The organism is Streptococcus sanguinis SK49 (assembly GCF_000212815.1).
Lineage (GTDB): Bacteria > Bacillota > Bacilli > Lactobacillales > Streptococcaceae > Streptococcus > Streptococcus sanguinis_C.
On record NZ_GL890985.1, the window covers coordinates 1,121,884 to 1,179,554 of the forward strand.

At 43.6% G+C, this 57,671-nt stretch carries 50 protein-coding genes and 3 pseudogenes (2 of these 53 only partly in view); 46 read left to right on the top strand and 7 right to left on the bottom strand.

The features are described from left to right. The 4 genes from HMPREF9380_RS05465 to HMPREF9380_RS05450 form a co-directional block, all read left to right on the top strand. Window positions 1–51, top strand: the 3' end of a protein-coding gene (locus tag HMPREF9380_RS05465) for a serine hydrolase domain-containing protein (RefSeq protein ID WP_002933434.1). Its footprint begins 1,731 nt before the window's first position; only the last 51 of its 1,782 coding nucleotides appear in the window; the start codon falls outside the window, past its left edge; it ends in the stop codon at window positions 49–51. Window positions 52–272: 221 nt separating this feature from the next. Further along, window positions 273–1,085: a CPBP family intramembrane glutamic endopeptidase gene (locus HMPREF9380_RS05460; RefSeq protein ID WP_002933435.1), complete on the top strand. Its 813-nt coding sequence runs from the start codon at window positions 273–275 to the stop codon at window positions 1,083–1,085. Between the two features lie 102 nt (window positions 1,086–1,187). Next, window positions 1,188–2,969 carry a serine hydrolase domain-containing protein gene (locus HMPREF9380_RS05455; protein ID WP_002933436.1) on the top strand — a complete coding sequence of 594 codons (1,782 nt, stop codon included), beginning with the start codon at window positions 1,188–1,190 and terminating at the stop codon, window positions 2,967–2,969. Between the two features lie 64 nt (window positions 2,970–3,033). Next, window positions 3,034–4,812: a serine hydrolase domain-containing protein gene (locus tag HMPREF9380_RS05450; protein ID WP_002933437.1), complete on the top strand. Its 1,779-nt coding sequence runs from the start codon at window positions 3,034–3,036 to the stop codon at window positions 4,810–4,812. 57 nt (window positions 4,813–4,869) lie between these two features. On the opposite strand, the gene HMPREF9380_RS05445 is transcribed toward HMPREF9380_RS05450, so the two are convergent. Further along, entirely contained in the window at window positions 4,870–5,610 is a 741-nt protein-coding gene (locus HMPREF9380_RS05445) for an amino acid ABC transporter ATP-binding protein (protein ID WP_002918861.1), read from the bottom strand. Continuing rightward, window positions 5,610–7,778, bottom strand: a complete 2,169-nt coding sequence (locus tag HMPREF9380_RS05440) for an ABC transporter substrate-binding protein/permease (protein WP_032907352.1) — start codon at window positions 7,776–7,778, stop codon at window positions 5,610–5,612. The genes HMPREF9380_RS05445 and HMPREF9380_RS05440 overlap by 1 nt, the downstream gene beginning before the upstream one ends. A 195-nt stretch (window positions 7,779–7,973) precedes the next feature. On the opposite strand from HMPREF9380_RS05440, the gene HMPREF9380_RS05435 reads away from it, so the two are divergent. The 8 genes and pseudogenes from HMPREF9380_RS05435 (at window position 7,974) to HMPREF9380_RS12150 (ending at window position 14,940) form a co-directional block, all read left to right on the top strand. Next, on the top strand, window positions 7,974–8,909 hold the full coding sequence (locus HMPREF9380_RS05435) for a CPBP family intramembrane glutamic endopeptidase (RefSeq protein ID WP_002933441.1): 936 nt from the start codon (window positions 7,974–7,976) through the stop codon (window positions 8,907–8,909). 76 nt (window positions 8,910–8,985) lie between these two features. Continuing rightward, window positions 8,986–9,933, top strand: coding sequence for a CPBP family intramembrane glutamic endopeptidase (locus tag HMPREF9380_RS05430; protein WP_002933447.1), 948 nt, complete (start codon window positions 8,986–8,988; stop codon window positions 9,931–9,933). 161 nt (window positions 9,934–10,094) lie between these two features. Next, window positions 10,095–12,083, top strand: a complete 1,989-nt coding sequence (gene uvrB, locus HMPREF9380_RS05425; RefSeq protein ID WP_002933449.1) for an excinuclease ABC subunit UvrB — start codon at window positions 10,095–10,097, stop codon at window positions 12,081–12,083. Between the two features lie 106 nt (window positions 12,084–12,189). Further along, window positions 12,190–12,966, top strand: a complete 777-nt coding sequence (locus HMPREF9380_RS05420) for a hypothetical protein (RefSeq protein WP_002933451.1) — start codon at window positions 12,190–12,192, stop codon at window positions 12,964–12,966. 122 nt (window positions 12,967–13,088) lie between these two features. Next, entirely contained in the window at window positions 13,089–13,634 is a 546-nt protein-coding gene (locus tag HMPREF9380_RS05415) for a DUF1697 domain-containing protein (protein WP_002933455.1), read from the top strand. Next, on the top strand, window positions 13,624–14,160 hold the full coding sequence (locus tag HMPREF9380_RS05410; protein WP_002933459.1) for a hypothetical protein: 537 nt from the start codon (window positions 13,624–13,626) through the stop codon (window positions 14,158–14,160). Before HMPREF9380_RS05415 ends, HMPREF9380_RS05410 begins: the two co-directional genes overlap by 11 nt. Continuing rightward, entirely contained in the window at window positions 14,133–14,600 is a 468-nt protein-coding gene (locus HMPREF9380_RS05405; protein WP_002933463.1) for an 8-oxo-dGTP diphosphatase, read from the top strand. The genes HMPREF9380_RS05410 and HMPREF9380_RS05405 overlap by 28 nt, the downstream gene beginning before the upstream one ends. A 44-nt stretch (window positions 14,601–14,644) precedes the next feature. Then, window positions 14,645–14,940, top strand: a pseudogene (locus HMPREF9380_RS12150) (hypothetical protein). Window positions 14,941–15,060: 120 nt separating this feature from the next. On the opposite strand, the gene HMPREF9380_RS05400 reads toward HMPREF9380_RS12150, so the two are convergent. Continuing rightward, window positions 15,061–15,594 carry a transcription repressor NadR gene (locus tag HMPREF9380_RS05400; protein ID WP_002933466.1) on the bottom strand — a complete coding sequence of 178 codons (534 nt, stop codon included), beginning with the start codon at window positions 15,592–15,594 and terminating at the stop codon, window positions 15,061–15,063. A 20-nt stretch (window positions 15,595–15,614) separates the two neighbouring features. Then, window positions 15,615–16,139, bottom strand: coding sequence for a hypothetical protein (locus HMPREF9380_RS05395; RefSeq protein ID WP_002933468.1), 525 nt, complete (start codon window positions 16,137–16,139; stop codon window positions 15,615–15,617). 274 nt (window positions 16,140–16,413) lie between these two features. Between HMPREF9380_RS05395 and HMPREF9380_RS05390 the strand changes: the two genes are divergently transcribed. The 11 genes from HMPREF9380_RS05390 to HMPREF9380_RS05340 all read left to right on the top strand — a co-directional run bounded on the left by HMPREF9380_RS05390 (window position 16,414) and on the right by HMPREF9380_RS05340 (window position 33,287). After that, window positions 16,414–16,752, top strand: coding sequence for a zinc ribbon domain-containing protein YjdM (locus HMPREF9380_RS05390; protein ID WP_002897401.1), 339 nt, complete (start codon window positions 16,414–16,416; stop codon window positions 16,750–16,752). A gap of 7 nt (window positions 16,753–16,759) precedes the next feature. After that, window positions 16,760–17,392 (top strand): Pr6Pr family membrane protein, encoded by a 633-nt coding sequence (locus HMPREF9380_RS05385; protein ID WP_002933470.1) that lies wholly within the window; start codon window positions 16,760–16,762, stop codon window positions 17,390–17,392. 138 nt (window positions 17,393–17,530) lie between these two features. Further along, window positions 17,531–20,059, top strand: a complete 2,529-nt coding sequence (locus HMPREF9380_RS05380) for a pneumococcal-type histidine triad protein (protein ID WP_002933472.1) — start codon at window positions 17,531–17,533, stop codon at window positions 20,057–20,059. Between the two features lie 233 nt (window positions 20,060–20,292). Continuing rightward, window positions 20,293–20,811: a bifunctional pyr operon transcriptional regulator/uracil phosphoribosyltransferase PyrR gene (pyrR, locus tag HMPREF9380_RS05375; RefSeq protein WP_002904664.1), complete on the top strand. Its 519-nt coding sequence runs from the start codon at window positions 20,293–20,295 to the stop codon at window positions 20,809–20,811. An 8-nt stretch (window positions 20,812–20,819) separates the two neighbouring features. Further along, window positions 20,820–22,103 carry a uracil-xanthine permease family protein gene (locus HMPREF9380_RS05370; protein ID WP_002906386.1) on the top strand — a complete coding sequence of 428 codons (1,284 nt, stop codon included), beginning with the start codon at window positions 20,820–20,822 and terminating at the stop codon, window positions 22,101–22,103. Window positions 22,104–22,210: 107 nt separating this feature from the next. Then, window positions 22,211–23,128 carry an aspartate carbamoyltransferase catalytic subunit gene (locus HMPREF9380_RS05365; RefSeq protein ID WP_002917113.1) on the top strand — a complete coding sequence of 306 codons (918 nt, stop codon included), beginning with the start codon at window positions 22,211–22,213 and terminating at the stop codon, window positions 23,126–23,128. Window positions 23,129–23,243: 115 nt separating this feature from the next. Beyond that, window positions 23,244–24,320 (top strand): carbamoyl phosphate synthase small subunit, encoded by a 1,077-nt coding sequence (locus HMPREF9380_RS05360; protein ID WP_002933475.1) that lies wholly within the window; start codon window positions 23,244–23,246, stop codon window positions 24,318–24,320. A gap of 23 nt (window positions 24,321–24,343) precedes the next feature. Then, window positions 24,344–27,523: a carbamoyl-phosphate synthase large subunit gene (gene carB, locus HMPREF9380_RS05355; protein WP_002933477.1), complete on the top strand. Its 3,180-nt coding sequence runs from the start codon at window positions 24,344–24,346 to the stop codon at window positions 27,521–27,523. Between the two features lie 274 nt (window positions 27,524–27,797). After that, the gene (locus HMPREF9380_RS05350) at window positions 27,798–28,736 is read left to right on the top strand and encodes a metal ABC transporter solute-binding protein, Zn/Mn family (RefSeq protein ID WP_002933479.1); all 939 of its coding nucleotides are present in this window, start codon (window positions 27,798–27,800) and stop codon (window positions 28,734–28,736) included. Between the two features lie 9 nt (window positions 28,737–28,745). Beyond that, a complete protein-coding gene (locus tag HMPREF9380_RS05345) occupies window positions 28,746–32,291 on the top strand; it encodes a pneumococcal-type histidine triad protein (RefSeq protein ID WP_002933484.1) in 3,546 nt (1,181 codons plus the stop codon). Between the two features lie 198 nt (window positions 32,292–32,489). Then, entirely contained in the window at window positions 32,490–33,287 is a 798-nt protein-coding gene (locus HMPREF9380_RS05340) for a hypothetical protein (RefSeq protein ID WP_002933486.1), read from the top strand. Between the two features lie 146 nt (window positions 33,288–33,433). Here the strand turns inward: HMPREF9380_RS05340 and pepT are convergent, their stop codons facing one another. Continuing rightward, window positions 33,434–34,657, bottom strand: a complete 1,224-nt coding sequence (pepT, locus tag HMPREF9380_RS05335; protein WP_002933487.1) for a peptidase T — start codon at window positions 34,655–34,657, stop codon at window positions 33,434–33,436. A gap of 138 nt (window positions 34,658–34,795) precedes the next feature. On the opposite strand from pepT, the gene HMPREF9380_RS05330 reads away from it, so the two are divergent. The 7 genes from HMPREF9380_RS05330 to HMPREF9380_RS05300 all read left to right on the top strand — a co-directional run bounded on the left by HMPREF9380_RS05330 (window position 34,796) and on the right by HMPREF9380_RS05300 (window position 41,253). After that, the gene (locus HMPREF9380_RS05330) at window positions 34,796–35,566 is read left to right on the top strand and encodes an SDR family NAD(P)-dependent oxidoreductase (protein WP_002933488.1); all 771 of its coding nucleotides are present in this window, start codon (window positions 34,796–34,798) and stop codon (window positions 35,564–35,566) included. A gap of 2 nt (window positions 35,567–35,568) precedes the next feature. Next, window positions 35,569–36,711, top strand: a complete 1,143-nt coding sequence (locus tag HMPREF9380_RS05325; RefSeq protein ID WP_002933489.1) for a glycosyltransferase — start codon at window positions 35,569–35,571, stop codon at window positions 36,709–36,711. Continuing rightward, a complete protein-coding gene (locus tag HMPREF9380_RS05320; RefSeq protein ID WP_032907354.1) occupies window positions 36,704–37,351 on the top strand; it encodes a hypothetical protein in 648 nt (215 codons plus the stop codon). The genes HMPREF9380_RS05325 and HMPREF9380_RS05320 overlap by 8 nt, the downstream gene beginning before the upstream one ends. Next, on the top strand, window positions 37,320–38,603 hold the full coding sequence (locus HMPREF9380_RS05315; RefSeq protein WP_002933491.1) for a glycosyltransferase: 1,284 nt from the start codon (window positions 37,320–37,322) through the stop codon (window positions 38,601–38,603). Before HMPREF9380_RS05320 ends, HMPREF9380_RS05315 begins: the two co-directional genes overlap by 32 nt. A gap of 195 nt (window positions 38,604–38,798) precedes the next feature. Beyond that, complete coding sequence (gene hemH, locus HMPREF9380_RS05310) at window positions 38,799–39,893, top strand: ferrochelatase (protein WP_032907356.1); 1,095 nt, start codon at window positions 38,799–38,801, stop codon at window positions 39,891–39,893. 51 nt (window positions 39,894–39,944) lie between these two features. Next, the gene (locus HMPREF9380_RS05305) at window positions 39,945–40,310 is read left to right on the top strand and encodes a TIGR02328 family protein (RefSeq protein WP_002933499.1); all 366 of its coding nucleotides are present in this window, start codon (window positions 39,945–39,947) and stop codon (window positions 40,308–40,310) included. A gap of 367 nt (window positions 40,311–40,677) precedes the next feature. Next, window positions 40,678–41,253, top strand: coding sequence for an NADPH-dependent F420 reductase (locus HMPREF9380_RS05300; protein WP_002933500.1), 576 nt, complete (start codon window positions 40,678–40,680; stop codon window positions 41,251–41,253). Window positions 41,254–41,336: 83 nt separating this feature from the next. Here the strand turns inward: HMPREF9380_RS05300 and HMPREF9380_RS05295 are convergent, their stop codons facing one another. Beyond that, complete coding sequence (locus tag HMPREF9380_RS05295) at window positions 41,337–42,152, bottom strand: Cof-type HAD-IIB family hydrolase (protein WP_002933501.1); 816 nt, start codon at window positions 42,150–42,152, stop codon at window positions 41,337–41,339. Window positions 42,153–42,274: 122 nt separating this feature from the next. Between HMPREF9380_RS05295 and lepA the strand changes: the two genes are divergently transcribed. The 13 genes and pseudogenes from lepA (at window position 42,275) to HMPREF9380_RS05235 (ending at window position 53,381) form a co-directional block, all read left to right on the top strand. Continuing rightward, a complete protein-coding gene (lepA, locus tag HMPREF9380_RS05290) occupies window positions 42,275–44,098 on the top strand; it encodes a translation elongation factor 4 (protein ID WP_032907358.1) in 1,824 nt (607 codons plus the stop codon). Between the two features lie 42 nt (window positions 44,099–44,140). Beyond that, window positions 44,141–44,773, top strand: a pseudogene (locus HMPREF9380_RS0111025) (hypothetical protein). 330 nt (window positions 44,774–45,103) lie between these two features. Then, complete coding sequence (pnuC, locus tag HMPREF9380_RS05285) at window positions 45,104–45,895, top strand: nicotinamide riboside transporter PnuC (RefSeq protein ID WP_002900207.1); 792 nt, start codon at window positions 45,104–45,106, stop codon at window positions 45,893–45,895. 104 nt (window positions 45,896–45,999) lie between these two features. Then, the gene (locus HMPREF9380_RS05280) at window positions 46,000–46,644 is read left to right on the top strand and encodes a hypothetical protein (RefSeq protein WP_002933505.1); all 645 of its coding nucleotides are present in this window, start codon (window positions 46,000–46,002) and stop codon (window positions 46,642–46,644) included. 167 nt (window positions 46,645–46,811) lie between these two features. Continuing rightward, window positions 46,812–47,306 (top strand): YkgJ family cysteine cluster protein, encoded by a 495-nt coding sequence (locus tag HMPREF9380_RS05275; protein WP_002933509.1) that lies wholly within the window; start codon window positions 46,812–46,814, stop codon window positions 47,304–47,306. A 197-nt stretch (window positions 47,307–47,503) separates the two neighbouring features. Then, the gene (locus HMPREF9380_RS05270; protein ID WP_032907361.1) at window positions 47,504–48,337 is read left to right on the top strand and encodes an AraC family transcriptional regulator; all 834 of its coding nucleotides are present in this window, start codon (window positions 47,504–47,506) and stop codon (window positions 48,335–48,337) included. 53 nt (window positions 48,338–48,390) lie between these two features. Next, window positions 48,391–49,317: a hypothetical protein gene (locus HMPREF9380_RS05265; protein WP_032907363.1), complete on the top strand. Its 927-nt coding sequence runs from the start codon at window positions 48,391–48,393 to the stop codon at window positions 49,315–49,317. A gap of 192 nt (window positions 49,318–49,509) precedes the next feature. Further along, complete coding sequence (gene pynA, locus HMPREF9380_RS05260) at window positions 49,510–50,199, top strand: pyrimidine 5'-nucleotidase PynA (protein WP_032907365.1); 690 nt, start codon at window positions 49,510–49,512, stop codon at window positions 50,197–50,199. A 230-nt stretch (window positions 50,200–50,429) separates the two neighbouring features. Beyond that, a complete protein-coding gene (gene rpsP, locus HMPREF9380_RS05255; RefSeq protein ID WP_002895310.1) occupies window positions 50,430–50,702 on the top strand; it encodes a 30S ribosomal protein S16 in 273 nt (90 codons plus the stop codon). Window positions 50,703–50,721: 19 nt separating this feature from the next. After that, a complete protein-coding gene (gene kphA / locus HMPREF9380_RS05250; RefSeq protein WP_002895313.1) occupies window positions 50,722–50,961 on the top strand; it encodes an RNA-binding protein KphA in 240 nt (79 codons plus the stop codon). Between the two features lie 116 nt (window positions 50,962–51,077). Then, the gene (locus tag HMPREF9380_RS05245) at window positions 51,078–51,626 is read left to right on the top strand and encodes a putative immunity protein (RefSeq protein WP_002933519.1); all 549 of its coding nucleotides are present in this window, start codon (window positions 51,078–51,080) and stop codon (window positions 51,624–51,626) included. Window positions 51,627–51,641: 15 nt separating this feature from the next. After that, window positions 51,642–52,433 (top strand): annotated as a pseudogene (locus HMPREF9380_RS05240) (alpha/beta fold hydrolase). 162 nt (window positions 52,434–52,595) lie between these two features. Further along, complete coding sequence (locus HMPREF9380_RS05235) at window positions 52,596–53,381, top strand: alpha/beta fold hydrolase (protein WP_002933529.1); 786 nt, start codon at window positions 52,596–52,598, stop codon at window positions 53,379–53,381. Between the two features lie 110 nt (window positions 53,382–53,491). On the opposite strand, the gene HMPREF9380_RS05230 is transcribed toward HMPREF9380_RS05235, so the two are convergent. Continuing rightward, entirely contained in the window at window positions 53,492–53,950 is a 459-nt protein-coding gene (locus HMPREF9380_RS05230; protein WP_002933531.1) for a hypothetical protein, read from the bottom strand. A 198-nt stretch (window positions 53,951–54,148) separates the two neighbouring features. On the opposite strand from HMPREF9380_RS05230, the gene rimM reads away from it, so the two are divergent. From rimM to HMPREF9380_RS05215, 3 genes are all read left to right on the top strand, one after another. Then, window positions 54,149–54,667 (top strand): ribosome maturation factor RimM, encoded by a 519-nt coding sequence (gene rimM / locus HMPREF9380_RS05225; RefSeq protein ID WP_002933532.1) that lies wholly within the window; start codon window positions 54,149–54,151, stop codon window positions 54,665–54,667. Continuing rightward, entirely contained in the window at window positions 54,657–55,379 is a 723-nt protein-coding gene (trmD, locus tag HMPREF9380_RS05220; RefSeq protein ID WP_002933534.1) for a tRNA (guanosine(37)-N1)-methyltransferase TrmD, read from the top strand. The genes rimM and trmD overlap by 11 nt, the downstream gene beginning before the upstream one ends. 209 nt (window positions 55,380–55,588) lie before the next feature. Then, window positions 55,589–57,671, top strand: the 5' portion of a protein-coding gene (locus tag HMPREF9380_RS05215; protein ID WP_002933538.1) for a CAP domain-containing protein. It continues 419 nt past the right edge of the window; 2,083 of the gene's 2,502 nt are visible here — the first part of the coding sequence; it begins with the start codon at window positions 55,589–55,591; its stop codon lies beyond the right edge, outside the window.

Consider the following 57,671-nt stretch of genomic DNA (forward strand, 5'->3'; position numbering starts at 1 on the left):
ATTGTTGTCAATATTCTCTACTGGTCACTTTATCAGTGGTGGGCATTGTGATTATTTGCTTGTCTTTTCTGGGGGAATGGACAATCTTGTGAAGGAATATCTCATGAGGTAAATCGTTTGATTAATTCTTTTTACAATCTTAAGGTTAGTGATTTTTCAACAGGAGCTGAAGTACAATAGCTGTCTTTTATACAGAGCGCGGCTAAACGAGGCAAAAAAATCAAGGACCTTATCAGAGTACAAAAATCAAACCATTTAAAGGAGAAAGTTCTATGACCAATGAAACAAGAATAGAACCACAACCAAAACTAGTCTGGCCGTTCCTAGTCTGGAACTTCGGCTGGACTTGGGGATTTATGTTGCTAGCTATCATTCTCAAAAATCTCTGGCCGGAAAATCCACCCGTACTCTATCTGACTCTGGAGGGCCTCCTATCTAGTCTCAGTATGTTCGGACCGGTGATAGCAAGCCTAATAGTGCTGAAAATAAAAGGCTTCAAAGCCATCTGTTCCTTTATCTTCTCAAGCAAGAAAGGGACTTGGCTCTATCTCCTACTCTTCAGTGGAAGTCTGGCAGTGACTTTTGCATTAGCTTCCGGAGGCAAGCTGGTAGACGGAGCTCTGCTTTCATTTATTGGATCCTTTATCTACCTTATGACCTTGGCTGGTGGCATGGAAGAGCCTGGCTGGCGAGGCTTTCTGCAGCCGGCTTTGGAAAAGAAGTTCTCTATGCTTATCGCCTCCTCAATAACTGGACTAGCTTGGGCTTGCTGGCATATTCCTCTCTGGTTTTATGACCGCTTTTATGATCGAAGTCAGAATCCCTTTCTAGTCTATACCATTGTAACTATAGTCCAGTCCATCTGGTTTGCTGCACTGCATAAGAAGACGAAGTCTGTCCTTGCCTGTATGATTTTCCATGCCCTACTAGATATTCTGATAGAAACGTTTGTCGGCATCAACCTAGCTGATAAGTTTGATTTCTCTCAGGTTAACACTCTCTTTTACCTTGGCGGCTTGGGTATTCTGACCCTTTACAGTATTTATCTCTGGTATCGGGCGTATAAGCAGGCGAAAAATTCATGATTAAAAAACAAGAATAAGCTGATTCTAAAATTGAAAGGAGACTGCACAAATTATCTGAACTTAGCTCATGTGAATCTTTGAGTTGAACAGAAAGGAAATGCTATGAAAAAATCTATTCTAATCATTCTTTTAACCATTTTGACGTTAGGAATCTTCCGACCGACCGCTGCTTTAGCTGACTCGCAGAAGCTGCCGTCTGGCACGGACCGCAGCCAAATCGGTCAGAAAATCCAAGACTTTGTCAAGGAACATGAAAAGACAATGGCCGGCATGGCAACAGCAGTCTTTGATAAAAACGGAACCATCTACATGGGAAATTTTGGCTATGTGAATAAGGAAAACAAAGTCAAAGTTGACGATGACAGTGTTTTTGAATGGGCTTCAATCACTAAACTGACGGTCTGGGTATCGATCATGCAGCTCTGGGAAGAGGGCAAAATCGACCTAGAAGCAGACATTAAAACTTATCTGCCAGAAGGCTTTCTCCGCAATCTTCGCTATGATAAGCCTATCACCATGCTGGATCTGATGAACCATCAGGCTGGCTTTGATGAAATGCCACTCTATAAAAAGGGAGACAAGAGCGACTTGGAAGAGCAGTTCCGTGATTACCAGCCTATTCAGTCCTTTGAGCCGGGTACGACGACATCATACTCTAACTTCAGCACGGCTTTGGCATCTTATATCGTGGAGCGGATATCTGGGCAAAAGTATGCAGACTATGTCCATGAGCATGTTTTTGAGCCGCTGGACATGGATCGGACTGCTATCTTGCCTGACTTATCGGACAACGCTTATGTACAGGAAAAGCGCAAGGAGGATAAGGGCTATGATGACCAAGGTAAGCTCTTGGGTGATACACCATTTAAGCTCTGGATGTACCCAATCGGAGGGGCTGTGGGGACTCTAGGAGACCTGCAGACATTCGCCCAGGCCTTGCTGGAACGTAAGGCGCTCTTTCATCGTCCAGAAACTTGGACCGAGCTTTACTCAACAACCTCTACTCACCCTGGTACGGATATTGTTCGTAATGCTCATGGCTTTTGGGCCAGTCACTACGGTGTTACCTTGCTAGGACACAGTGGTAATGCTGATGGCTTTTCTAGCTATCTCTACTTAGATCTGAAAAATGGCATCGGCCAAGTCATCTTAACCAACCAACTATATGAACAAGTTTACAATGTTCAAATGCCGGAGCTGATATTTGGCAAGATGCAGACTGTCAGTCAAGCTACTAAAAAGCAATTCAAGCCTGGCTCTTACCACTATCTGAGAAGCTATAATAGGGGGCCACTGTCCTTCATGCTCATGATCCCTGGGGCCATCCAAAAGATCAACAAAGTATCAGATCAGCCAGATCTGTTGAGCACTTTCTGGACCATAGACAGAAGTCAAGGTGCTGATCGCCTCGAATTTGGTGTCCTTAATGCAGGAAGGATTTCCGATTCAGTTCTCTTTAGGCATTATCTAGTCGTGTTTCTCGGAGGTCTGGCACTCGTGTTTGCTCTGGGAAATGTCTTGATTAGTTTTCTGATTGGCAGTTTCCGTCTCATCCTGCGTAAAGCAAAAAGTTCGGCTCCTCGCTCTTGGAAGGTCTGGAATTGCCTGACCTCTCTAGGAATGCTGCTGTTTGCTGGCAATCTCATTCTGCTTTTACTGGCTGCCATGAACCAGGACTACTCAATTGTTCAATCTTGGCGTTATATGGTCTTTGCCGGTCTGGGACTGTTCTTAGCAGGCTGTGCGGTTTATCCTCTCTTTAGCAAGACTCGAAAGGATCTCGGAAAAGGTCGCCTCTTTCTGACAGTTCTGACTAGTCTATCTGCACTCGCTATCGTAGCTAATATTCTCTACTGGTCACTTTATCAGTTCTGGGTGATGTGATAAGTTGCCTGTCTTCCTTTGGGAAGGTGGGCTTTGTCTGTGTAATTCTGCAAAGGAGAATCGCATGAAAAAATCATTTATTCTAACGCTTCTAACGATTATAACTCTAGTACTCTTCCAGCCGGTTACAGCCTTGGCTGAAGAGCAGAAGCTGCCTTCGGGCATAGAGCGCAGCCAAATTGGCCAGAAAATCCAAGACTATGTCAAAGAGCACGAAAAGACAACAGCCGGCATGGCAACAGCTGTCTTTGACAAGGACGGCACTATCTATCAAGGAAACTTCGGCTATATGGATAAGGAAAAGGGAATCAAAGCCGATGATGACAGTGTCTTTGAATGGGGCTCCGTGACTAAGCTGACTGTCTGGGTCTCTGTCATGCAGCTCTGGGAGCAAGGTAAGATTGACCTAGAAGAAGATATTCGCACCTATCTACCAGAGGGCTTTCTTAGAAATCTCCGCTATGACAAGCCCATTACTATGCTGGATTTGATGAACCATCAGTCTGGATTTGACGAAGCCCCTCTCTATATGCAAGGGGGCAAGAGTTTAGAGGATTTGCTGCTTCAATATCAGCCAGCTCAGTCCTTTGAGCCGGGTACAACGACAGCTTATTCCAACTACAGTACGGGGTTAGCAGACTATATTGTGGAGCGAATTTCTGGGCAATCTTTTGTTGATTATACCCACGAGCATATCTTCCAGCCTCTGGGCATGGAGAGAACGGCCATAGCTCAAGACTTGTCTGACAATGCTTATGTCCAAGCCAAGCGCAAGGAAGTAAAAGGATATGCGACAGATGGCAGCCTGTTAGGCGATGCACTTTATGAAGTCGGTCTGTATCCAGTTGGTCGGGCAACAGGAACATTGAGTGATTTTCAAAAATTTGCTCAGGCCCTGCTAAGTCGTAAAAGTCTCTTTACTCGGTCGGAGACTTGGACAACTCTCTATTTGACAACAGCAACCTATCCTGATACAGATATTGTTCGTAATGCTCATGGCTTCTGGGCCAGTAAATTTGGCGTTACAGTGCTAGGGCACGGAGGGAATACAAATGGTTTTTCCAGCTATCTCCTGCTGGATCTGAAGGATGGTATCGGCCAGGTGATCATGACCAATCAAGGTGTGGAAGAAATTTATAATGATGGCATGCCAGAATTGATTTTCGGAAAACGTCCGACAGCCAGTGCAGAGACTCAGAAAAAGTTCGAATCAGGCTATTATCAAATCCTTCGGAATTTTAATCAAGGTCCGCTTTCTTTGTATCAGCTCTTTCCAGGTAATATGCTTCATATGAAGAAGCCGTCCTCAGAGCGAATGGATCGTTCGTTTTGGACTATTTATAAAAGTGGAAATGGAAAAACGCGAATCGCTACTCCGGTCAGTGATTTCGAGAAAGTCCCTGACTGGGAAATCTGGACTAAGTTTGGGTTGATTGCTTTGGCAGCTCTTAGTGTCGTTTATGCTTTGGGTAATCTACTTGTGCGGCTTGTGCTAGTCCTCTATCGACTGGTCTTTGGCAAAGAAAAAAGCAAGCAAAATCGAGCTTGGAAATGGTGGCACATCTTGACAGCTGCAGGAGTAGTGGTCTCAGCTGGAAATTTACTCTTGCTCCTGCTTAGTTCAAGCACTACGAATCTCAGTATCATCGCTCAGTGGCGTTATATGGCTTTTGCAGGTTTGGGATTGTTCTTAGCAGGATGTGCGGTTTATCCGCTCTTTAGCAAGGCTCGAAAGAGTCTCGGAAAAGGTCGCCTCTTCCTGACAGTTCTGACCAGCTTATCCGCCCTCGCTATCGTAGCCAATATTCTCTACTGGTCGCTTTACCAGTGGTGGGTGGTGTAGTTTAAAAATTTTGAACCAAGAAAAGAGCCGGCATATAAGCTGGCTCTTCGTTTGGTTTTATACATTCAGTACTTTGTCCAAGAAGTCCTTGAGACGTGGATGCTGCGGATTGTCAAAGATTTGGTCAGGCTTGCCGTCCTCTAGGAATTCACCATCAGCAGTAAAGATAACGCGGTTGGCTACTTGACGGGCAAAGCCCATCTCATGGGTCACAATCAGCATGGTCATACCTTGCTGAGCCAGATCCTTCATAACGTTGAGAACATCGCCGACCATTTCAGGGTCAAGGGCAGAAGTAGGCTCATCAAAGAGCATGATGTCTGGATTCATGGCCAGACCGCGGGCAATTGCTACCCGCTGTTTTTGACCGCCGGATAGACTGTCTGGACTGGCATCAGACTTATCAGCTAGGCCGACCTTTTCCAAGAGCTCCATCCCCAGCTTATTTGCTTCGTCTTGGGTTAAACGTTTGTGCTCAACAGGAGCAAAGGTGATATTTTCCAGAACAGTCATGTGCGGGAAGAGGTTGAAGTGCTGGAAGACCATACCGATATTTTCTCGGACCAGATCCACGTCAGTCTTCTTGTCTGTCAGATCAAAGCCATCAACCGTGATGGTTCCGCTGGTCACTTCCTCTAGCAGATTGAGACTGCGCAGAAAGGTTGACTTACCAGAACCGGAAGGACCGATGATGCAGACCACATCGCCCTCGTAGAATTTAGCAGTAATCCCCTTTAGGACTTCGTTTTCCCCGTAGTATTTATGAAGATCGTTCACATCGATTTTTAATTTTGCCATTACTTAATCCTCTTTTCTAAGCGTTTTGCCAAGCGGGTCAAGAGCGTGATAATGATGAGATAGAGCACGGCTAGGATAGCATACATCCGGAAACTCTGATAGTTACGGGCGATGATGTCTTTACCTGTTTTGAAGAGCTCGGCCAGTCCAATAGCTGAGACAATCGTTGTATCCTTGAGCGCAATGACAAACTGATTGACAAAGTTTGGCAACATAATCTTGGTTGCCTGTGGCAGGATAATCTTGCGCATGGTCTTGGAGTAGGAAATCCCTAGGCTACGGCTGGCTTCCATCTGTCCAACAGGAACGGCCTGAATACCTCCACGGACAATTTCTGCGATATAGGCGCCGGCATTGAGAGAGAGGGCGATAGTTCCTGCGACGAAAGCATTGATTGGGCTTTGTTGACCAGTCATGGATTCGATTAGGTTAGGAATACCCCAGAAGATAAAGGCTGCCACAATCATCAGTGGAATACCACGAATGACATCGACAAAGATTTCTGCAATCCAGCGCAGCGGTTTATAAGGGCTGACGCTGAACATACCAAAGATAATCCCGATGACCATAGCAATCGCAAATGAAATCAGAGCCAAGGCAATCGTCACTCCCAGACCTTTAAGAAGTTCTTGGTAATTATTTTGCAGCAAGCCCCAAATAGTGGACTCATCTACAGTTGATTCCTTTTCCTCGCTAGCCAGATACTTGTCTAAAATCTCTTGGTACTTGCCGCTTTCTTTCAGGTTGGCCAGCCCATTGTTAAACATCTCAATCAGCTCAGGATTGCTGCCTTTTTTTACTGCGAAAGCGACTTGGCCACTTGGTGTACCTTCAATAGGTGTTTTAAGTTTCTTGCCTTGTTTGATAGCGTATTTGACAACGGGCTCATCATCCATTACAGCTGCGACGGAGCCAGTATTAAGGCTGTCATACATGGAAGCTGCATCTGAGAATGTTTTAATAGAGTAGCCGTACTTACTCTTGTTTTCCTCAAGGAAAGTCTGAGAAGCGGTACCAGTTTTGACACCGACTGTCTTGCCCTTGAGTTCCTCGTAGGACTTGATATTGCTGCTGTCCTTGACTGCCAAGATAGAGTTGGCCGTATAGTAAGGATCCGAATAGTCAAAAGTTTTCTTGCGGGCATCAGTGACAGACATGCCGGCGATAATTCCGTCAGCCTGACCGGTCTGAACGCTATTAATAGCTGCATCAAAGCCTGGATTGGTGACTTCCACAGTAAAGCCTTGGTCTTTGGCAATAGCCTTAATCAGCTCCATGTCAATACCAGTATATTGGTTGCTGTCATCTTGGAAGACAAAAGGAGCAAAAGATGAGTCGCTGGCAATAATGTATTTGTCTTTTGTCGGAGTAGCTTTTTGACCCGCAGGAGTAGAAGTCTCTGGAACGGCAGAGTCAGAGCTACCTTTAGAAGCCGTCCATTTATTAATGATTTCTTCTAGACTGCCGTCTTTCTTCATCTGTGCCAAAGCTTCGTTAAACTCAGTAACTAGGTGCTCGTGCTTGCTGCCTTTTTTGACACCGAAAGCAAAGCTACCAACAGCCTCACCCTTCATAGAAATTTTCAGGTTTTGGCCTTGATTGATGGCGTACTCAATGACAGGCTGATCATCCATCACTGCATCAACATCACCAGCAGAAAGGCTATTATACATCAAGTCACCTGTGTCAAAGGTTTTGAGAGTGAAGCCGTACTTATCCTTGCTCTTCTCAAGGAAACGTTGGGCAGCTGTACCGGTTTTGACACCGACTTTCTTCCCTTTCAGCTGTTCATATTTGCTGATGGTGTTTGCCTTGGTCGTCGCGATAACGACTTTGGTGTCGTAGTAGGTATCAGACATGGTAAAGACTTTTTCACGCTCGCTTGTCTTGGTCATACCAGCCATGATGGCATCCGCCTGGCCGGCTTGGACCGCATTGACAGCTGCATCGAAGCCTGGGAAACTCATGTCAATGTCCCAGCCTTTGATTTCTGCGACCTTGTTGATGATATCAACGTCAATCCCCTTGTAAGTCTGATCAGAATCTTTAAATTCAAATGGTGCGTAAGCAGTATCGGATACGATTTTGACCGTATCTGCCTGGGCTGTCGCCCCTAACGCAAAAAATGGAAATAATGTTAGCAAGACTGCTAAGAATTTTTTCTTCATTTTCTTCCTCCTTTTTAGCATTCTAGCATTATAGCAAAAAAACACTGATTAGGCAAATTTCTCCTGTTTTTATGTTAGGTTTTCTAACATAAAAACTCTCCGTATTTCTCGAAAATGCCCGCAACTTTTCTTTGTACTTAAAGCAAAGTCTGCTATACTGGAAATGAATGAAAGCAAGGATAGAATGAGGTTCTTATGAAAAAATCACGTATCTTGGACGGAGTCGATCAAGCTCGCTTTGTCCCGCCTTATATTTTGTCTCTTTTACTAGCTGTTATTTTTGTGCAAGGAGGACAACAATTGGCCTATCTGGCTTTGGAGCCGATTTCTGCTGTCCTAAGTCTTATGCTAGGTTTCTTAGGTAAAGTCGGATTCTTTGAAATCTTCTTCAATTTTGCCCTGCCTTTTCTCTTATTTGGCTTTGTATTTATGATACTGGCTCTCTTTCTCTGGGTACGCTGGGCTGAAGGACGACCGCTCGTGACTCTGGGCTTTGTTAAAAAAGGAAGCTTGGTGGAGCTGGTCAAAGGATTGGCAGTAGGTTTTCTCCTCTTTAGTCTAGTCGCTCTGCTTATGCTGTTGAGCGGAGCTGGCTCTTTTGAATGGGGACAGCTGACACTGGAAGCTTTTCTCTATATCTTGATTTTGCTTCCGCTTTGGATGATTCAGGGTGGAGCAGAAGAGCTAGTGACAAGGGCTTGGCTGCTGCCAGTTGCTGTCAAAAAGACCAACCTGCCCATCGGTTTGCTGACTTCAAGTCTGCTCTTTGCCCTCTTGCACCTAGGCAATCCAGATATTGGTATTCTCCCCATTATTAACGTTGCTTTATTTGGACTCTTTGCAAGTCTCTATCTGCTCCGGACGGACAATGTCTGGGGGATTATAGGGCTTCATGCAGCTTGGAACTTTAGCCAAGGCAATATCTACGGTTTCAGCGTTAGTGGTACGGGTGTTGATGCAGCAGTACTGAACTTTATCCCTAAGTCAGAATGGAGCTGGCTGACTGGTGGAGTTTTTGGTGCTGAAGCTTCTATTTTCAGCTCGTTCATTCTCTTGTTAGCCGTGCTTTACTTGCTTTTCAAGATGAAAAAAGATGGCAGTTTGACAGGGTTAGTGGGAAAGACAGAATAACTATTCGAACGGCACTCTTTTGCTAATCCTAAAATAATATGCTATAATAAATAAAAATAAGGAAAGGGATGTGTATATGTTTAAATCTCGTATGTTGGATGCTATCAAGCAATCGCGTTATATTCCGCCGATTTGGTTAGCTATCTTGATTGCTATTGGCTTTGTTTATGGAGGAGGAATTTTAAGTTTTGTCGGAATGTTGCCAATCGGTATCATTGTCGGACTCTTATTTGGCTTTGCAGATCCGACGATTAATCGGACAGAAGCAATGGCAGACATTAGTCACTATACGGTCTTTTTTCAGCTAGCTGGTTTCTTCTTTATCGCCCTAGCAGTTTTCCTCTGGGTTCGGTATCGTGAGAAGCGTCCTTTTTCTAGTTTGGGATTCTATAAACAAGACTGGTTCAAAAATCTCCTCAAAGGCTTCCTTATTGGAGCCGTTCAGTTTTCACTGGTTGTTGTCTTGCTCTTGGTAACGGGGACAGGCAGTCTGAAATTAGGTCAGTTTAATTTACAGTCTTTGATTTTTGTCCTAGCTATCATTCCTTTCTGGATTCTCCAAGGTGGGACAGAAGAGCTAGTGACGCGTGGTTGGCTCTTTCCAGCAGTTAGTGCTAAGTCAAATATCTTCGTTGGTATCTTGATTTCTAGTGCTCTATTCGGGGCACTGCACCTCTTTAACCCTGGTGTGACCATTCTTTCTATTGTCAATATCGTGCTAGACGGTATCTTTGCTTGTTTCCTTATGCTCAAGTATGATAATATGTGGGTACTGGCTGGTATGCACGGCGCTTGGAATTTTGTGCAAGGAAATATCTATGGCATTCAGGTCAGTGGTCAAGGAGCATCTACCTCTATCTTGAACTATAGCTCACAATCTTCTGTGGATTTATTGTCCGGTGGAGCTTTTGGTGCTGAAGGATCTATTTTTGCCAGTATCGTCCTGATTGGCTGCATTGCCTATCTCTACTGGTCACTTAAAAAAGAAAATCGCCTGCCTCAGGCGCTAATCTTTAAGAAATAACCATTCCGCCTAGTTTAGCTGGGCTTTTTTTATGTCTTTTAACGAGATGTGTGACTAGGGACAGAAGATGGTAGAAGCGTGGCCATTCTACCTACACCCAAATCCAGAGAAAATAGGGCAAATATGGTAAAATGATAGAAGCACAATTTGAGGAATAAAAGATGATTAACAGAATAACAGATAATAAATTTGAATTGGTTTCCAAGTACGAGCCTTCAGGAGATCAGCCCCAGGCTATCGAGCAGTTGGTGGATAACATCGAGGGGGGCGAGAAGGCCCAGATTCTTATGGGAGCGACTGGTACTGGTAAGACCTATACCATGAGTCAGGTTATCGCTCAGGTCAACAAGCCGACTCTGGTGATCGCCCATAATAAGACCCTGGCCGGCCAACTTTATGGTGAGTTTAAGGAGTTCTTCCCCAATAACGCGGTGGAATACTTCGTTTCCTACTATGATTACTACCAGCCTGAGGCCTATGTGCCTTCCAGCGATACTTATATCGAAAAGGATAGCTCGGTCAATGACGAGATTGATAAGCTCCGTCACTCAGCGACATCAGCCCTCTTGGAGCGTAACGATGTGATTGTCGTGGCTTCGGTCTCTTGTATCTATGGTCTGGGATCGCCTAAGGAATACTCTGACAGCGTGGTAAGCCTACGTCCAGGCCTAGAGATTTCCCGTGACAAGCTGCTTAATGATCTGGTAGATATCCAGTTTGAGCGCAATGACATTGACTTTCAGCGGGGGAAATTCCGGGTTCGTGGTGATGTGGTGGAGATTTTCCCAGCTTCTCGGGATGAGCATGCCTTTCGGGTAGAGTTTTTCGGAGATGAGATTGACCGGATTCGTGAGGTTGAAGCCTTGACAGGCCGAGTCTTGGGTGAGGTGGATCATTTGGCCATCTTCCCAGCCACCCACTTCGTGACCAATGAAGACCACATGGAAGTAGCCATTGCTAAAATTCAGGCCGAGCTTGAGGAGCAGCTTGCTATCTTTGAGAAGGAAGGCAAGCTTCTGGAAGCCCAGCGCTTGAAGCAGCGCACGGAGTATGATATCGAAATGCTGCGCGAGATGGGCTATACGAATGGTGTTGAGAACTATTCTCGCCATATGGATGGTCGAAGCGAAGGAGAGCCGCCTTATACCCTTCTGGACTTTTTCCCTGATGACTTCTTGATTATGATTGACGAGAGTCACATGACCATGGGACAGATTCGGGGCATGTACAATGGTGACCGCTCTCGTAAGGAGATGCTGGTTAATTATGGTTTCCGCCTGCCGTCTGCCTTGGACAACCGTCCGCTGCGCCGGGAGGAGTTTGAGAGCCATGTTCACCAGATTGTCTATGTATCGGCTACGCCGGGTGACTATGAGAAAGAGCAGACGGATACTGTTATTGAGCAGATTATCCGGCCGACTGGGCTTCTGGATCCAGAGGTGGAAGTCCGCCCAACTATGGGGCAGATTGATGACCTTTTGGGAGAAATTAATGCCCGTGTCGAAAAGAATGAGCGAACCTTTATCACAACCCTGACCAAGAAAATGGCGGAAGACTTGACGGACTACTTCAAGGAAATGGGTGTCAAAGTCAAGTACATGCACTCAGATATCAAGACCTTGGAACGGACCGAGATTATTCGAGACCTGCGCTTGGGTGTCTTTGACGTTCTGGTTGGGATTAACCTACTGCGCGAGGGAATCGACGTTCCAGAGGTTAGTCTGGTGGCAATTCTTGATGCAGACAAGGAAGGTTTCCTCCGCAACGAGCGTGGCCTGATCCAAACCATTGGACGGGCAGCCCGCAATAGTGAAGGACATGTGATTATGTATGCGGACACCATAACCCAGTCCATGCAGCGCGCTATTGATGAAACTGCCCGCCGTCGGGCAATCCAGATGGCTTATAATGAAGAGCATGGCATTGTACCGCAGACCATTAAGAAAGAAATCCGTGACCTGATCAGTGTGACCAAGGCTGCCTTGCCAGACAAGGAAGAAACTGTCGAAATCGAAAGCCTCAACAAGCAAGAACGCAAGGACATGATTAAGAAACTGGAAGGTCAGATGCAAGAAGCTGCTGGACTTCTCGACTTCGAACTAGCTGCACAGATTCGCGATATGATTCTGGAAATAAAAGCGATGGATTAGAAAATATAGTTAGCACCAAAGTTGCAAGCTAAGCTCTTAATTGCTTCTCTAGTCAATGAGTCACTATGTGAAAAAAAGTTAGAGAAGTTTAAGTGGGGGAATTGAAGTGAAAAAGGATTTAATTAAACTAATATTTATTTTCTTTATTTCAATTTTTGTCATAGGCATGTTACCTATAGTTCAATTTATTTGGGCATTTATGCCGACAAAACTTGTTACAAAAGAGGAAAAGCAGCATATTGAATATGTTGTGAACACAGCTTTTGAAGATAATTTAGGATTGAAGGTTAAGAACATAGAGATTCCAACTTGGGTTAGCCATGTTTCTTATGAATATGATGTAAAAGTTCAATTGACAGAAGGTGCAGACAAAATTTTAACAGATAAGTTAGAAGAAGGGACTTTTTCCTATTACGCTAATAGTGACGATGAACCATCTTCGATAGTAAAAGATCTTATATTTTCTTCTGTCTTAGATACAAATTCTCACCCTATGCTGAATGCCTTATATTTTGATAAAGAGTCTGTTCTAAAGCCAGTGAAATTTAAGGAGCTGAGAACAGATTTAGATTACGATGTAACTGATGACCCAAAAGGGTTTTATCGTGATTTGGTTCAAATTAAAAAAGAACTAAAGTATAATCCCAAGACAGAGAAGTATGAAGTATCGGCAGAAGAAATAAAGGATTTGAGAAAAGATTTCATTCGTTTATCGGAAAATTACGAGGTTCTGTTGTTTTTCGATCTATATCTGGAAGGAGATATTCCTGAAGGTGCGAGTTTAAGTGACTATATTGATTTTACTAGCTTACCCAAAAATGTTTATGTAGTTGTTTGGGGAGAAAATGGGAAATTAGATAGCAATGGTTTTCAGGCAGAATGATTTAGATGGCGATACTACATTTTGAATTGAATTAAGAACAATATAAAAATGATTTATTACTTAAAAATTGATAATTCGTATAAAGTTTGAATATCTATTTAGAAATAAACAAGGAGCACTATATGCGTTATGCACTTTTACTCCGCGGCATCAATGTTGGCGGAAAAAACAAGGTCGTTATGGCTGATTTGAAGAAAGATTTGGCTGGGTTGGGTTTTGAAAATCCAGTTTCCTACATCAATAGCGGCAATCTTTTCTTTGATAGCGAGGAGCGGGAGGAGAGGATTCGGGAGATCTTGTCGGCTTATTTCAGTCGGTCTTACGATTTTCCGCTGCCTTTTGTCCTTGTCAGCTCTGCCATGCTTGAAAAAGAAATAGCCAATCTTCCTGCTTGGTGGCAGGATGAAACAGCCTTTCGGCGAGATGTTCTCTTTTATCTGCCGGAGACAGACAGGGAGAGTGTCCAAGAGCTGGCAGGCAGTTGGGCAAATGACAAGGAGCAACTGCATTTTGGGCAGACGGCTTTCTTTTATAGCAATGCTGACCAAGCGGACTATCTCAAGTCCAACTACCATAAGAAACTGCTCAAATCTAGTTTCTACAAGCAACTGACTATCCGAAATGGCAAGACTTTTCAGAAGATTGTGGAGTTGGTGAATGAGAAGTAAGACCAAAAAGAAAAATAAAAACAAAAGAAAAGCAAAAGTTCAGGGGAATAATTTTAGTCTTTGGTTGGAAAAACATCGGGTAGTAGAAGCTTTTTTAAATTTTTTAGTCTTAATAGTTGTTGCGATTGGTGTGGGATATTTAACTTTTGGTAATGAGAGCATTCCTGCTCCACTTCGTCATTTGAACTATATTACTCCTTTATATGTAAACTTGGTCCTCTTGGTGCTTATTCCTTATTATTCTCGATTTGGTAGATTGAGAAAAGAAGGATTTACTTCTCTGAAGGTTTTAGCGGAAGGATTTCTTTATCTGAACGGGCCGGTTTTCTTAATCCATTATTTTATAGGAATTCGGTCAAAAGGTGGAAAACATTTTGCACCACCTCTAATCAGTTTGGATTCTCGCTATGTTTGGTTTCCGATTGCAACTTATATCCTATTTTTTTCAATAGCTGGGCTTGCAACTCTTATTGCTATTTATATAGAAAGGAAGAAGAAATGTCACGTTCCCAAGAAACAATCCTAACAAACATCTGCCTTGTTGAAGATAAGGCGCGTGGTAAAGTCCTAATGCAGTATCGCTCTCCTGAGCGCTATCCTTGGTCTGGATATGCTTTTCCGGGTGGTCATATTGAAAAGGGAGAATCTCTCAATGATTCAGTTGTCCGTGAGATTTTAGAGGAAACGGGGTTGACTATTTCTCATCCGAAATTGGTTGGGGTTAAGAACTGGCATACGGATGAAGGGGTTCGCTACATCGTCTTTTGTTACAAAGCGACTGAATTTTCTGGTCAGATTCATTCGACTGAAGAGGGCGAGATCTCTTGGGTAGACAAGGAAACCCTGCCACAGCTGGACTTGGCCTACGATATGTTAGAACTTCTGCGTATGATGGAAGATGAGGAACTGTCAGAATATTACTATCCTGAGCGTATCGAAGGTGGTTGGCGCAAGAGTATGTATTAAAAAATGTTTCCTTTTGTGTCTGAAGTGCAAAGATAGAAAGGTGGATGACTGTCATGATTTCATTATGGATTGCTATTGTTGCATTTTTTCTTTTGGGCCTAAACCATTTTTTCCTTCTAGAAATGCTGGATTCGGTTTGAGATTTCCATTTGCTTTTCATACTTTAAAAGGATGGAAGCAGAGCCAATCTAGGTTTTATAGATCAGTGATTTTGCTTAATTTGCTCATTTTTCTTTATTCTTTGTACACAGATTTAAACGAGAATAGGGTCTTGGTCTTGTCAATTATTAGTATTGTATTTTCTGGAATATTAATTTTTTTAATTTCTTTTAAAGAATAGTTTGATTGTTTTATCAGTGATTTTTATAGCGACTATCTATCATTTGAAAGCCGATTGGCGCAAGAGTATGTACTAAAAAGACTGACTAGGTCGGGGCCTAATCAGTCTTTTTCTTGCTTGTTATTTATCCTGTAAAAATCCTAGGTCTCTCAAGGCAGATTCTACATAGTCCAAATCCTGCTGGGAGTCGGCTTGTACTAGGTGATAGTGGACTCCATCTGTCAGCTCAGATAAGGGGCGAAAGGCACAGGAAGCGACCTGTTGGAGAAAATGCTGGACATCTCGGCGGCAGGTCAGCTTTAGGTAAGTCTGGATTTCACCGTAAACTGGATGCTCAATCAAAATAGTCTGCACGCGGCCGCCATTATCAACGATAGCCAGCAGCTCAGCTTCCATATCCTCAGCCCTATGCTGAACCTTGAAGAGCTGATGAAAAGCTGTGCTTTCTTGGCGGTCTTTATAAAGATAGCCACGGTTGGTTGAGAGGATGGGAGCACCATCAGCCCGCAAGAGGGCAATATCTTGCACGATAATCTGCCTGGTCACATGGAAATGTTCAGCCAGTGACTGGCCATTGAGGGCAGCAGATGATGTTTTCAAAAGGTTTAATAGTTCTTCTCGTCTTTGCTTGGTCATAGCTTCATTGTAAACCAAAAGTCAGGAATCTTCAAGCTCTAGCGAATCTTTTTCAGCGCTTGATAAATGAACTTAGCAATGACAAAGTCGACCATACTATGGATGATCGTACCAAGTCCAACCAGACCAAATAAGATATAGAAAGCATTAGCAGGATAGGCAGACGTTGTGTAAAAGAGGATGCAGACGGCCACTTCGCCAAAGGCATGAATCAAGGCTAGTAGGAAATTAAATATCCAAGCCTTCTTCTGGCTGTCCAGTGTGTCCGGGTGCTTTTGCAGATAAAGAGCGCCGATGCTAGCAAAGAGCAAGTGGGACAGAGCTCTAAGCGTGATGATAAAAGGAAGCCCAGACATTCCAAATCCAATAGCAGAACCAATCACGACAATTACTGTCATGAGAGGGGAAATAAACATGGCCAAAAAGATAGCGACATGGCTGGCTAAGGTGAAGGAGGCGGGCGGTATGACAATTTTAATCGGCATAACTAGCGGGATAACAATGGCTAGTGCAGTCAAAAAAGCAGTTAGTGTCATAAACTGATTTTTAGATCTTGGTTTCATAGTGACTCCTTTTTATCTGTATATACACTAGTATAGTACACTGTTTTTGCTGAAAGGTCAAGACCTGTAGGAAATCCTAAAAGAGATTTGTCAAAATCCTTAAAATAGCTTATACTAGAAAGGTGTGGAAATAGGAGAAAACTAGATTTTTAGGATTTAGTTGACCTTCACATCGATTAGTGTTCTGCTGGACTTGAAAAATGAAAGAAGAGCTTGATCATATATAGAAGGCTGGTATGGAAATTTAGCAGCCTTGACTAGAAATGGAGAAAAAATGAACAACTTACCAAACTGCCCCAAATGTAATTCAGAGTATGTCTACGAAGATGGAACGCTCTTGGTTTGTCCAGAATGCGCCTATGAGTGGAATCCTGCTGAGGTTCAAGAAGCAGAAGAAGGCCCAGTAGCGATTGATGCTAATGGCAATAAGCTGGCAGATGGCGACACAGTTACCTTGATTAAGGATCTGAAAGTCAAAGGTGCACCTAAGGATCTCAAGCAAGGAACGCGCGTGAAAAATATCCGCATCGTGGAAGGTGACCATAATATTGACTGTAAGATTGACGGCTTCGGTGCGATGAAGCTCAAGTCAGAGTTTGTTAAGAAAATTTGAGGTCTTTATGAATCGCAGTTTTATCTTAATTTATCGAATTATTCTGTTTATTCTAGCCTTTTTGGGTGTGTATCTGGAAATCACTAAGTATGGCGTGGGCATGCTCATGTACTATACGGTTCTGTCCAATCTCTTGGTTCTGCTCTTTACGGGCTATCTGATCTATCTGATGATGAGACCTGGCGATGCTTGGAAGGCGCCGAAAATCTTGAGAATCAAGGGTGGGGTGACCATGTCCATCATGATTACTTGTGTCGTTTATCACCTTTTACTGGCTCCGATTGCGACAGATTTTTACCGTCTAGAGAATTTTCTGTGTCATTATATAGTACCCTTGGCGTTTCTTCTGGATACAGTAATCTTTGACAAGTCGCGCCAGTACCGTTGGTTTGATCCGATTTCTTGGACAAGTGTGCCCTTGGTCTACATGGCCTTTGCCCTCTTTAATGGCTTTTTCTTGAAAATAGATATTCCAAGGTCTAAGGATAATCCATTTCCTTACTTTTTCCTCAATGTCTTTAAGAAAGGCTGGCCTTATGTCATCCAGATGTGTCTGATTATCTTTGCAGCCTATCTGGTATTTGGCTTTGTCTTTTACGGGATAAAATCTATCTCTTTCTCAAAGAAGAAGACTTCCTAGAGACAGGTACTTGTAGATGAAAAAAACAGATTTTATCTGCTTTTTTATTTTGCTTCGATTTTTTCTTGCCAATATCAGATTTGTATGATATAGTTAACTAGTTAATGATTAACTGGTTAAACAAAAAAGGAGGAAAGAATGAAACACAATCAGAAACTGTTAGGACTAGCAGGGATCATTCTAGCTTGTAATCTTTGCTTGGCTGCTTGTCAGTCTCAGACATCTCAACAGAAAAGCAGTCAAGAGAAGGTGAAGACCAAGCAAGAAGTGAAGAAGAAAAGTAAGGCGACCAAAAAAGAACAGGTTCCTGGAGTTGATAAGCCGACGGATGATGGTTTTCTTTTCAAAAGCGAGTCTCAAATTAAAGCTAGAACTAGTGAAGGTCTGATTTTAGAGCATGATGGCCATACACACTTTATTTTTTATTCTGACCTAAAGAATAGTAAATGGGCTTATCTAATACCAAAAGATGGGCAAGTGCCTACAGGCTCGACTCAGCTGGCAAATCAAATGAGCGCTGCTGATGATGGCTATGTTTTTAATCCTAGAGACATTGTCTCAGAAGACCAATACGGCTATGTTGTGCGTCACGGGAATCATTTCCATTACATTTTGAAACAGTCAGTGGGTAATCTTGCACAAGCTCCGAGTTATCGTCCAACGCCGTCTAGCAATCCTACGGGACATATTTATCAGCCAACGCTTAGACCATCTGTTACCCAGCAGCAAGGGGCAACTAAACGCCAATTTGCTGGGATTGATTATCCTACAAGTGATGGATTCTTATTTAGAGGCACAGGGGTAACAGGCAAGTTAGCTTCTGGATTGCTGGCAGATCATAATGGTCATACTCATTTCATCCCCTATGAGCAGCTGATTGCTTCACCTTGGGAGTCATTGATTCCAGCGGAACATAAAAAAGCTGCTGAAGATGCCTACTATGGCCGTCAAGGGCAAGCACAGCCTTCACCAGCACCAGCTCCTGCACCTGAACCTACTCCAAGTCCATCAGACAAGGAAGAAGAAGTTGCCAAGAAAAAGGCCTATTTGGCTCAGCAATTAGGAATCGATGAAAGCCTGATTCAAGTGAGCGATACAGATAAAGGAAAGGTATTTATCTATCCGCATGGTGATCATAGCCATTCGACCTTGGTCAGTGAGATTGATACGACCAAGCCTTTTGATCCTCATGGAAATCCACACGCTCATGACGCAGTTGGTATGGCAACCTTGAAAACTCTAGGATTTGATGATGAAATCATTGAAGATATTTTACATGCTACGGCGGACAGCCCATTCCCATCAGATGAGACGGATACGGAAAAGATGAAAGCCTGGCTTGCAACTGTGAAATACTTAAATATCGGCCAGCGCAAAGATCCGCTAGAAAGAAAAGGTTTAGAACTGATGCCAAATATTGAAGTTCTGGGAATAGGCTTTACTCCGATAAAGGACATCAGACCAGTGCTGCAATTTAAGCATTTGAAACAGCTATGGATGACAAAGACAGGCGTTACCAACTATGATTTCTTAAAAGAGATTCCGACCTTGGAAGGTTTAGATATTTCCCAGAATGGTATCACAGATTTATCTTTCTTAAAGAATTATCCCAATCTCAAGACGGTCGCCGCAGCGGGGAATGACCTTACCGATATCTCACCTTTGGCGAAGCTGAAAAATCTGGAGTCATTGAACCTTGACTACAACAATATCTCAGATATTTCTGCTTTGACCAAGCTTTCAAAATTAAAAGCGGTAAGTTTAGAGCATAATCAAATACAAGATGTTTCTGCTCTGAGCCAAAAAGAAGATTTAACAAGACTTTTCTTATCCAATAATCCAAACTTAAATCTCAATACCCTCAAAGCTTCCAAACTTGAAGAATTAACAGCTGATAATTCCAATGTTGAGAGCTTGAACTTCCTGAAGAATAATCCAAATCTGACAACTCTAAGCCTAAATGAAAATCGTCTGACTTCGCTGGCAGGAGTTGAAGCTGCTAAGAATTTAGTAACTTTGTCCGCAAGTCAAAACAAGATTACATCTTTGGACATTCCAGCCGCTCAGTCTTCCTTGAAGAATTTAAACTTGGCTGAGAATGAGTTGAAAAACTTGGAAGGAATTAATCAGTTTAGGGCTTTAGACAATTTGGCTGTCAACAAGAATAAAATCACAACCTTGGCGCTGCAGGAACCAAATAAGACGGTGACTTATATTAATGTCAGCGACAATCTCATCCCTAAAGCAGAGCTTGAATTGAATGAAAATAAAATTCCGAAAGCCTTGGCGCAGCATTTCCCAGATGTTCAGGGTGGCAACATTGACAATAATAAGCCGGCTGAACCAAAAGAAGAAAACAAGGAAGCGCCTAAGGAAAGTGAGCCTAATAAGGCAGATGTCCAAGGGAAGCCAAAATCCGATAAGCCAGCCTCAGCTCAAGCAAGCAACCAAGGAGCTTCAAATGATAGTGAGCATGCAGCTGGATCTCCTGAAGCAGAGTTAAACAATCGAGATGAGAATCTAGAAAACTCTTCTAAGCCATCACCAGAAGAAGTGCCAACTGCTGAAAATCCTGAATTAAAAGACGAGCCAGCTCAAGCAGAAGACAAAGAAAATCCAAAGAATTCAAAAGATAAGGAAAAAGAAGAGAAAGAAGCTAATCACTAACCCTTATCCAGTCAACTAGAAAAAATACAATTTTTTCTTGAAATAGTTTTGAATTTGTGGTATAGTATAAAAAATTAAATAATCCTTTAATTCTATCCAGAGAGATAGACAAGGAGCAAGTAAAAAGATGGGTGGAGTGTAAGCAAGTGCGTCTTGTTTTAGCTTGCCTAACTAGATTTTTCTGAAGTCTCCTTGTAATAAGGAGACTTTTTCTGTTGTTTGAGGAGGAAAGAATGAAAACAAAAGAAGTTGTCGATGACATCACCATGAATCGCGCGATTACGCGGATTACTTATGAAATCATCGAGCGCAATAAGGATTTGAACCAAGTGGTCTTGGCTGGCATTAAGACCCGAGGGGTTCACTTGGCACACCGGATTCAAAAGCGATTGGCTCAGTTAGAGAATATTGATATTCCAGTCGCAGAAGTAGACACCAAGCCTTTTCGCGATGATATCAAGGTTGAGGAAGATACGACAGTGATTCCAGTGGATATTACCGACCGTCAGGTAATCCTGATTGACGATGTCCTCTACACAGGACGGACCATCCGGGCGGCTATCGACAATCTGGTCAGTCATGGACGGCCTTCTCGGGTTGGTCTGGCTGTCTTGGTTGACCGTGGCCACCGCGAGCTGCCCATTCGGGCAGACTATGTCGGCAAGAACATTCCGACTAGCCAAACTGAGGAGATTATCGTTGAGATGACCGAGACAGACGGTCAAGATCGCGTGTTGATTATGGGGGAGTAATAAGCTAAATGAGTCAAGATGTTAAGTATGATGTGCATGATATGCCAAAGCCAGGTCTGCTTTTAGGACTATCCTTTCAGCACTTGTTCGCCATGTTTGGGGCGACAGTCTTGGTACCGATTCTGGTGGGGATTGACCCAGCGGTGGCCCTCTTTTCCAGCGGTCTGGGGACACTGGCCCATCTGACTGTTACCAAGTACAAGATTCCGGCTTACATGGGATCCAGCTTTGCTTATATCGCAGCCATGCAGATGCTGATGAAGACAGATGGTATCGGAGCGGTTGCTCAGGGAGCCATCACTGGTGGTTTGGTTTACTTTATCGTGGCACTGATTGTCAAGTTTGCTGGTAATGCTTGGATTGACAAGGTGCTGCCTCCAGTAGTGGTAGGGCCTATCATCATGGTCATCGGTCTGAGCTTGGCTGGAACAGCTGTTAGCGATGTGATGAATAAGACTGTAGCAAATGGGGAAAAGGTTTATGATTTGACCTATTTCATTATTGGTATGGTCACTCTCTTGGCAGTCATTCTCTTTAATATCTATGGTAAGAAGATTGTGGGAATTATCCCAGTCTTGCTAGGCTTGATAGTCGGCTATATCTTTAGCTTGATTCTAGGGGCTGTGACTGGGCAGGAAATCGTTTCTTTTGCCAAGGTTGGACAAGCTTCTTGGTTCCACCTTCCGCCCATGAGTCTGCCTTTCTTGGACTACGATGTGAAATTTTATCCTAGTGCGATTTTAACCATGGCGCCTATTGCCTTTGTAACCATGACAGAACACTTCGGGCATGTCATGGTGCTGAATAGCTTGACAGGCAAGGACTTCTTCAAGGATCCAGGTCTAGACAAGACCTTGACCGGAGATGGTCTGGCTCAGATTATTGCGGGGCTTTTCGGAGCACCGCCGGTGACTAGCTACGGAGAGAATATCGGAGTTATGGCGCTCAATAAAATCTACAGCGTCTATGTCATTGCTGGCGCAGCAGTGCTGGCTATTGTCATGAGCTTTGTGGGCAAGGTCTCAGCCCTGCTCCAATCCATCCCGAGTCCTGTGCTGGGTGGTATTTCCATCGCCCTCTTTGGGGTAATTGCTTCGAGCGGTCTCAAAATTCTGATCGAAGCACAGACCAACTTTGACAATAAAAAGAATCTCTTGATTGCCAGTGTCATCTTGGTATCTGGTATCGGTGGTCTGACCTTGCAGCTCTCGGGTCTGCAAATCTCAGGAGTTGCCTTGTCAACTATTCTGGGAATTGTCCTCTATCTGGTCCTGCCTGAGCCCAAGGATTGAGCTAGGCGCTAAATCATTAACTTTCGTTCAAAAATAGCTTGCTCTCAGAGCGACTTTACTTGCAGCACTCTGGAAGCCCTCATTCTTTCATAAAGGAGAATTACATCATGTCATCCAATCAAATCGCTCTTAAGAACCTCGTTTCTATGGAAACTCTGTCAAATGAAGAAGTTATGGCCTTGATTAAACGCGGAATCGAATTTAAAAATGGCGCTAAAGTCCATTATGATGAGCAGCATATCGTGTCTAACCTCTTCTTTGAACCTTCGACTCGTACCCACAAGGCCTTTGAGGTAGCAGAGTTGAAGTTAGGCTGCGATCTTCTGGACTTTGATGTCAAGACCAGCTCGGTCAATAAAGGAGAAACCTTGTATGACACTATACTGACAATGTCTGCCCTAGGCGTTGATGTTTGTGTCATTCGCCACCCAGAAGTGGACTATTACAAAGAGCTAGTGGAAAGCCCAACAATTACGACTTCCATTGTTAACGGAGGAGACGGTTCTGGTCAGCATCCTAGCCAAAGCTTGCTGGATTTGATGACTATTTATCAAGAGTTTGGTCGCTTCGAAGGCCTCAAGGTTGCCATTGCTGGTGACTTGGACCATTCGCGTGTGGCCAAGTCAAATATGCAAATTCTCAAGCGCTTGGGTGCAGAGCTCTACTTTGCTGGTCCTGAAGAATGGCGGAGCCAAGAGTTTGCGGACTATGGTAAGTTTGTCACTATTGATGAGGTGATTGATCAAGTGGATGTCATGATGTTCCTGCGCGTGCAGCATGAGCGCCATGACTACGAGTCCATCTTTTCTAAAGAAAATTACCACAGACTGCATGGACTAACTCAAGAGCGCTATGACCGCATGAAAGATACAGCGATTCTGATGCATCCAGCTCCAGTTAATCGCGATGTAGAAATTGCGGATCATCTGGTCGAAGCACCAAAATCACGTATCGTTGAACAAATGACCAACGGCGTCTTTGTCAGAATGGCTATTATCGAAGCAGTTCTGAAAGGTCGTCAATAATCTCGGGCAGTAGGCCGGGAGTGGGTGAAGCTATGTGAAGCAATCCCACTCCCTATTATTATATATCTTATGTAGATGGTCATGGGCACGTCTGCATCTTGGACAGGAGGGAACAATGGCAAAGAGACTTTTAATATTAGAAAATGGCATGATCTTCGAAGGAGAAGCTTTTGGAGCGGATCTTTTTGTGACAGGCGAAATCGTCTTTAACACAGGCATGACAGGCTATCAGGAATCGATTACGGACCAGTCTTATAACGGCCAGATTCTGACCTTTACCTATCCCTTGGTTGGAAATTATGGTGTCAATCGGGACGACTATGAATCCATTTTGCCGACCTGTAAGGGAGTGGTGGTCTATGAGTATGCACGTCGTGCCAGCAACTGGCGCCAGCAATTGTCTTTGGATGAGTTCCTCAAAATCAAAAAGATACCAGGCATTTCGGGAATTGATACAAGGGCACTAACCAAGATTATCCGCAAGTATGGAACTATGCGGGCAACCATTGCCAATGCGGATGATAGTATTGAGCATTTGCAAGACCAACTGCAGGCGACAGTGCTGCCGACTGATAACATCAAGCAGGTCTCTACTAAGCAGTCTTATCCAGCTCCAGGCACTGGTCGCAGCGTGGTATTGGTGGACTTTGGTCTCAAGCACTCTATTCTGCGGGAGTTAGCCAAGCGCAACTGCAGCGTGACGGTGGTGCCTTATGATACCAGTGCTGAGGAAATTCTCCAGCTCAATCCTGATGGAGTCATGCTGTCAAATGGACCGGGCAATCCGGAAGATGTGCCGGAGGCTCTGGACATGATTCGTGGTGTTCAGGGCAAGATTCCAATTTTCGGAATCTGTATGGGACATCAGCTCTTCTCCATGGCTAATGGTGCCAAGACGCATAAGATGAAGTTCGGCCACCGTGGCTTCAATCATGCGGTACGCGAGATTGCGACAGGCCGAGTTGACTTTACCAGTCAAAATCACGGCTATGCAGTCAGTCGTGAGGATTTGCCGGAATGCCTGATTGTGACTCATGAAGAAATCAATGATAAGTCTGTCGAAGGTGTGCGCCATCGGGATTATCCTGCCTTTTCTGTGCAGTTTCACCCGGATGCTGCGCCGGGACCGCATGATGCAGACTATCTCTTTGATGAGTTTATGGAAATGATGGATGCCCATCAGGCTTACTAGGAAGCAAGATTGAGAGGTACACTATGCCAAAACGTAAAGATATTCAGAAAATTATGGTCATTGGTTCTGGTCCTATCGTCATCGGTCAGGCTGCGGAGTTTGACTATGCCGGGACTCAGGCTTGCCTGTCCTTGAAAGAAGAGGGCTACAGTGTTGTCTTGGTTAATTCTAATCCAGCGACCATCATGACGGACAAGGAAATTGCGGACCGGGTTTATATCGAGCCTATCACGCTGGAGTTTGTTGCGCGGATTTTGCGTAAGGAGCGACCAGATGCTCTGCTGCCTACTCTGGGTGGCCAGACCGGACTCAATATGGCCATGGAATTATCCAAGTCAGGACTTTTAGAAGAGCTGGGAGTGGAACTCTTGGGAACCAAGTTATCGGCCATTGACCAAGCGGAAGACCGGGATCTCTTCAAGCAGCTAATGGAAGAGTTAGGTCAGCCCATCCCTGAGTCAGAAATTGTTAATACAGTTGATGAAGCACTGGAATTTGCAGCTGAAATCGGCTATCCAGTCATTGTCCGTCCGGCATTTACACTGGGAGGAACTGGCGGCGGTATCTGTAGCAATGAAGAAGAGCTGCAGGAAATCGCAGAAAACGGCCTCAAACTCTCTCCAGTGACTCAGTGTCTGATCGAGCGCTCTATAGCAGGCTTTAAGGAAATCGAATACGAAGTCATGCGGGATGGTGCCGACAATGCGCTGGTCGTATGTAATATGGAAAACTTTGATCCAGTCGGCATTCACACAGGTGATTCTATCGTCTTTGCACCTAGTCAGACTATTTCAGACTATGAATACCAGATGCTGCGGGACGCAAGTCTCAAGATTATTCGAGCACTGAAGATTGAGGGTGGCTGTAATGTACAGCTGGCTCTGGACCCGCATAGTTTCAAATACTATGTCATCGAGGTCAATCCGCGGGTTTCCCGCTCATCAGCCCTTGCCTCTAAGGCGACTGGTTATCCGATTGCCAAGTTGGCGGCTAAAATCGCGGTCGGGCTTGCATTGGATGAAATCATCAATCCGGTAACAGGCTCTACCTATGCCATGTTTGAGCCGGCTCTGGACTATGTAGTCGCTAAGATTCCACGCTTTCCATTTGATAAATTTGAGCAAGGTGAGCGCCGTCTGGGAACCCAGATGAAGGCGACCGGGGAAGTCATGGCTATCGGCCGCAATATTGAGGAGAGTCTGCTCAAAGCCTGTCGTTCTTTGGAAGTTGGTGTGGACCACAACGAGCTGCCTGCTCTCAGTCAAGTAAGCGATGATGAGCTGATGAGGAAGATTGTCAAGGCGCAAGACGACCGGCTTTTCTATATCTCAGAGGCTATTCGCCGTGGTTACAGTCCGGATGAAATTGCTGAGCTGACCAAGATTGATGTCTTTTTCCTGGATAAGTTGCTTCATATTTACGAAATCGAGCAGGAACTGGTCAGTCATATCGGAGATAGCTATGTGCTTAAGAAAGCCAAGCAAAATGGCTTTGCGGATACTAAGATTGCAGCCTTGTGGGACATGACAGCCGAGCAGGTGCGTCGCATCCGGCAGGAGCAGAAGATTGTGCCGGTTTACAAGATGGTGGATACCTGTGCTGCTGAGTTCGAGTCTGCGACGCCTTATTTCTACTCTACCTATGGCTTTGAAAATGAATCTGTCAAATCCAGCAAGGAATCTGTTCTGGTGCTGGGTTCTGGTCCTATCCGAATTGGGCAAGGGGTTGAGTTTGACTATGCGACTGTTCATTCTGTAAAGGCCATTCAGGCAGCTGGTTATGAAGCAATTATCATGAACAGCAATCCGGAGACTGTATCGACTGACTTTTCTGTCTCTGACAAGCTCTATTTTGAGCCGTTGACCTTTGAAGATGTCATGAATGTCATTGAGCTGGAGCAGCCTAAAGGGGTTATCGTTCAGTTTGGCGGGCAGACAGCCATTAATCTTGCAGAGCCACTGTCCAAGGCTGGTGTTAAGATTTTAGGTACCCAAGTGGCGGACTTGGATCGAGCTGAGGACCGGGATCTCTTTGAGCAAGCTCTGAAGGAGCTGGATATTCCGCAACCGCCGGGTCAGACGGCTACTAATGAAGAGGAGGCAGTAGAGGCCGCTCGTAAGATTGGCTTCCCTGTTCTGGTTCGGCCTTCCTATGTCTTGGGTGGCCGTGCCATGGAAATCGTAGAAAACGAAGCGGATCTACGCTCTTATATGCGGACAGCGGTTAAGGCAAGTCCAGACCATCCAGTTTTGGTTGATTCTTATATTGTCGGTGATGAGTGCGAAGTGGATGCCATTTCAGATGGTCGTCAGGTCTTGATTCCCGGGATTATGGAGCATATCGAGCGGGCAGGAGTTCACTCAGGAGATTCCATGGCGGCCTATCCTCCACAAACCCTATCGCAGAAAGTTAAGGATACCATTGCAGACTATACCAAGCGTTTGGCTCTGGGACTGAACTGTATCGGTATGATGAATATTCAGTTCGTCATCAAGGATGAGCAGGTCTATGTCATTGAGGTCAATCCACGGGCCAGCCGGACTGTTCCTTTCTTGTCCAAGGTGACTGATATTCCGATGGCACAAGTAGCGACTCGTTTGATTCTTGGAGAAAGTCTGGCAGAGCTGGGCTATGAAGATGGTCTTCATCCAGAAAGTTCCATGGTTCATATCAAGGCGCCAGTCTTCTCCTTTACCAAGCTGGCAAAGGTTGACAGTCTTTTGGGACCTGAGATGAAGTCTACCGGCGAAGTCATGGGAAGTGATCGCACGCTCGAAAAAGCACTCTATAAGGCTTTTGAGGCTTCCTATCTCCATCTGCCAAACTTTGGTAATGTTGTCTTTACTATCGCAGATGATAGCAAGGAAGAAGCCCTGCAGCTGGCTCAGCGTTTTGCCAATATTGGCTATGGTATCTGGGCAACCAAGGGAACAGCCTCCTATTTTGAAAATCACGGCCTACACGTCCGTCTGGTGGAAAAAATCGGCAGTGATGATAACAAGGATATCCCAGCCTATATTCGCAAGGGCAAGGTTCAGGCTATTATCAACACGGTCGGAACCAAGCGGACAGCAGATAAGCATGGTCAAATTATCCGTAGCTCAGCTATTGAGCACGGAGTGCCCCTCTTCACAGCCTTAGACACGGCCGATGCCATGCTGAAGGTCCTGGAAAGCCGCAGTTTCACTACAGAGGCGATATAGAACAGAACGATTTTTGACTTCCAGATTGTCATTTTACCGTCTGCAAGTCGGAAAAGTAATCTTTGAGAAAAGCATCTGTTCAAATTTATTCTATCCTTGAATAGTCATAAATAAATAACCTTTCAAATATATTTGAATTAAAAGCAAAGTGGAAGCGGGAAAGAATCCTACTTCCTTTTTCTTTATTTTCTTAAAATAACTTGACAAAGAAGTTGACAAAGTGTATGATGTTAACCAGTTAATAAACCAGTTGATAATTAGTTAAGGAGATATTGTGAAACGAGATTTAAAATTTTTAGCCTGCCTTAGTCTGCTGGCCCTGGCCTTATGTCTCTGGGCTTGTCAATCTCAAAAAGAATCCAGTTCATCCAGTCAGTCGCAAGGATTGAAGATTGTAACCAGCTTTTATCCTATCTACTCTATGGTCAAGGCTGTATCGGGAGATCTGAATGATGTGCGCATGATTCAGTCTAGCAATGGTATTCACGATTTTGAGCCTTCAGCCAATGATGTGGCAGCCATCTATGATGCAGATGTCTTTGTCTATCACTCACGGACTTTGGAGTCCTGGGCTGGCGAGCTGAATCCTAGTCTCAAGAATTCCAAGGTTCAAGTCCTTGAGGCTTCCCAGGGAATGGAGTTGGATCGAGTCGCTGGCTTGGAAGATGTCCAAGCGGGAGAGGGAGTGGATGAGAAGACGCTCTATGACCCCCATACCTGGTTGGATCCTCAGAAGGCTGCAGAGGAAGCTCAGATTATCGCTGACAGACTGTCGGAGCTGGATAGCGACCATCGGGATACTTATCAGGCCAATGCTCGAAAATTTCAAGAAGAGGCCAAAAAGCTGACAGAACGCTATCAGGAGATTTTCGATAAAGTGCCCAATAAGACCTTTGTCACGCAGCATACAGCCTTTTCTTATCTGGCCAAGCGCTTCGGGCTGACCCAGCTGGGCATTGCCGGTATTTCACCGGAGCAGGAGCCTAGTCCGCGTCAGCTGACAGAGATAGAAGACTTTGTCAAAGAGCACAAGGTGAAGACCATTTTTGTGGAGAGCAATGCTTCTTCCAAAGTGGCTCAAACCCTTGTCAAGGCGACTGGTGTACAAATCAAAGAACTGAATCCTCTGGAAGCAGATCCAGCTAACCAACTATCTTATTTAGAAAATTTAGAAAAAAATCTAGCAGTTTTAGCTAAAGATTTGAAAGGATAAAAGACAATCATGAAAAAGAAATATTTCCTTGTTTCAGCAGCTGTATTAGCTCTCGGCGTCGGAACTTATGGGCTTATCCAATGGCAAGCTCAACCTCGAACTCAGACCAAAGATAACAAAGTAGCCTATATTGAGGACAAGACTTCGGGTGACAAGACGGATAAAAATTTGACATCTGACCAAATCAATGATGAGGAAGGTATTGAAGCAGAGCAGATTGTCGTGAAAATCACAGATCAGGGCTATGTCACTTCCCATGGAGACCATTATCATTACTTTGATGGAAAGGTGCCTTTTGATGCTATTATCAGCGAAGAGTTGATTATCCGAGATCCTAACTACACGCTGCAGGAAGCAGATATTGTCAATGAGGTCAAGGATGGTTACATCATCAAGGTAGAGGGAAAGTATTATCTCTACCTCAAGGATGCCAAGCATACCAGCAATGTCCGCTCGGTAGATGAGATTGCGCGGCAGAAGAAGCTGCATAAGACCAAGGAAGAAGGCGATGGTGGCAAATCTTCCACTGCAAAATCAAGCAGGATTCGCGATTTCAGCCAGCCCAGCAAGTCCCTAGCTGCGGGAAAGACGGCCGCAGACCTTGCAGGAGTTTCTTATCAAGGCCAAGGGGGATACAGGACGGATGATGGTTATACGTTCAGTCCCTCTGACGTCATCGAGGATACTGGCGATGCATTTATCGTGCCGCATGGCGGGCATTTTCACTATATTCCCAAGAGCGACTTGTCGCCAGCAGAATTGGCTGCGGCTCAGAGCTACTGGAATAGCAGGCGGGCTGGCGGACGGGTGAATCAGCCTAACTACGGCAGGACGATAGCTTCTTCCAATACTTGGAATCAAAATAGTGCTATCAATCAGGGTGGGCCAGTCTCAAATCCGACTCCACAGCTGCCAAATCATTCAAAGATTGAGCAGCCAAGTCCTGGCTTAGCGGTTACTCAGCCGAGTCTATCCAATCCGCTCCAGCCGTCTCAACCATCTCAGCCATCTTTGCCAAGTCTGCTGCAGCAACTCTATGCCTTGCCTCAGTCTCAGCGCTATCATGAAGGGGACGGCGTGGTGTTTGACCCGCTGAAAATCAGCCGGCGGACAGAAAATGGGGTTGTTATACCTCACGGAGACCACCATCATTTCATTCCTTATGACAAGCTGTCAGACTTGGAAGCGAAGATTGCCCGCTTGATTCCTATTGGATATACTTACGAGCCGCTAGGAGATCCTCTGCAAGCTTTGAAGCCTCAGCTACCGTCACAGCCTGAACACGACCATGGTTTTCGTGCGGAGGCTGTCATTGGCAAGGACGACCAAGGCTACATGGTATCGCACGGAGACCATGCTCATTACTTTTACAGGAAAGACTTGACTGCTGAACAGATTCAAGCGGCGGAGCAGGCCTTGGCCAAGCAGCAACCAGCAAAACCATCAGCAGCAGTCAATGACGCTGAACGTTATTCACGCGATGCCAGCGATGAGGAAAAGATTGCTTATATCTGCCAAACCTATGGCGTTCCCAAGGAGGCGGTTCGCATCTCAAATGGTTTCTTTGTCTTTAATAACCCTGACCAAGCCTATGATCCGACGCATATCCACCCCTATGCTGTTCGCAAGGAGCATGTCCGCATTCCTTTAGTAACGGGAAATGCAGAACTGGACTTCATGAATGAGCTCTACACAACAGCCTTGCGCTCAGGTCTTTCGCCTTACAGTCTGCAGGTGGAAGATGGTCAGTTTGTCATTCCTCATGGCGACCACAATCACTATATCAAGATCCAGTCCAAGGGCGCTGCAGAAGCCTTGAAAAATCGTCTGCCTCAGATTCAATCTAAATATGAGCAGGGTGATTATGATGAGGCTGCTGTTTTGCAAAAAGTAGAAAGCCTAAAAGCGGACAGTCAGCGTCTCTATGCCGATGATCCTCTTATGCAGCGGCGGATTGAGCTGGCTTTGGGGCAGTTTGTAGAAACCATGAAGAAGCTGCCAAGCAACTCAACAGCCGGCTACCTGAGCAGTCTGGATAACTTTGATAAGCAGTTTATCCATGTGGATCAGACGGTCAAGCCAATCCAAGAGACCGAGCAAGACAAGACCTATCAAGGACTTTTGGAGAGAATGAACCGACTTGACACGGATAGCTATGGACTGAAGAAAGCTGACTTGCTGCAGCGTCTGCAAAATGCTTATGCTGGCCAGAATCAAGCTGACATGGCAGAGCTAGGACAATTACTATCAGCTTTAGAAGATTATCATGATCGGACAGGCGTCACAGCGGTTGATTATATTCGTTATTTCTACCAAGCTTTGGATGATGGACGTTTGAGCCCTGAGCTGCGCAGAAAAGCGGCTGGGCTGACCTTGACTCTCTATAAGTCCCAAGCCTTTATAGAAGCGACCAATCTTCAGCAGCTTTTCCCTGCCCTCTATCAGACTAAGAAAGAGATTGCAGCTGCCCTTGCTAGCGGTCAGCCTTCTGCGTCCTCTGAAAAGACAGAGCTGGATCAGGGAGAGCCAGATCAGCCAACCTACAAAGCCATGATTTATGACTTTTTGAAGGGGATTTATGATGATTTTGGCACCTCGGATGATAGTGAGAAGAGTGCTCAAGCACTTGTCTTTCTTGGAAAAGCGCAGGAATTGCTAGGAGAAGTAAAGGATCAAAACAGCCGAGCAGACTATGCAGCTAGAATCTTGGAATTAGGCAAGGAGTTAAAAAGCAGCAGCTCGGATAAGCAGGCTCTGCTGGCAGCAAGTCAGAAGCTTTTGGACCAGATGAGCCGAACTATTGCCGGACAAAAGGAAGAGCCAGCTAATACGGAAAATCAGGAAGTTTATCAGGAGCTTTATAATCTGCTCATGTCGATCCATCAGTATTTGGAAAAGAATCAAGGAAGTGAGCAGCAATACCAGCAGCTGGACCAGCTTTTTGATAAGCTTGGACAGAGAGCTACAGACAAGAAAGAGCTACTTAAGGAAATCCTGGCCTTCCAGCAGTCACTCGTCCATCCTGAGGGGGCAAGCGAGTCCAATTCTCAGCATAGGGACGATGATGACTATCACTTTAATCTGCAGGATATGATCGGAGCGGATGAGCAAGGCTATCGGGTAGCACATCTGGACCACGAGCACTATATTTACAAGAAAGACTTATCAGAAGCCGATCGTCAAGAAGCAGATGCCTATGCGGTTCAAAAAGGCTTCCTGAAAGCACCGGCTGAACAGCCTGCTTCTGGTCAGCCAGCAAGCAGCAGTGCTCCAGAAACTGCGCAAAATGGCAATCTACCTTCCGAATCTGATGCTGCAGAAACAGCCCAAAACCAATCTGACAAACCAGTAGAAGCTTCGACAGCAGCAAACCCAACTGGTCAATCAAGCTTAGCAGCGAGTTTTGGCATGACAGAGGAAGCATTCAACCAGAAATTGCAGGAGCTTTCTCAGCTCTACGGTGTCAGTCCAGAGACTTTCAGCTATGATCCAGCAAGCAGAAGCATCAGCTTTACAGGAGCTGACGGCCAGCTGAAAACTGTTCAGATTAGCTAAGCTTACATTTTGATTTAAAATAATAAAACGAATGATGAAGACCAAGCCAAGTCTAAGACCATCATTCGTTTTTGATTTTCACAACCCTATACTTATTTGATTGATATTGTGTTAAAATAAACAGAGAAAATAATAAGGATTGGCAAGGTATGCTTATTATTGGAATGATTTGACCGTTGCTTGGAGAGGAATATTAAAATGAGATTATTCAATTATACATTTGAAGAAAGTCAATCTTTCGTTAATGAAGATATTATAAATAAAGTAAAGATCAAAGGGAGTTATAAACGCTTCATAGGATTTGCATTGTTTTCAATCTTGCTATATGTTTTATCTTTATTAGTTCCTGTACTATTAAGCGGTGATACTATATATACTACGCAAAATTTCAGTTGGTTCAATGTACCTTTAATTCTTATGTTCCTTATGTTTTACATCATTTATATTATTTCTTCTATAAAGTATAGAAACAATCCAATGATTTTAAAATATATAACTTTTTGTTATATGCTTTTGTTAATATTCATAATGGAAATTTGTTTAACTTTATCAATAGCTTCACGAAGAAATCTTCTAGGAATTCTATCGGGATTTCTGTTTGTAATTGTCTGCTATTATCTCATGAGAACCGTTCCTAGAAAAATAAGAGAATCGGTAGAAAAAAGGGAAACATTTGTTCCTTTATCAGCTTTGTTTACAGAGAAAGTCTCTGATGGCCTCATTTTTATAGGGGGAACGGGAATTACTGCGTTTTTAGTGTTATTTGATCGTTCGATAGGAAGTGATACTAGGGGGGCAATCAATGCTATTGTCACACCTTTTGTGCCTGCGGTGCTTTTATTTGCTGTATATGTCTTTTCCATTGACCTTCTGAGAGGCTATTATCTTTTTAAATATTCTGAACAATATCGGGAACAATTCGGATACTCAGTTAAAGACTGGTATGGTGAAAAGTCGAAGGAATATAAGAGAACACAAAATAAGTTGACAGAATGATAGTTGATAAGAAATGTTTATGGGCTAGCTGTTTACATCCGCTGAATGTATTATTATCTGCAAATTATAATGGTGAGGTAACTCTTCTTCTCTACAAATCGCAAAAAACCACAGAAATTCTTCGCGAACTTCTGTGGTTTTGTTTTTTACTCTTGATAGGAAACAATGCCGATGATGGTATCGACAGCGCGTTCCATGGTTTCTAGGCTGACATATTCGAAGCGTCCATGCATGTTTTCGCCGCCAGCAAAGAGGTTGGGAGTCGGGATGCCCATAAAGGAAATTTTAGAGCCGTCAGTTCCGCCGCGGATAGGCTCGATAATAGGCTGGATGTCCAGACTTTCCATGACTGCTTTGGCGATATGGATAGGTGTCATGTCCTTTTCAATGACCTGCTTCATGTTGTAATACTGGTCTTTGAGGGTCAGGATAACTCGCTCGCTGCCCAGCTCTTGGTTCATCTTATCAGCAATGGTCCGCATAGCAACTTTGCGATTTTCAAAAGCCTCTGTCTCAAAGTCCCGGACAATGTAGCTAGCATGGGCTTCTTCGACAGTACCGGTCAGGTTCATCAGGTGGTAAAATCCTTGGTAGCCCTCAGTCTTCTCTGGTCGGTCGGCTTCTGGCAGTTGGTTGTGGAAGTCAATAGCCAGCTGGAGAGCATTGACCATCTGGTCTTTAGCAGTTCCTGGGTGGACATTGCGACCTTGGAAGGTCAGTTCTGCTCCAGCAGCGCTAAAGGTTTCGTACTGGAGTTCCCCTAGTGGTCCACCGTCCACTGTGTAGGCAAAGTCCACATCGAAGTCTTCAGCATCAAACTTATCAGCCCCGATACCGATTTCCTCATCTGGTCCAAAGCCAACTCGGATTTCTCCATGCTTGATTTCTGGATGGGCAGACAGGTATTCGATAGCAGTCATGATTTCAGCAATACCTGACTTATCATCTGCTCCCAAAAGAGTTGTTCCATCAGTCGTAATCAGAGTTTGGCCCTTGTATTTATGGAGACTGGCAAAGTCCGCAGGATCTAGGTTAAAGCCGGATTGCCCCAGCGGAATCACACCGCCGTCATAATTCTCAATGACCTGTGGCTGGATGTTTTCTGCGTTGAAGTCCGCCGTATCCATGTGGGAAATAAAGCCAATCTTGCGGGTAAAGCTTGGGTCATTGGCTGGCAGAGTTCCAATCGCAAAGCCGTTGGGCAGGTAGTAGACATTTTCCAAGCCAACCCTCTTCATCTCAGGGATGAGGACATTTTTGGCAAAGTCCACCTGACTCTGAGTGCTGGGTGTAGTAGTAGATGTCTCGTCTGAGCGCGTGTTGACCTTGACATACGTCAGGAAACGCTCTAAAAGATTAGGATATTTCATAAATGCTCCTTTTTCATTTCATTTAAATCTATTTTAGCATATTCAGGGGAGAGTGAGAAATGTTTTTCGTTTCTTGAAGACAAAGGTAAAATCTAGCAATTAGTTTTATATCTTGTCAAAATCTGGTAAACTATATCTATGCAAATGGAAAAAACAATCAGCAAAGCTGTGATTTTGGGGGCTTCGGGAGGTGTAGGTCGTCAGTTGGCTAGAGAACTGGCTCAAAGGACAGACCAGCTGGTCTTGGTTGGCAGAGATGAAGCGAAGCTCACTCAGTTGCAAGAGGACTTGTCTGGAGTTAGAGCTAAGCTTTCCTGCAGAGTTTTGGATTTGCTGGATGCGGATGCGGTAGACGATTTTGCTCAGCAGCTAGAGGCAGATCTACTGATTAATTGCTGTGGTCTGGCTAATTTTGGTCCAGCGCTATCTCTTTCGGAAGCTGCTGAAAATGCCCTCTGGCAGGTCAATTACCAAGCACCGATTCGGCTGATCAAGCAAGTTGCGGAGCGCAATTGCAAGATAAGACTTGTCCAGCTTTCATCACTAGCAGCACTTTGTCCCCATCCTTATCTGGCAGCTTACAGCGCCAGTAAGGCCGCTTTGCAGACTTACTGTCTAGCCTTGCAAGAAGAGATGCGCCTCAAAGGCTCTGAAATGAGAGTTTGTCTTTATATACTGGGACCGGTTCGGACTGCCATCTTTCCTCCAGAGTTACAGAATGCTTTAGGTGGAAGTCAGTTGCAAATGAGCCCGAAGATAGCAGCACGACGCATCATCGGACTGCTCCAGCAAGGCCGTTCCTATGCTATAGTGGGCAAGAGATATCGACTACTGGCTTGGCTCATGAAGCTACTTCCTCAAAGATGGATTATCCGTTTGATTGGCGCTTATCTACGAAAGGGGCTTTGATCATGAAACTTATTTTTTTCTTGCTGGCTGCTGCCTATTTGCTTCTCTTTATCTTGCGTTGGCTCTTGTCTTTGGCTTATTTGAAAAAAGGGCAGAGCTCTTCATCAGACTTTCAAGAGGAGCTTTATACGGTGGTTCAGCCCATCCTATCTGGTGATCCTCGTTTGGAAAATGATTTATTAGCCAATCTCCAACAGACTGAAGCAGTTGAGTTTTACTGGCTGATTGATCAGTCTGACCCAGAGGCGCAGCGAGTGGCTGACAAGATTTGTCAAAATCCTTCTTATGCCCAGCGCATTCGCATTTTTCTCATGGAGGATGTCCCCCAGGGGATTAATCCTAAGAGTTATAAGATTGAGCAGATTATAGATGAGCTGACTCGACCTTATTTGATTGTTCTCGACGATGACAGCGTCATTGATTTTTCAAAAATGGGAGAATTGACAGCTCATCTAGGTGAGAATGTTATTTTGACCGGTATTCCCTATAATCAAGAGCGAAGTAATTTCTGGTCCAAGCTAGTGGCAGCTTTTGTCAATGGAAATTCTTTCATTACCTATTTTACCATGGCAGAAGTCAAAGCAAATCACTCGATTAATGGAATGTTCTACATCCTGCCACTTGAACTGGTTAGGGAGCAGAAGCTCTTCAGTGCTATTAAAGACTATCTTTGTGATGATTTGGCTGTAGCGGATTTTTTACGCAGCAAGGGAGTGGAGATTATCCAGACGCGGGTGACTTGTAATGTTCGGACTACGATTAAGGATGCCAAGCAATATTTGCTGCAGATGAAGCGTTGGCTGCTTTTTAGCTCTATCTATCTGAAGGAGCACTTGGACTGGAAGGTTATTATTTTAATTGCTCTGCCTAGTTTTCTGCCGCTTCCTGCCTTGCTCATTAGTTTCTTTCTTGGCTGGCCTTTTGTGCTGCTAGCTTTGCTTTTGCTCTTGGTCAAGGCGGTTTGGATGCTGGCTTATCGTCGTCACATTCTATTCGGTCGGCCGCATCCTGATGAGGTGTTCTACGAAGTCCTGAATGATTTACTCTTGCCTTTGCTTTTCCTCTATGTCTTGCTTAGTCCGTGGGTGATTAACTGGCGGGGAAGGAAGATTAGAGTGACGGATGGGAAAATCCGCTATGAGTAAGATGAAGCAGTACCTGGATAAGTTGGATGCTCTGTCGCTAGACCAAACCTTGTTGAAATCTAGCAAGTTCTTGCTTTTTCTCAGTGGCAGTAGTCATTTGGACTGCGCTAGTCTCAATGCAGGACAGCTTGAGTTTCTTGAGCAAATTTCTCAATCGGATTTTTCAGTAGTCCCCAGCAATTTTCCATTTAACCAGAGATTTGAGCATGAGCTACAAACCCAAGTTTCCTTGCTGACAGCTTCCATTTCCAATATCCGTTACTATTGGCATACTCTCTACAATTCTCGCTTTCAGGAGGCTTTGCAGCGGCATTTATCTCCTTTACTGAATGCTGAGGAGGCTGTCATTATCTGCAAGAGCTCTGGACTCAATATGCTGACCCAGTGGCTGGAGGGCTTGGGTGAGGAAAATCTGCCAATCAGACTGAGAGTGATTGCGCTGGGGCCTGTTTCACGGAGACTCCGAAATCGCAAGGATATTGACTTGCTGGTCATTAAGGGAAAGAAGGATATTTACAGCAGATGTCTAGATGGCCATCCAGCTGATGTGGTGGTGGATAGCAACCATTTTGATTATGAATACAGGGAAGATGTGAAAGGATTAGTTCATGACTGGATTAGAAAAAGTGATAAAGATTGATGTGATTAGTGTGCCATTTAGTGGGCATTTGCTGCCTACTTTAACCTTAGTCAAGCCTTTGCTGACGGATCCGCGTTTTCGGATTCGGGTCATCACTGGCTGCCAAAAGAAAGAGTTAGTAGAGGAAATCGGTTTTGACTGTCTAGCCCTCTTTCCAGAAAGACCGACAGTGATGGAAGACATCGCCAATACTCCGCAGCAAAGCAATCTTTTGATTGCCTATCAGCAGTTTCGGGCCAATTCTAGACTAATTCCAGAGGTTATAGACGAATTAAATCGAATTTGGCAGGAGGGCGGCAAACCGGATTTGGTCATAGCGGATTTTGTTGCTTCACCAGCAGGCTTGATTTCTGATCGCTTTGGGATCCCCTGGATAACCACGATTCCGAGTCCGGTTGCGATTGAGTGCCGGACGACAACGCCGACCTATTTGGGAGGATGGAAACCTCATCAGGGTGCATTGTACAAGTTCAGAGATGTCTTGGGCAGGCAAGTTATTCGCTGTGGAAAGAAAATGGCCCTTGCTTTAGTCCGGAAGAGTTTGGGAGACTATCAAGATTTTAAACTCTATCGGGAAGACGGCACAGAAGCTATTTACTCGCCTTACTCTATCTTGGCTTTGGGCATGAAAGAGCTGGAGTTTCGAGATGATTTTCCTAAGCATCTTCGCTGGGTTGGCTATAAATGCCTGTCCTTTGATCGCTTGCCAGTAGATCATGAGTCATATTTTGAGACCGATAAGAAGCGGGTTTTAGTGACTTGTGGTACGCATTTGAAATGGGAGAAGGAGCGCATGGTGGACCGGGCGAAAAAGTTGAGTCAGCTCTACCCAGATTACCTCTTTTATGTCACCTTGGGAGAAGCTAGTGGTTTGGGCAATCCTCCGAAGAGACTTGCGGAAAACCTGCTGCTCTTTGACTATCTGCCCTATACCGATATTCTGGATAAGATAGATTTTGCCATTCACCACGCAGGAATGGGTATCATGATGGCCTGTATTGAGCAGGAGATTCCCAGTCTCATTTTGCCGCTGGATTATGACCAGTTTGACAATGCCGTTCGTGCTGAGCTAGCTCAGGTGGGGCTGGTTGCTCGCAGAAAGACCGATGCAGAAGTGCTGCGCCTTTTTAAGGAATTGACAAATCGCACGGACTGGTCTCAGTTGAAAATCCTTGCCCAGAAAAGTAAAGAATATCAGCCTACAGAGATTCTCTATCAGGAGCTGGGGCGCCTGCTCAAGATTGATTTATAACTGGAGAATTCGACAAACTGTTTAAGTATGTCTCCAACATTAAAATATCTGAATTATTAAATTTCCCTATTCTTTTCAAGGAATAGGTTTTTTGGTCTATTCAAGTATTTTTTAAGATGTTAAAATGAAAGTGATTACAAGAAAGTCGTTGGAAAGTCAACTTGGCTTTCTCTGAGTGACTGAAGAGGAAAGATGATGAAGAAAGCAATTCTAATGATGACTTTTGGCTCGCCAGAGGAGATTAGCTTTGAGGGAGTGGCTGAATTTTTTACCAACATTCGCCGCGGTGTCAGGCCGCAAGACCATGAGATTCAGACCCTCTATGATAACTATGTCTTCATCGGTGGAACGCCTCTGCAGCGTATCAGTCTAGAAGAGGTGGAAAAGGTTCGTCAGCGTTTGGCTGGCGAGTATGCGGTTTATTTTGCCAATAAATTCTCACGTCCTTTTATCCCAGACGTGATTGAGCAGATGGAAGAGGATGGTATTGAGGAGTGTATCTGTTTGATTCTAGAGCCTCATTTTTCTTACTATTCTGTCATGGGCTATGAGAAGTTTATCCAGAGTGATTCCATCCGCTTTAATATCATTAAGGAATGGTATCAGGAAGAAGCTATTCTTGATTATTGGGCAGAGGAGCTGAGAAAGATTCTTACAGAAGAGGTTAGAGAGGAGACCTTCAAGATTTTCTTCTCAGCCCACAGTGTGCCTATTCTGGCCTTGGATTTCGGAGACCCTTACATTGATCAGATCTATGACAATGCCCGCTTGATTGCTGAAAGGTTGGGTTTGACAGAAGAGGATTATCTCAATGTTTGGCAAAGTGAGAGTGACATCGGACTCCCTTGGATCAAACCTGACGTGCTGGACTACATGCGCCAGCAAGAAACACATCCGCAGCATTATATTTTTGTGCCGATTAGCTTTATCAGTGAGCATATAGAGGTCCTTTTTGATAATGACGTGGAGTGCAAGGAACTTTGCGATGATCTGGGTGTTGCTTATCACAGACCGCCTATGCCCAATTCAGACGACCGTTTAATTGAGGCCCTGATTCAAACTATCCGCCGCCATGAGCATGAACCCTTCAAAGAATGTTTTCCAGAAGAAGAAACTTTCGATGAATTGCAGCCGTCGGAGGAGAGCAGCCAGATTCTTGCAGAGGATGAAGAGCTGAAAATGCCAGATTTCGTCAAGAAGCTGATTGAGAAAAAAGGGCGCGAGAATGTTAAGATGCCGTATTTTGTCAAGAAAATGCTGGAGAAAGCTGGAAAACTGCCCAAGAGCTGATTGTTCATATTCATTGATGATTTTATAAGATTATTCTAGAAGGAGAAAACCGTGAGACTTTGGCACCAAGATTTAATTGAAAAACTTCCGCGCCAGCAGCTTTTAGGCCAGCACCGAGAGTGTGCAGCCTTACGTGGACGAGGTTGGGGCAAGCCGCATGCGACGGTCAACTATGTTTTTGAGCACAGCCCTTATCGCCTCTATGCTTATCATCTCTTGATTATGGAGGAGATGCAACGACGGGGCTATCAGCCGGATAGCCTTTGGCTGGATAAGGACTACCGTGGCAAGACCTGCCCGCCTTACCAGAAGTTGCCGGCTGAGGAGCTCGAACATCCCATTTATCCGGAGCATGACACAGCCTATCTGCAAGAATGCTTGGAAAATCTGAAAGAGAAGGGGATAGATATTGTCTGATTTCCAAGTACCAAGACTATAGCACAAAAAAGGAAGATACAGCACTCTTCCTTTTTTATTTCAAGTCTATGTTTTCAAAACTGCCGAATGTCTCGGTAAGAGTCTGTTTCATTCTCGAAAAATGGAAAGCAATTCAAGAGCTGCTAAACTCTAAAATATGTTTGCTCCCTAAATATAGTTAGTCTAGATATTATGACTAGCTTTTTTATATGTTTTTTGGGAAAAAATACTAGTGATTTTAGGAGCTCGAAATTTTTTAAAATTTTCCGAGTTGTAATCATTGGCATTACAATCCGATGTGTTATAATTTTAGATGTAATAAATAATATTACAACAAAATTTTGTAAATTAAAAGGAGGAATATATTATGGCAAACATTACAATTTTTGGACAAGGAAATATGGGACAAGCAATCGCAAGTGTATTCACTTCAGGTGGACATGAAGTTGATTTTGTAGGGAAAGAAGGTCTTACAAAACGTGCGGGTGATATTGTTGTATTGGCTGTTCCATACGCCGCAATTGCAAGCATTCTTGAAGCTAATAAAGCAGCGCTCGCTGGAAAAATCTTAGTAGATATTTCTAACCCTGTAAACTTTGAGAATATGGATGAATTGCTTACACCGGCTGGGAGTTCAGCAGCAGAAGAAATTGCTAAGTTAATTCCTGAAGCTCGTGTGGTCAAAGCTTTTAACACAAATTTTGCGGCGACAATAGCTACGAAACAAGTAACAGGTAAAGAAAAAACGACTGTTCAATTGGCATCGGATGACCAAGAAGCAAAGAAAATTCTTGCTGGATTCATCCAAGAAGGTGGCTTAGATACGATTGATGCGGGCGAGCTCAAACGTGCCCGTGAGTTAGAGGCAATGGGGTTCTTGCAAATAACACTTGCTGTACGTGAGAAAATCAACTGGACAGCTGGTTTTGCTGTTATTAAATAAAGAAAAAAATTAGCCTCAAAGCAGGCTAATTCTTAGACTGAAAACAAAATCCTCAGAAGTTTCACTTCTGGGGATTTATACTTTTACGGATTCAAAATAAATTTCTCAATAGCAGTAGCAACCCCATTTTCTTCACAGCTGTCTGTGACGGCATCGGCTAGGCTTTTGATATGGTCTGAAGCATTTCCCATGGCAACACCGAGACCTGCATATTCCAGCATTTCGATGTCGTTGTTGGCATCACCGATTGCCATGATTTCCTGAGGATTGACGTCCAATTGTTTAGCCAATCGCTCTAGGGCAAAGGCTTTTGTCACACCGGACGGCATGGCCTCGTAAATGACTGGCTGGGAGCGAACACCGCTGAAACGCTGGCAGATTTCTTGGCCAAAGTTGGCTTCAAAAGCATCTACTTGCTCTTGGCTGCCTAAAAACATAGCTTGAAACATTCTGTGTTTACCGCTGCAAGCCTCTTCCAGACTAATCTCGGTTGGAGTGGTGAATACTAGGCTTGCATCATTTACAACATAGGAACTGGCTTTTTCTCCGACAACGAAATAATGCTCCTCATCAAAGAGAGTCAGCTGGACAGGGCTATTTTCAGACAGGCTGTAGAGATAGCGAATATCCTGACCGCTCAGCTCTTGCCAGTCCACCAGACTCCAGTCGCTGGTCTGGTGTGTAGCGCAGCCATTGTCCACGATGACATATTCGTTTTCTTGTGCAAGGCCCAGCTTGTCATAATAGGGCTTGACGCCAACCAAGGGACGGCCTGTGCAGAGAACCAATTTGACTCCTTTTTCAATAGCTCGGTGCAGAGCTTCAATGTGAGCCTGGGGAATTTCTTTTTTGCTGTTGAGCAAGGTGCCGTCCATATCAAGTGCAAGAATTTTAATCATAAAGTGTCTCCAAAATTATTCTGTGATAAGTATAGCATAATTTACAGAGAAAGTCCGAGTCTATAGGAAAAATCACTGGTCTTGTGTTATAATAAATAGAATACCCTAAAAGGATGAGAAAAATGAATTTAGAAGATTTGAAAAAACGTCAGGAGAAGATCCGCAATTTCTCCATCATTGCCCACATTGACCACGGAAAATCAACCTTGGCTGACCGGATTTTGGAGGCGACGGAGACGGTTTCAAGCCGGGAAATGCAGGCCCAACTTTTAGACAGCATGGACTTGGAGCGGGAGCGTGGCATCACCATTAAGCTCAATGCTATCGAGCTCAATTATACCGCCAATGACGGCGAAACCTATATCTTTCACTTGATTGACACACCGGGACACGTGGATTTTACCTATGAGGTATCGCGGTCGCTAGCGGCCTGTGAAGGGGCTATTTTGGTAGTGGACGCGGCTCAGGGGATTGAAGCTCAGACCTTGGCAAATGTTTATCTAGCGCTGGACAATGACTTGGAAATTCTGCCAGTCATTAATAAGATCGACCTGCCAGCTGCGGACCCAGAGCGTGTCCGGGCAGAGATTGAAGACGTGATTGGTCTGGATGCTAGCGAAGCAGTATTGGCTTCTGCCAAGGCTGGTATCGGAATTGAGGAAATTTTAGAGCAGATTGTGGAAAAAGTTCCAGCTCCGACTGGAAATGTAGAAGCACCGCTCAAGGCCTTGATTTTTGACTCGGTCTATGACGCCTATCGTGGGGTAATTCTGCAAGTGCGGGTTATGGATGGTGTGGTCAAGCCGGGAGATACCATTCAGCTCATGAGCAACGGTAAAACCTTTGACGTGACTGAGGTCGGAATCTTTACGCCTAAGGCTATTGGCCGCGATTTCCTAGCAACAGGGGATGTTGGTTATATCGCAGCCTCTATCAAGACTGTACAGGATACCCGGGTCGGGGATACAGTGACCTTGGCGGACAATCCAGCTGCAGAGCCACTAGCTGGCTATAAGCAGATGAATCCTATGGTCTTCGCTGGTCTCTATCCGATTGAATCCAATAAATACAATGACCTGCGCGAGGCTCTCGAAAAGCTCCAGCTAAACGATGCCAGCCTCCAGTTTGAACCAGAAACATCGCAAGCGCTAGGATTTGGATTCCGCTGTGGTTTCTTAGGCTTGCTGCACATGGATGTCATTCAGGAGCGTTTGGAGCGTGAGTTTAATATTGATCTGATCATGACGGCGCCGTCCGTTATCTATAAGGTCAATATGACGGATGGTGCCTCCCTTGATGTGTCCAATCCGAGCGAGTTTCCGGACCCGACCAAGATTGATTCCATCGAGGAGCCTTATGTTAAGGCGCAGATTATGGTACCCCAGGAATTTGTCGGAGCGGTGATGGAGTTGGCTCAGCGCAAGCGCGGTGACTTTGTGACCATGGACTATATCGATGATAATCGGGTCAATGTCATCTATCAAATCCCGCTTGCTGAAATTGTCTTTGACTTCTTTGACAAGCTCAAGTCCTCTACCCGTGGTTATGCTAGCTTTGACTATGAAATTTCTGAGTATCGCTCGTCCAAGCTGATTAAAATGGATATTCTCCTTAATGGCGACAAGGTTGATGCTCTTAGCTTTATCGTTCACAAGGAATTTGCCTATGAGCGTGGTAAGCTGATTGTAGACAAGCTCAAGAAAATCATTCCTCGTCAGCAGTTTGAAGTACCCATTCAGGCAGCCATCGGACAGAAAATCGTGGCTCGTACAGACATCAAGGCCTTGCGTAAAAATGTCTTGGCCAAGTGTTATGGTGGTGACGTTTCCCGGAAGCGCAAACTCCTTGAAAAACAAAAAGCCGGTAAAAAACGGATGAAAGCTATCGGATCTGTCGAAGTCCCACAAGAAGCCTTCCTCAGTGTCCTGAGCATGGATGAGGAATAAAGTCTTATCTCTCTAGGTAATATATCCCAAAAGGAGAAAATCATGAAACGATCGTATCTGCTTGGAGCAGTTCTGGTACTAACTTCACTTACTCTTACATCGTGTGCCAATTCTGGACAAAAGCCTGGTCAATCTAGTTCTTCGACTAGTTCCAGTGCACAAGTGAAAAAGAATTCTTCAAATTCTTCTTATAAAAAAAGCAAGAGCAAAACCAATCAAGAAACAAAACGTGTTGGTTCTCCAGAGTTTGGTTATATCGATATCCCAAGTAAATGGATTAAATTTTTTGATGCAGAGGTTGAGGGACTTATCCAATATACCGACGGTTCTGCTTATAATATCGTTACCATGAATGCTGTTTCTAAGGCAGAAGCTGAAGTAGCAGATGGTGAGACTTTCAATGCAGAAACAATTGCTCAACATGTAACCTATAATTGGAGTCAAAAAGATAATATTGAGAAGATGTGGGGCTCTAAAAGTACTGTCTAAGGAATAGAAGCCTTTCAAATAAACATCATTCTGAAATCGGGGCAACTTGCTAATACATTAGTTTTCCAAAAAGATGACAAAGTCTATATACTATCCTTTGAAGGCGACGAAGAAACTCTTGATGATTTCATTACAAACATGAAAGATACTTGGAGTCTTGATGGCAAGGGAGCAGTCAGCGAATAATAGTTTAAAAAAACAAGAGGCCTATTTATTAAGTCTCTTGTTTTTTCAGTGTAGAAGCTAATTATGTTTTACAAAAAGATAGTAATAAATCAGAGAAAATATTCGACTACTATCAAATCTAAGTAAAAAGGCTTACAAAAATTTGTAGGTCTTTTCTTAAAATCCGAACGTTAAGAAATCTTTTTTTGATTTTACTTGACATTTTTTGAAATAGGAATATGATAAAATGTAAACACTGTATGAGACAAACCTTGTGCGTGTTCGAAAATAATAGAGCGTTGCATCCGTAAGTCAATTTGACACGGCTCTTAAAAAACAAAAGGAGAAAGAATGAATACTTATATCCAAAAGAAAATCGCAAACATGAAGCTGACGCTTTCTGAAATGTCTGGTGGCTACAAACGAATGGTGACTAGCATGAAGAAGCTCGGCTTTTCTGGTACCTTGAAACTTATCTGGGACGATTTGTTTGCTCATCGCAGCCTAGGTCAATGGTTTTATCTCTTGATTCTAGGGAGTTTTCCGCTCTGGCTGGAGCTGATATATGAACATCGCATCGTGGATTGGACGGGGATGATTTGCAGTCTAACCGGGATTATCTGTGTAATTTTCGTTTCTGAAGGACGGGCTAGCAATTACCTCTTTGGTTTGATCAATTCTGTGATTTACTTGATTTTGGCTTTGCAGAAAGGCTTCTATGGCGAGGTCCTGACGACTCTTTATTTTACCATCATGCAGCCAATTGGACTCTTGGTGTGGATTTACCAAGGTCAGTTCAAAAAAGAAAAGCAAGAGTTTGTTGCTCGTAAGCTAGATGCCAAAGGATGGACAAAATATCTATCACTCAGTGTGCTTTGGTGGTTGGTCTTTGGTTTGATTTATCAGTCTGTGGGGGCTAATCGTCCTTATCGTGATTCAATCACAGATGCGACAAATGGAGTAGGGCAAATCTTGATGACGGCTGTTTATCGCGAACAGTGGATTTTCTGGGCAGCGACCAATATTTTTTCTATTTACCTCTGGTGGGGTGAAAGCCTTCAGATTCAAGGGAAGTATTTGATCTATTTAATCAACAGCTTGGTCGGATGGTACCAGTGGAACAAGGCTGCTAAAAAAGCATAGTCCTATAAACGGAAAAGCAATCGGATGTGACAATGTCTCTCTTTCCTTTCGTCCTGAAAATATGGTAAACTAGTATTGGTAAAATTTATTAGATTTAGGAAGGAATGACTATGAAAAAGAAGTACTTTCTGCTCTCCCTGACTATCTTAGCCGGTCTCTCTCTGTCCTCTTGTAGCCTTATCAGGAGCTATAGCAGTCGGAAACCATCTGATTCTTCTAGTCGGGTTTCCCTGAGAGATGACAGTGATACAAGTAGTAGCAGTCGTAAAGAAAAAGATTCGTCAAAGACTACTGGTACGCAGCGGGTCGGATCTGATGATTATGGCTATATTAGTATTCCTGATAATTGGATTAAGTTTACAGACGTAGATGGTGGCGACAGCGTCCAGTATACGGATGGAAGTGGCTATAACATTGTCACGATGAATGCTTATACAAAAGAAAAAGCCAATATTGGAGAAGGTGAAGAATTCAACGCTGAAACCATTGCCCAACGTATTGCCTACCACTGGAAGGATAATAAGGAAGTCGATGATTTTTGGGGAGCAAAGAGTACCGTAGCTGGAAATGAAGCCTTTCAGATTAATGTTGTTTTAAAATCCACTCAAAACCTAACGGTTTGGGTCTTCAAACAAGGCGATAAGGTCTATATGATGTCCTTTGAAGGCGATGAAGACACTCTGTATGAATTTATCCCCTATATCGAAGATACTTGGAGCGTCAGCAAGGACGGTGGAAAAAGCATTTAGCGACGGCATTTGATGATTGCTCTCTAAGTTCATAAAAAGCAAATCTGGGACTCGTTCTCAGATTTTTTTGTGAGATGGATTATATCATATTCTTTGAGTTTGATAAGATTTAAGAAGGCTCATTTTATGATATAATAAAAAGAATTTGAATACAGAAAGAAAAATATATGACTCAAGAAATCGACCTTGAAAAGTACCATCAGCTAGCCCTACAAAAGCAGAAAGAGCACCGAAAATTTTTAGCCAGTCTCAAGAAAAAGCCACCAAAAAATCTAGATAAGATTGCCCAGCAAATTCATGATGAGGTCTTTGAAGAGATTGACTGTACAGCCTGCGCCAATTGTTGTAAGACTCTGGGACCAGACTTTAAGGAAGCCGATATTGTCCGTATTGCCAAGTATTTCAAGATGAAGCTGCCGGCTTTTGAAGAGGAGTTTCTTCAGGTGGACGAAGATGGTGACAAGGTCTTCAAGGCTATGCCTTGTCCTTTTTTAGGTGGAGACAATCTCTGCTCAATCTACGATGTCCGTCCCAAGGCCTGCCGAGAATTCCCTCACACAGACCGCAAGAAGATTCATCAAATTAATCATCTAACAATCAAAAATACCCTGACTTGCCCAGCGGCTTATCTTTTTGTGGAGAAGCTGCAGGATAGGTTGTAGAATCCCCCTCTAAATCTTGTACAAAAATTCTAGGGCGGAAGTATCTTATATCTGTTAGACTATAGTTAGAATTGAATACGGCCTAAAAGTTGTGTGAAAAAGATAAAATTTTCTCGGAGCAGGAGCCCCTCCGTCAATTTTCCAATTTTCACTTTGCTTTTAACGGCTTTAGTATCTTTTGTGAGGTGAAAAAGAATATGATGCATCAATTCAATCGAACCATGGAATATCTGGAAAGTAAGCTGGACGCAGAAGTGGATTTGCAGCAATTCCAGCAGCTATCGGGCTATTCTTATGCTCTCTTTAGCAGGCTCTTTTCTATTCTAGCAGATATGACTTTAGCAGAATACTTGCGCAATCGTAGGCTGTCAGAAGCTGTAACGGACTTGCGGGAAAGCTCTGAGAAAGTCATTGACATAGCGGTGAAATACGGCTATGAGTCTGCCGATGCCTTTAGCGCAGCCTTCAAGAAATTCCATGGTGCGACTCCCTCAGAAGTTCGAAATGGAAAACCTTATCGGGTCTTTCCTAGACTTCAATTATCCTTAAAGATTACAGGAGGAAAGAACATGGATATCAAGATTCAAAAGAAACCTGCTTTTACTGTGGCTGGCGTCCTATTAGAAGCTATTGACAATAGCCAGTGCCCGTCTGCATGGGAGCAGCTCTATGCCAATCACAGCTTTGAAAGCCTGGAAAGTCTGGGCAGTGGCCAATCTTTTGGCGTCTGCTCGGATGTCAAAGAAGGCGAAATCATCAACTATATGGCCGCTTATGATGTGGCGGATAAAGCGAAAGCAGAAGAACTAGGTCTGTCAATCAAGGAAATCTCAGAAGCGGAATATGCCATCGTACCAGTCAAAGGGGCAATCCCCGCCAGTATCCACCATGCTTGGAAATATGTCTTGGAAGTCTTTTTCCCAGAAACTGACTATCGCCACTCAGGAGCACCAGATTTTGAAGTTTACACCGAGGGTGATATGTCCTCCCCAGACTATCAAATAGAACTCTGGATACCTGTGGTGAAATAAAATGGTGCTTGCAAGTCATTTTTTAGATGTTGATTACAGAGGAGGATGATGCTATGCTGATGTATTTTGGGGACGTTCCTCTTTGTTATACATATTCACTTGCGATGGCGCTTCATTCGTATGGTTATGATGTTCGCCCTGAGTTTTTGGAAACCATTATGTTAATGGGAAATGGCGCTAGTATTGTAAAGGAAGATGAAAAACACCCCTTAGTCTTCTTTGATAATGGGATGCCAGATAGTTCTATCAGCCATTCTTTAAACATTCTGGGTTTTACATATGATGAATACTATATAAAGGATTCAAATGCGGTGAATCTTCTCTCTATCAGAGAAATCTTAAGCAAGTTCTTGCTCAGCGGGCCTCTTGTTCTTGGCCCTTTGGACATGGGTTATCTCACTTATAATCCCAATCATATCCATTTGTATGGGGTGGACCATTTTGTTTCAGTTTATGATCTAGATGATGAGTTTATCTATTTCCATGATCCAGCAGGCTTTGCTTGTATGAAAATGACTTTCTCAGAATTTGCGAATGCCTGGGAAGCTAAAAATATCGACTATAAAAGAGGTTCTTTCTCCATGTGGGGAAACTTCAAAAAAATCAAATCTCCAACTTCCAAAGAGATTTATCAGAAAACATCTATGTTGATGAAGCAACGATATGAGCACGGCGAGGAGAATGTGATAGCAAGATATGCTAAGTCGGTAGCGGACAATGGCTTGAATGAAGAACAAAAGCATCTTCATCAATACTTTAGTTTCAAATTAGCTTCTATCAGAAATCTATATATGAGCAACTTCTTAAAAGACCACGATACTGTCAGATCTGAACTAAAAGAAAATTTAGCAAAGTTGTTCGGCCAAGCTCATCTATTTTGTATCGAGGAAGATTACCAAAAACTGTCAGAAGTCTTGTTTGATATTGCAGCGTTAGATAATAAATTTAGAGATTTGTGCCTTCACTATAAAGAAGAGTAGAAGAAGTGGGAAAAACGAAAATGCTGTTTGGTAATGTAGCAGGATCGAAACAAGAGCCACCAGACTATCAAATGGATCTATGGATTCCATTAGTGAAATAGATCAGAAACCAGCCGTTCGTTTTTGAGCGACTGGTTTTTTTGTGGCTTGTGGTATAATGAAGCTACTACAGTTACAGAAAGGACTTCTACCTTGTCATACAAATTTCTACTTTTCGACCTTGACCATACTCTGCTGGATTTTGATACGGCAGAAGACATCGCCCTGACTCATTTTTTGGAGGAACAGGGCGTGACGGAGATCCAGACCTACAAAGACTATTATATTCCCATGAACAAGGGGCTTTGGCGGGATCTGGAGCAGGGGAAAATCTCCAAGCCAGAGCTGGTCAATACTCGCTTTTCTCGTCTTTTTGCCCATTTTGGCATTGGGAAGGATGGAGCCGAGCTAGCTCTTCTCTATCAGCAGCATATCGCTCAGCAAGGACAAACCTACGCTGGTGCTAGCGAGTTGTTGGACAGTCTAACTGCAGCTGATTATGAGATTTACGGAGCCACCAACGGTATTACGGCTATTCAGACCGGCCGTATGGCCCATTCCGACATTTCTCCTTATTTTAATCATATTTTCATCTCGGAGCAGATGGGAACTCTGAAGCCTGAGGCTTTGTTTTATGAAAAAATAGCAGAGCAGATATCCGATTTCGACCTGTCTCAGGCTTTGATGATTGGGGACTCTTTGACTGCAGATATTGCTGGTGCTAATAATGCTGGATTGGACTCTATCTGGTACAATCCCAAGCAGCTAGAAAATGAAAGTCCTTTTCAACCGACCTATACCGCCTATTCTTATGACGATATTATTAGACTATTGGTTCCATAAGGAGACTGTAAATGAAAAAATCCTTGCCTTGTTTTCTCTTAAATATATTTATATCGAGTAAGCTAGTAAAAACGCATTGCGTTTTTAAGGTGAAAAGACATAGCTAAAAAATTTTTAACTCTGTCAAGAAAAAAACTTGACAGCTATTTTTAATCTGCTATAATAGAACATGTGCTTAATAGCTCTGCTATTTCACCAAAAGAAAAAAATAAAGAAAAGAGACCTTAATAATGGCAGTAAAAATCCGTTTGACTCGTATGGGTTCTAAGAAAAAACCTTTCTACCGTATCAATGTTGCAGACTCACGTTCACCTCGTGACGGACGTTTCATCGAAACAGTTGGTACTTACAACCCACTTGTAGCTGAAAACCAAGTGACTTTGAAGGAAGACCGTATCCTTGAGTGGTTGGGTAATGGTGCACAACCTTCTGATACTGTACGCAACATCCTTTCAAAAGAAGGCGTATTGAAGAAATTCCACGATTCAAAATACTCTAAATAATAGAAGTGTAGGTTGACATATGGACACGATTGAAAATCTAATTATTGCGATAGTGAAACCTTTGATTTCACAGCCAGATGCCTTAACTATCAAGATTGAGGATACACCTGAATTTTTAGAATATCACCTAGATCTTGATCAGAGTGATGTTGGACGTGTAATCGGTCGTAAAGGTCGTACTATCTCCGCTATAAGGACGATTGTTTACTCTGTCCCAACTGAATACAAAAAAGTTCGCATCGTTATTGATGAGAAGTAAGAAGAACGGGACCGGTGTGTCTCGTTTTTTTCTATTTCTCTTAGCGAACTGAGTGCGCAGCTCTCAAGTGAGCTTAGAGAAATTGATGCCCATCGAAGCGTGGAAACGGAGGAAATATGAAGTCAGAAGATTTCGCTTGGAACACCCATGAACGAGAGTGTTATGAGAATGGACAAGTGAGTCTGCCTAGTCCTTACAAGATAAAGATTCTTGATGACGGTCAGAAAAGATTGGAACTGGAGCAAATCTTGGCACAGCTTCCTCAGCAGCAGCTTGCTCAATGGGCAATGGAACATGCTACTCGCTTTATAGCTTTGATAAATATTGGTGACAATCTAAAAAAACAGCAAATCTTGACTCGAGTTCAGGAAGTGTTTGAAGCACGACTTGCGGGAAATGTTTCTGCCTATGAGCTGAGAAAGGCTGGTTTCTTAGCTCAGCAGCTGTCGCAGCAAGCCCAATCACCAGTCAGTAAGTATGCCGCTCGTGTCTTTGCCCAAGCGGTCGCAACAGCCCATATGCGAGGTCATGCCATTGTTTCGGCTGATTATGCTGTCAAAGTAATAAATTTGCAGTGTGCAGATGATATGAAAGCAGTTATCAGCGAAAGAAAACAACAGATAGAATTAGCCAAAGAATGGCAGAAAAGTATAAATGAGCTGTAGAATGGAGGCAATAGGATGGATCATATCGAAAGAACTGATGGTAGGGTATCCTATCGGATAGAAGGGCGAGGTCACAAATAAACGCTTGTGCTCCTGCATGGTCTGAGTGCTGACTCAGGCATGTTTCAGCCTCAGATAGATTTTTTTAAGGATCGCTATCAGGTTATTGCGCCTGATTTACGAGGAAATGGGGAATCAAGCCAGATGACTTGTCAGGCGGATCAGGTTTTAGATATACAGGCAGCAGATGTGCTGGCGATTTTGGAAAAAGAAGGTATCAGCCAAGCCATTATCGGAGGGACTTCCTATGGCGGTATCTTAACCATGCACCTCATGACTCAAAATCCGCAAATCTTTAAGGGAGCTTTCTTGTGCGATACTTTTTGTACGACGGATTTGTCACCAATGATGAACTCTCTGGCTCAACTTACGGCTCCTTTGGTGAAATACTCATGGTTTATGAAGCTATCAACCTTGCCAATTTATAAACGCTGGCCTTTAGCTCGCTCCTATTTTGCTGATTTATTCGACCGGATACGACCTGAGGAGTCTGTTTTGCAGCGCAGGGCAATTGAAGCCATTGATTATCGTGCTGCCTTGGATAAGTGCAAGATTCCTACACTTTTGCTGGCGGGAGATTTTTCAGGGAAATTAGTCCAAATGATGAAAACAACCAAGGAACATCTGAGGCTTGCTCAGGATCTTGTCATTGCTGATTCGTTTGATCCGTCGAATCTATGCCAACCAGCCAAGTTTAATGCTTTGGTGGAGCAATTTGCTAAACAGGTTTTCGAAGAGAGGTCTTAACGCTTTTAAGGTAATACTAGCAACTGCCTCTTGTAACACGGAGCTTTATTGAATATAAAAAATTTTTGGTATTGGGGTGTCCTTATTCCACTAGTAAAATAGCTATCTCTCAGATAGTAGTGTGTGCCCAGATAATATTGTTAAGAATTGATTGGAAACATTATGAAAGAAAAAATAATCAAAACGAAAGTAGGACAGCTATTTGTATCCTATCAACCTGCGGAAAAGATTGCTGTATTTTTAAGCGGTGCAGGGAGTCTGCCGACCTATGAAAATTTTTTGCCAGTCATTCGGAAGTTACCTAAAAATTGGGGCTATTTAACAATAGATTACCCTAATGCTGGCCAAAGCCCACTGAAAAATCAAGAAAATTTTGTTTTGGACGATCTGGTCCAATCTATTATAGAGGTTTTATCGCATTTTAAAGTCATTCAGTATGCTATTTGCGCACACAGTATTAGCGGCCTTGTAGCTGTTAAAATTGCTGAGTCAGAGCCGTTTTGTCAGGGACTAATCTTGATTGAGCCAACCACTTATTCTGTTCTATATGGAGAATTAGCCCAGAATCCTTATCCCGAATTTTTATCCTTGCAGGAGAAAGTTCAGACGCTCGGTGGTGGATATGAATATCTGAAAAAAATAGGACAAGAGAGTTTTTCAGTAGCTGATTTTAAAATCTTATGGGCTAAGGCAGAAAAGAGTTCAGATAGATTAAAATTTGTACAAGAAGGATTTCAACATTATTGCAGTATTGCAAAAAGCGATTTTCAGAACCTAGATATTTCTTTTCAATTTCCGATTTTTATCCTGAGTCAGGCCTATCGAGAACAAGAATATAAAGATTCCGAATTTGCTTCACAAAATACTCGGATTATTTTAGGAGGCAGCCATCATTATTTACATTGGAGTCAGTCAGAAAAGATAGCGGAGCTTCTTTTAGAAGTGTGATGGGTAAGTTGTATGCAAGTTTTATTTTGTATACTGAAAGCAGGAGTAAATATACATGCAAAATAGCTGAGATTTTAATCTCAGCTATTTTGCACGTATTTATGAGAGTATTATCCTAGAATCTCAGCAATAGCATCTCGAATCTCCTGAACGGTTGCGGACTTGCTATGGTCACTGGTATCAAACTCAATGTATTTGCCATCAGCATCAACAGTTCCACCTACAGGCCCTTCGGATCCGTCCACAGATGTTCCGATGGCTGGTGGCAAACTTTTATCCGCATCATCAGTATCAATAACTATGATGCGAGTATTGGACTCGAGATCATCTATCATTGGAAGAGACGATGCGGAGGTCATGTTCTGACTAGCATAATATTCTAGAAAAGACTTGATGGTTAGATTGTCAATTTGAGCAATTTTTTCATCAAGGGCTGAGAGATTTCTAGTTTCCCTCGTTTCATTTTCCATCGCTTGGCCTTTTTTGACCTGTGTCAAAGCAGTTAGACTGGCGGCTGTTGTGGCTAGAATAGCAGTAGAGAGCAGGAGTTTACTTAACTTTTTTCCCATAGTCGTCACCAACTTCTTTCTAGTTTTGCGTAAACACACTCGGGTGTTTATAGTGTTAAAGCTCTATATGTATAATTATACGTTAAACAGCAATTTTAATCAAATAAATATAGGCAAGGGAATTCCCTCTTATCTCCCTTGTACATTCCCCTATATCATGATAAAATACTAGGCAGAGTATAATATGTTGGAGTCGAGATGAATTATTTTAATGTTGGAAAAATCGTCAATACGCAAGGTTTACAAGGTGAGATGCGGGTTTTGTCAGTGACGGATTTTGCAGAAGAGCGTTTTAAAAAAGGTAATACCCTTGCCCTGTTTGACAAGAAAGATCGGTTTGTTATGGATGTAGAGATTGCCAGTCATCGCAAGGTCAAAAACTTTGATATTATCAAGTTTAAGGGCATGTACCACATCAATGACATTGAAAAATTTCGTGATTTCACTCTGAAGGTCCGAGAGGAAGATTTGACGGACTTGGAAGATGGGGAATTTTACTACCATGAAATCATCGGCCTTGAAGTCTATGAAGATGACGTTCTTCTTGGTAGGATTAAGGAAATTCTGCAGCCAGGAGCCAATGATGTCTGGGTTGTCAAACGCAAAGGCAAGCGTGATTTACTTTTACCATACATTCCGCCAGTTGTGCTGGGGATTGACATTGAGCAAGGTCGGGTTGATGTAGAGATACCGGAAGGACTGGACGATGAAAATTGATATTTTGACTCTCTTTCCGGAGATGTTTGCGCCCTTGGAGCACTCTATCGTTGGTAAAGCACGAGAAAAAGGCCTCTTAGAAATCAATTACCACAATTTCCGAGAAAAGGCTGAAAAATCCCGTCATGTAGACGACGAGCCATACGGCGGAGGTCAGGGTATGCTGTTGCGTGCTCAACCTATTTTTGATGCTTATGATGCCATTGAAAAGAAGCAGCCGCGCGTGATTTTGCTGGATCCTGCTGGTCGGACTTTTGACCAAGCCTATGCTGAGGAGCTGGCTAAGGAAGAAGAACTCATCTTCATTTGTGGGCATTATGAAGGCTATGATGAGCGGATCAAGACTTTAGTGACTGACGAGATTTCACTTGGGGACTATGTCCTTACTGGAGGAGAATTAGCAGCTATGACCATGATTGATGCCACAGTTCGCCTGATTCCAGAGGTTATTGGCAAGGAAGCCAGTCATACAGATGATAGTTTTTCATCTGGACTCTTGGAATATCCTCAGTACACTCGGCCCTATGAATATCGGGGTATGGTCGTTCCGGAAGTCCTCATGAGTGGCCATCATGAAAATATCCGCAAATGGCGTCTCTATGAAAGTCTGAAAAAGACCTATCTAAGACGACCTGATTTGCTGGAACACTATGAAATGACGACCGAAGAAGAAGCAATGTTAGAAGAAATTCGACAAGCTCAATCGGACTGACAAACAAGGTTAACTCTTAGAAGCTATCTAGGAGTTTTAGCTTTATGTGATTGTTTTTGTATCTGTCACAATTTTGTAATAAAAATTCTATCAAAAAGATACTTTTTTACACTAGTTAATACTACTCTTTTGTGTTAGTATATTACCATGAGGCAAAGCGCATCATTTAAATAAATGTATGTGAGATTACCAAGGAGGAGAATGAAATTATGGAAAAGAAAATTGGCAAATCTGTTGTAGCAACCGGTATTGCGGCTACAACTATTATTTCTGGTGGACTGACCCATCAAGTGCATGCTGATGAGTTGATTGAATCAACTAAAACAGCTCTTAAAGCGACTGAGGTGACTGAAAAGCCAGTGACGGCAGCTGATGTGGCTATAGCACAAGAAAATGCTGAGATTGCTAAGACGAAACTTGAAGAGCAAAAGTCAGTAGTTGATACTGCTAAAAGTGAAGCAGAAGCTGCAGAATCTAGCGTAAAGGAAGCGGAAGCTACAGTTGAAGAAGCAAAAGAAAATCAGGCAGAAGCGACAGAAGAAAATATTTCTAAAGCTGAAGCCAATGTAAAAACAGCTGAAGAAGAAGTTGTTTCTAAAGAAGCTATTCTTAAAGAAACAACTGCTGAAGCGGAACAGGCAGAGCAGTCGGTAAAAAATCAAGAGAATATTATTAAAGCAAGCCAATCTCTGGTAGATGTTGCAGAGACTGAGTTGAAACAAGCTAAAACACCACTTAACTCAGAGGAGCAAGCTGTAGCAACTGCTAAGAGTCAGCAAAGTCAAGCACAGACCGCTTTAGACAATGCAAAGACTGAGTTGACAAAGGCGGAACAAGCAGCGTCTTCTGCTCCACAAGTGCAGGCTGAAATCCAGAATAAAATCAACCAGGCAAAGGCATCTTTGAGCCAAACCAATCAAGCTATCAGCTCTCTTGAAGGACAAATTCCTGCTGCAGAGAAAGCAGCAGCAACAGCTCCTGTTGACCTTCGCAATACGACTTATTCTCAATTTTTAGAAAATGTTCGTAACAATGCGGCTAATCAAGAAATTCGTGATGCTGCCAACAATGCACTTGCTGTTTACCAACGCGGTCAAAATGAATTTGGTATCTCAGTTAATTCTGATCCAACCAGTCCAGCTAGTCTAGAAAATAACCTGCAAGCTTTAGAGTTGGTTAAGGCGATTAATGCTTACCGTCGTAATGCCGGCTTACAAGAGCTGTTGGTTGATCCGTATGCGAATGTGGCTAGCCAGATTCAGACTATCTACTTTGAGCGTAATAACTGGCACATGGGTAAGTTGATTGGTAACGAAAATGTGGCGATTAGTTTTGACCCGCAAGGGGCTGTCAATTTCTGGCACAAAGAAAAAGAAAAGTATCAAGAGATTGCGGCGCAATATGGACTGCCTACTGATGAAACTCAGATTGATGCTAATGCTATCTATATGAGAGTTGGGGCTGATGTATTTGCTAAAATTGGCCACTATGTGCAGATGATGGACAATAAAGCTAATGCAATCTCAGCAGCTTATGATAAACATCCAAATCAATGGGGCACTCCTCATGGTACATCCGAAGTTGGTTTCCATCATATTAGCAACTTTGACCAACGTGTTAATAATGGTACTTTGCTGACTGTTGCTGCTATGGAGCAGTTGTTGCGTGCTGGTGGCGGTCGTTCTGCAGGTTCTAACGCTAATGTTACAGCACTTAAGAATCAATTAGCTGAACTTAAGGCTCAAAAAGTTGGTCAGGAATCAGCTATCAATATCCTAAATGCTCAATTAGCTGATGCTCAAAAGACAGCGGCAACTCAAATTTCAGCAGTTGAAGCAGCTCGTCAGAAGGTAGCAACTGCTGAAAATAATCTAGCTTTGACCAAACAAAATGTTGCTCTTAAGCAGGAAGCTCTCGACAGAGCGACAGCTAAGATTGCAGCAAGCTTGGCTCCTTATCAAACTAACTTGAGCAATGCTCAGGCAGTTCTTGCGGCAGCTAAGGATAAGTTGGCAGAACTTAAGTCAGCTCAAGAAGCTGCGAAAGCTAATTTGACAACTGCTCAAGAGGATTTGTTGGCTGCTCAAAAGACATTAGCAGCAGCTAAAAAGAAAGTTATTGACCTTCAAAACGCTCCACAGTTACTTGCTGAAGCAGAGCAAGAACTTGCAGCTGCGCAAGTTAATTTTGAGGCTAAACAAGCAATTCTAAATCAAGAACAGGCAATTCTTAAGGGGCTTGAAGAGGCATACAATAATCTTCAAGAGACATATGAATCCCTTCTAAATTCTT

Excerpts from the sequence above, each read along its gene's own strand:
- HMPREF9380_RS05370 (WP_002906386.1), top strand. The coding sequence starts at position 20,820 with ATGAGTCAAGATGTTAAGTATGATGTGCATGATATGCCAAAGCCAGGT.
- HMPREF9380_RS05380 (WP_002933472.1), top strand. The coding sequence starts at position 17,531 with ATGAAACACAATCAGAAACTGTTAGGACTAGCAGGGATCATTCTAGCT.
- HMPREF9380_RS05315 (WP_002933491.1), top strand. The coding sequence starts at position 37,320 with ATGACTGGATTAGAAAAAGTGATAAAGATTGATGTGATTAGTGTGCCA.
- HMPREF9380_RS05235 (WP_002933529.1), top strand. The coding sequence starts at position 52,596 with ATGAAAGAAAAAATAATCAAAACGAAAGTAGGACAGCTATTTGTATCC.
- carB (WP_002933477.1), top strand. The coding sequence starts at position 24,344 with ATGCCAAAACGTAAAGATATTCAGAAAATTATGGTCATTGGTTCTGGT.
- HMPREF9380_RS05295 (WP_002933501.1), bottom strand. The coding sequence starts at position 42,152 with ATGATTAAAATTCTTGCACTTGATATGGACGGCACCTTGCTCAACAGC.
- HMPREF9380_RS05320 (WP_032907354.1), top strand. The coding sequence starts at position 36,704 with ATGAGTAAGATGAAGCAGTACCTGGATAAGTTGGATGCTCTGTCGCTA.
- HMPREF9380_RS05280 (WP_002933505.1), top strand. The coding sequence starts at position 46,000 with ATGACTATGAAAAAGAAGTACTTTCTGCTCTCCCTGACTATCTTAGCC.
- HMPREF9380_RS05430 (WP_002933447.1), top strand. The coding sequence starts at position 8,986 with ATGTTTAAATCTCGTATGTTGGATGCTATCAAGCAATCGCGTTATATT.
- HMPREF9380_RS05270 (WP_032907361.1), top strand. The coding sequence starts at position 47,504 with ATGATGCATCAATTCAATCGAACCATGGAATATCTGGAAAGTAAGCTG.
- rimM (WP_002933532.1), top strand. The coding sequence starts at position 54,149 with ATGAATTATTTTAATGTTGGAAAAATCGTCAATACGCAAGGTTTACAA.
- HMPREF9380_RS05395 (WP_002933468.1), bottom strand. The coding sequence starts at position 16,139 with ATGAAACCAAGATCTAAAAATCAGTTTATGACACTAACTGCTTTTTTG.
- HMPREF9380_RS05325 (WP_002933489.1), top strand. The coding sequence starts at position 35,569 with ATGAAACTTATTTTTTTCTTGCTGGCTGCTGCCTATTTGCTTCTCTTT.
- HMPREF9380_RS05265 (WP_032907363.1), top strand. The coding sequence starts at position 48,391 with ATGCTGATGTATTTTGGGGACGTTCCTCTTTGTTATACATATTCACTT.
- HMPREF9380_RS05410 (WP_002933459.1), top strand. The coding sequence starts at position 13,624 with ATGAGAAGTAAGACCAAAAAGAAAAATAAAAACAAAAGAAAAGCAAAA.
- HMPREF9380_RS05445 (WP_002918861.1), bottom strand. The coding sequence starts at position 5,610 with ATGGCAAAATTAAAAATCGATGTGAACGATCTTCATAAATACTACGGG.
- HMPREF9380_RS05460 (WP_002933435.1), top strand. The coding sequence starts at position 273 with ATGACCAATGAAACAAGAATAGAACCACAACCAAAACTAGTCTGGCCG.
- HMPREF9380_RS05330 (WP_002933488.1), top strand. The coding sequence starts at position 34,796 with ATGCAAATGGAAAAAACAATCAGCAAAGCTGTGATTTTGGGGGCTTCG.
- HMPREF9380_RS05360 (WP_002933475.1), top strand. The coding sequence starts at position 23,244 with ATGGCAAAGAGACTTTTAATATTAGAAAATGGCATGATCTTCGAAGGA.
- HMPREF9380_RS05415 (WP_002933455.1), top strand. The coding sequence starts at position 13,089 with ATGCGTTATGCACTTTTACTCCGCGGCATCAATGTTGGCGGAAAAAAC.
- HMPREF9380_RS05405 (WP_002933463.1), top strand. The coding sequence starts at position 14,133 with ATGTCACGTTCCCAAGAAACAATCCTAACAAACATCTGCCTTGTTGAA.
- lepA (WP_032907358.1), top strand. The coding sequence starts at position 42,275 with ATGAATTTAGAAGATTTGAAAAAACGTCAGGAGAAGATCCGCAATTTC.
- HMPREF9380_RS05440 (WP_032907352.1), bottom strand. The coding sequence starts at position 7,778 with ATGAAGAAAAAATTCTTAGCAGTCTTGCTAACATTATTTCCATTTTTT.
- rpsP (WP_002895310.1), top strand. The coding sequence starts at position 50,430 with ATGGCAGTAAAAATCCGTTTGACTCGTATGGGTTCTAAGAAAAAACCT.
- pepT (WP_002933487.1), bottom strand. The coding sequence starts at position 34,657 with ATGAAATATCCTAATCTTTTAGAGCGTTTCCTGACGTATGTCAAGGTC.
- uvrB (WP_002933449.1), top strand. The coding sequence starts at position 10,095 with ATGATTAACAGAATAACAGATAATAAATTTGAATTGGTTTCCAAGTAC.
- HMPREF9380_RS05385 (WP_002933470.1), top strand. The coding sequence starts at position 16,760 with ATGAATCGCAGTTTTATCTTAATTTATCGAATTATTCTGTTTATTCTA.
- HMPREF9380_RS05455 (WP_002933436.1), top strand. The coding sequence starts at position 1,188 with ATGAAAAAATCTATTCTAATCATTCTTTTAACCATTTTGACGTTAGGA.
- HMPREF9380_RS05450 (WP_002933437.1), top strand. The coding sequence starts at position 3,034 with ATGAAAAAATCATTTATTCTAACGCTTCTAACGATTATAACTCTAGTA.
- HMPREF9380_RS05365 (WP_002917113.1), top strand. The coding sequence starts at position 22,211 with ATGTCATCCAATCAAATCGCTCTTAAGAACCTCGTTTCTATGGAAACT.
- HMPREF9380_RS05340 (WP_002933486.1), top strand. The coding sequence starts at position 32,490 with ATGAGATTATTCAATTATACATTTGAAGAAAGTCAATCTTTCGTTAAT.
- HMPREF9380_RS05300 (WP_002933500.1), top strand. The coding sequence starts at position 40,678 with ATGGCAAACATTACAATTTTTGGACAAGGAAATATGGGACAAGCAATC.
- HMPREF9380_RS05435 (WP_002933441.1), top strand. The coding sequence starts at position 7,974 with ATGAAAAAATCACGTATCTTGGACGGAGTCGATCAAGCTCGCTTTGTC.
- HMPREF9380_RS05345 (WP_002933484.1), top strand. The coding sequence starts at position 28,746 with ATGAAAAAGAAATATTTCCTTGTTTCAGCAGCTGTATTAGCTCTCGGC.
- kphA (WP_002895313.1), top strand. The coding sequence starts at position 50,722 with ATGGACACGATTGAAAATCTAATTATTGCGATAGTGAAACCTTTGATT.
- HMPREF9380_RS05245 (WP_002933519.1), top strand. The coding sequence starts at position 51,078 with ATGAAGTCAGAAGATTTCGCTTGGAACACCCATGAACGAGAGTGTTAT.
- HMPREF9380_RS05275 (WP_002933509.1), top strand. The coding sequence starts at position 46,812 with ATGACTCAAGAAATCGACCTTGAAAAGTACCATCAGCTAGCCCTACAA.
- HMPREF9380_RS05390 (WP_002897401.1), top strand. The coding sequence starts at position 16,414 with ATGAACAACTTACCAAACTGCCCCAAATGTAATTCAGAGTATGTCTAC.
- pyrR (WP_002904664.1), top strand. The coding sequence starts at position 20,293 with ATGAAAACAAAAGAAGTTGTCGATGACATCACCATGAATCGCGCGATT.
- trmD (WP_002933534.1), top strand. The coding sequence starts at position 54,657 with ATGAAAATTGATATTTTGACTCTCTTTCCGGAGATGTTTGCGCCCTTG.
- pnuC (WP_002900207.1), top strand. The coding sequence starts at position 45,104 with ATGAATACTTATATCCAAAAGAAAATCGCAAACATGAAGCTGACGCTT.
- HMPREF9380_RS05230 (WP_002933531.1), bottom strand. The coding sequence starts at position 53,950 with ATGGGAAAAAAGTTAAGTAAACTCCTGCTCTCTACTGCTATTCTAGCC.
- hemH (WP_032907356.1), top strand. The coding sequence starts at position 38,799 with ATGAAGAAAGCAATTCTAATGATGACTTTTGGCTCGCCAGAGGAGATT.